At 61.9% G+C, this 57,671-nt stretch carries 46 protein-coding genes and 2 riboswitches (2 of these 48 running past the window's edge); of the genes, 33 read left to right on the forward strand and 13 right to left on the reverse strand.

Annotated elements, in window-relative coordinates; genetic code table 11:
- Nucleotides 1-467, reverse strand: the 5' portion of a protein-coding gene (gene phhA / locus ACQKRQ_RS11240; RefSeq protein WP_427476935.1) for a phenylalanine 4-monooxygenase. It extends 424 nt beyond the left edge of the window; only the first 467 of its 891 coding nucleotides appear in the window; the start codon lies at nt 465-467; its stop codon lies off the left edge, out of view.
- Between the two features lie 147 nt (nt 468-614).
- On the opposite strand from phhA, the gene ACQKRQ_RS11245 reads away from it, so the two are divergent.
- Entirely contained in the window at nt 615-1,106 is a 492-nt protein-coding gene (locus ACQKRQ_RS11245; RefSeq protein WP_132376515.1) for an Lrp/AsnC family transcriptional regulator, read from the forward strand.
- Between the two features lie 67 nt (nt 1,107-1,173).
- Here ACQKRQ_RS11245 and ACQKRQ_RS11250 read toward each other — a convergent pair whose 3' ends face one another.
- Nucleotides 1,174-1,710 (reverse strand): class IV adenylate cyclase, encoded by a 537-nt coding sequence (locus ACQKRQ_RS11250; protein WP_095417868.1) that lies wholly within the window; start codon nt 1,708-1,710, stop codon nt 1,174-1,176.
- A 324-nt stretch (nt 1,711-2,034) separates the two neighbouring features.
- Nucleotides 2,035-2,934 (reverse strand): LysR family transcriptional regulator, encoded by a 900-nt coding sequence (locus ACQKRQ_RS11255; RefSeq protein ID WP_132376516.1) that lies wholly within the window; start codon nt 2,932-2,934, stop codon nt 2,035-2,037.
- A 143-nt stretch (nt 2,935-3,077) separates the two neighbouring features.
- On the opposite strand from ACQKRQ_RS11255, the gene ACQKRQ_RS11260 reads away from it, so the two are divergent.
- The 26 genes from ACQKRQ_RS11260 to ACQKRQ_RS11385 all read left to right on the forward strand — a co-directional run bounded on the left by ACQKRQ_RS11260 (nt 3,078) and on the right by ACQKRQ_RS11385 (nt 33,718).
- On the forward strand, nt 3,078-4,616 hold the full coding sequence (locus ACQKRQ_RS11260) for a CoA-acylating methylmalonate-semialdehyde dehydrogenase (protein WP_132376517.1): 1,539 nt from the start codon (nt 3,078-3,080) through the stop codon (nt 4,614-4,616).
- 166 nt (nt 4,617-4,782) lie between these two features.
- Nucleotides 4,783-6,495, forward strand: a complete 1,713-nt coding sequence (locus ACQKRQ_RS11265; RefSeq protein WP_427476938.1) for a GMC family oxidoreductase — start codon at nt 4,783-4,785, stop codon at nt 6,493-6,495.
- Nucleotides 6,496-6,781: 286 nt separating this feature from the next.
- Nucleotides 6,782-7,561 carry an ABC transporter ATP-binding protein gene (locus ACQKRQ_RS11270; RefSeq protein ID WP_132376519.1) on the forward strand — a complete coding sequence of 260 codons (780 nt, stop codon included), beginning with the start codon at nt 6,782-6,784 and terminating at the stop codon, nt 7,559-7,561.
- Nucleotides 7,558-8,316: an ABC transporter ATP-binding protein gene (locus ACQKRQ_RS11275; RefSeq protein ID WP_132376520.1), complete on the forward strand. Its 759-nt coding sequence runs from the start codon at nt 7,558-7,560 to the stop codon at nt 8,314-8,316. Before ACQKRQ_RS11270 ends, ACQKRQ_RS11275 begins: the two co-directional genes overlap by 4 nt.
- 51 nt (nt 8,317-8,367) lie before the next feature.
- A complete protein-coding gene (locus ACQKRQ_RS11280) occupies nt 8,368-9,582 on the forward strand; it encodes an ABC transporter substrate-binding protein (RefSeq protein WP_132376521.1) in 1,215 nt (404 codons plus the stop codon).
- A gap of 187 nt (nt 9,583-9,769) precedes the next feature.
- Entirely contained in the window at nt 9,770-10,654 is an 885-nt protein-coding gene (locus ACQKRQ_RS11285; RefSeq protein WP_132376522.1) for a branched-chain amino acid ABC transporter permease, read from the forward strand.
- Nucleotides 10,654-11,625, forward strand: a complete 972-nt coding sequence (locus tag ACQKRQ_RS11290; protein ID WP_165923914.1) for a branched-chain amino acid ABC transporter permease — start codon at nt 10,654-10,656, stop codon at nt 11,623-11,625. Before ACQKRQ_RS11285 ends, ACQKRQ_RS11290 begins: the two co-directional genes overlap by 1 nt.
- Nucleotides 11,626-12,140: 515 nt before the next feature.
- Nucleotides 12,141-13,307 carry an ABC transporter substrate-binding protein gene (locus tag ACQKRQ_RS11295; RefSeq protein ID WP_427476941.1) on the forward strand — a complete coding sequence of 389 codons (1,167 nt, stop codon included), beginning with the start codon at nt 12,141-12,143 and terminating at the stop codon, nt 13,305-13,307.
- A gap of 369 nt (nt 13,308-13,676) precedes the next feature.
- Entirely contained in the window at nt 13,677-14,837 is a 1,161-nt protein-coding gene (locus tag ACQKRQ_RS11300; protein WP_132376525.1) for an ABC transporter substrate-binding protein, read from the forward strand.
- A gap of 205 nt (nt 14,838-15,042) precedes the next feature.
- Nucleotides 15,043-16,098, forward strand: a complete 1,056-nt coding sequence (locus tag ACQKRQ_RS11305; protein ID WP_427476943.1) for a branched-chain amino acid ABC transporter permease — start codon at nt 15,043-15,045, stop codon at nt 16,096-16,098.
- Nucleotides 16,099-16,102: 4 nt separating this feature from the next.
- A complete protein-coding gene (locus ACQKRQ_RS11310) occupies nt 16,103-17,887 on the forward strand; it encodes an ATP-binding cassette domain-containing protein (protein ID WP_132376527.1) in 1,785 nt (594 codons plus the stop codon).
- 11 nt (nt 17,888-17,898) lie between these two features.
- On the forward strand, nt 17,899-18,651 hold the full coding sequence (locus ACQKRQ_RS11315) for an ABC transporter ATP-binding protein (RefSeq protein ID WP_427476946.1): 753 nt from the start codon (nt 17,899-17,901) through the stop codon (nt 18,649-18,651).
- Between the two features lie 175 nt (nt 18,652-18,826).
- Nucleotides 18,827-20,785, forward strand: a complete 1,959-nt coding sequence (gene mnmG, locus ACQKRQ_RS11320; protein WP_427476948.1) for a tRNA uridine-5-carboxymethylaminomethyl(34) synthesis enzyme MnmG — start codon at nt 18,827-18,829, stop codon at nt 20,783-20,785.
- Nucleotides 20,782-21,465: a 16S rRNA (guanine(527)-N(7))-methyltransferase RsmG gene (rsmG, locus tag ACQKRQ_RS11325; RefSeq protein ID WP_427476950.1), complete on the forward strand. Its 684-nt coding sequence runs from the start codon at nt 20,782-20,784 to the stop codon at nt 21,463-21,465. Before mnmG ends, rsmG begins: the two co-directional genes overlap by 4 nt.
- Before the next feature lie 93 nt (nt 21,466-21,558).
- Nucleotides 21,559-22,350 (forward strand): ParA family protein, encoded by a 792-nt coding sequence (locus ACQKRQ_RS11330; RefSeq protein ID WP_132376531.1) that lies wholly within the window; start codon nt 21,559-21,561, stop codon nt 22,348-22,350.
- Between the two features lie 18 nt (nt 22,351-22,368).
- A complete protein-coding gene (locus ACQKRQ_RS11335) occupies nt 22,369-23,256 on the forward strand; it encodes a ParB/RepB/Spo0J family partition protein (RefSeq protein ID WP_408284651.1) in 888 nt (295 codons plus the stop codon).
- A gap of 807 nt (nt 23,257-24,063) precedes the next feature.
- Nucleotides 24,064-24,609, forward strand: coding sequence for an ATP synthase subunit I (locus tag ACQKRQ_RS11340; RefSeq protein ID WP_132376533.1), 546 nt, complete (start codon nt 24,064-24,066; stop codon nt 24,607-24,609).
- Nucleotides 24,610-24,772: 163 nt separating this feature from the next.
- Nucleotides 24,773-25,624: a F0F1 ATP synthase subunit A gene (gene atpB, locus ACQKRQ_RS11345; protein ID WP_132376534.1), complete on the forward strand. Its 852-nt coding sequence runs from the start codon at nt 24,773-24,775 to the stop codon at nt 25,622-25,624.
- A 93-nt stretch (nt 25,625-25,717) separates the two neighbouring features.
- Complete coding sequence (atpE, locus tag ACQKRQ_RS11350) at nt 25,718-25,987, forward strand: F0F1 ATP synthase subunit C (RefSeq protein WP_007180033.1); 270 nt, start codon at nt 25,718-25,720, stop codon at nt 25,985-25,987.
- Between the two features lie 138 nt (nt 25,988-26,125).
- Nucleotides 26,126-26,596 (forward strand): F0F1 ATP synthase subunit B, encoded by a 471-nt coding sequence (locus ACQKRQ_RS11355; protein ID WP_006050845.1) that lies wholly within the window; start codon nt 26,126-26,128, stop codon nt 26,594-26,596.
- Between the two features lie 2 nt (nt 26,597-26,598).
- Nucleotides 26,599-27,138 carry a F0F1 ATP synthase subunit delta gene (locus tag ACQKRQ_RS11360; protein WP_427476956.1) on the forward strand — a complete coding sequence of 180 codons (540 nt, stop codon included), beginning with the start codon at nt 26,599-26,601 and terminating at the stop codon, nt 27,136-27,138.
- A 58-nt stretch (nt 27,139-27,196) separates the two neighbouring features.
- Nucleotides 27,197-28,738 (forward strand): F0F1 ATP synthase subunit alpha, encoded by a 1,542-nt coding sequence (gene atpA, locus ACQKRQ_RS11365; protein ID WP_132376536.1) that lies wholly within the window; start codon nt 27,197-27,199, stop codon nt 28,736-28,738.
- Between the two features lie 138 nt (nt 28,739-28,876).
- A complete protein-coding gene (gene atpG / locus ACQKRQ_RS11370) occupies nt 28,877-29,761 on the forward strand; it encodes a F0F1 ATP synthase subunit gamma (RefSeq protein ID WP_132376537.1) in 885 nt (294 codons plus the stop codon).
- 101 nt (nt 29,762-29,862) lie between these two features.
- Nucleotides 29,863-31,257, forward strand: a complete 1,395-nt coding sequence (gene atpD / locus ACQKRQ_RS11375; RefSeq protein ID WP_427476958.1) for a F0F1 ATP synthase subunit beta — start codon at nt 29,863-29,865, stop codon at nt 31,255-31,257.
- Between the two features lie 69 nt (nt 31,258-31,326).
- A complete protein-coding gene (locus ACQKRQ_RS11380) occupies nt 31,327-31,752 on the forward strand; it encodes a F0F1 ATP synthase subunit epsilon (RefSeq protein ID WP_012434800.1) in 426 nt (141 codons plus the stop codon).
- 235 nt (nt 31,753-31,987) lie between these two features.
- Nucleotides 31,988-33,718 (forward strand): AMP-binding protein, encoded by a 1,731-nt coding sequence (locus ACQKRQ_RS11385; protein ID WP_427476961.1) that lies wholly within the window; start codon nt 31,988-31,990, stop codon nt 33,716-33,718.
- Between the two features lie 891 nt (nt 33,719-34,609).
- On the opposite strand, the gene ACQKRQ_RS11390 is transcribed toward ACQKRQ_RS11385, so the two are convergent.
- The gene (locus ACQKRQ_RS11390) at nt 34,610-35,407 is read right to left on the reverse strand and encodes a transporter substrate-binding domain-containing protein (RefSeq protein ID WP_427476963.1); all 798 of its coding nucleotides are present in this window, start codon (nt 35,405-35,407) and stop codon (nt 34,610-34,612) included.
- Between the two features lie 218 nt (nt 35,408-35,625).
- Between ACQKRQ_RS11390 and hemE the strand changes: the two genes are divergently transcribed.
- The 4 genes from hemE to ACQKRQ_RS11410 all read left to right on the forward strand — a co-directional run bounded on the left by hemE (nt 35,626) and on the right by ACQKRQ_RS11410 (nt 41,275).
- Nucleotides 35,626-36,726 carry a uroporphyrinogen decarboxylase gene (gene hemE, locus ACQKRQ_RS11395; protein ID WP_132376541.1) on the forward strand — a complete coding sequence of 367 codons (1,101 nt, stop codon included), beginning with the start codon at nt 35,626-35,628 and terminating at the stop codon, nt 36,724-36,726.
- A 465-nt stretch (nt 36,727-37,191) separates the two neighbouring features.
- Nucleotides 37,192-39,438, forward strand: coding sequence for a primosomal protein N' (locus tag ACQKRQ_RS11400; protein ID WP_427476965.1), 2,247 nt, complete (start codon nt 37,192-37,194; stop codon nt 39,436-39,438).
- A 170-nt stretch (nt 39,439-39,608) separates the two neighbouring features.
- Entirely contained in the window at nt 39,609-41,030 is a 1,422-nt protein-coding gene (locus ACQKRQ_RS11405) for a YeiH family protein (protein WP_427476967.1), read from the forward strand.
- The gene (locus ACQKRQ_RS11410) at nt 41,030-41,275 is read left to right on the forward strand and encodes a hypothetical protein (RefSeq protein ID WP_427477171.1); all 246 of its coding nucleotides are present in this window, start codon (nt 41,030-41,032) and stop codon (nt 41,273-41,275) included. Before ACQKRQ_RS11405 ends, ACQKRQ_RS11410 begins: the two co-directional genes overlap by 1 nt.
- A gap of 112 nt (nt 41,276-41,387) precedes the next feature.
- Here ACQKRQ_RS11410 and ACQKRQ_RS11415 read toward each other — a convergent pair whose 3' ends face one another.
- Nucleotides 41,388-41,555: a hypothetical protein gene (locus ACQKRQ_RS11415; protein WP_165923883.1), complete on the reverse strand. Its 168-nt coding sequence runs from the start codon at nt 41,553-41,555 to the stop codon at nt 41,388-41,390.
- A gap of 313 nt (nt 41,556-41,868) precedes the next feature.
- On the opposite strand from ACQKRQ_RS11415, the gene putA reads away from it, so the two are divergent.
- Nucleotides 41,869-45,798 carry a trifunctional transcriptional regulator/proline dehydrogenase/L-glutamate gamma-semialdehyde dehydrogenase gene (gene putA, locus ACQKRQ_RS11420; RefSeq protein WP_427476969.1) on the forward strand — a complete coding sequence of 1,310 codons (3,930 nt, stop codon included), beginning with the start codon at nt 41,869-41,871 and terminating at the stop codon, nt 45,796-45,798.
- 88 nt (nt 45,799-45,886) lie between these two features.
- Complete coding sequence (locus ACQKRQ_RS11425) at nt 45,887-47,035, forward strand: branched-chain amino acid ABC transporter substrate-binding protein (protein WP_132376545.1); 1,149 nt, start codon at nt 45,887-45,889, stop codon at nt 47,033-47,035.
- 143 nt (nt 47,036-47,178) lie between these two features.
- On the opposite strand, the gene ACQKRQ_RS11430 is transcribed toward ACQKRQ_RS11425, so the two are convergent.
- The 8 genes from ACQKRQ_RS11430 to ACQKRQ_RS11465 form a co-directional block, all read right to left on the reverse strand.
- Nucleotides 47,179-48,897: a thiamine pyrophosphate-binding protein gene (locus ACQKRQ_RS11430; protein WP_427476972.1), complete on the reverse strand. Its 1,719-nt coding sequence runs from the start codon at nt 48,895-48,897 to the stop codon at nt 47,179-47,181.
- A 217-nt stretch (nt 48,898-49,114) separates the two neighbouring features.
- Nucleotides 49,115-50,503 (reverse strand): L-serine ammonia-lyase, encoded by a 1,389-nt coding sequence (locus ACQKRQ_RS11435; RefSeq protein WP_427476974.1) that lies wholly within the window; start codon nt 50,501-50,503, stop codon nt 49,115-49,117.
- Nucleotides 50,504-50,532: 29 nt separating this feature from the next.
- A complete protein-coding gene (locus ACQKRQ_RS11440) occupies nt 50,533-51,663 on the reverse strand; it encodes an alginate lyase family protein (protein WP_408284670.1) in 1,131 nt (376 codons plus the stop codon).
- Nucleotides 51,664-51,802: 139 nt separating this feature from the next.
- Nucleotides 51,803-54,739, reverse strand: coding sequence for an aminomethyl-transferring glycine dehydrogenase (gcvP, locus tag ACQKRQ_RS11445; protein WP_427476976.1), 2,937 nt, complete (start codon nt 54,737-54,739; stop codon nt 51,803-51,805).
- A 71-nt stretch (nt 54,740-54,810) separates the two neighbouring features.
- Nucleotides 54,811-55,191 (reverse strand): glycine cleavage system protein GcvH, encoded by a 381-nt coding sequence (gene gcvH, locus ACQKRQ_RS11450; RefSeq protein ID WP_012434788.1) that lies wholly within the window; start codon nt 55,189-55,191, stop codon nt 54,811-54,813.
- 64 nt (nt 55,192-55,255) lie between these two features.
- Nucleotides 55,256-56,374 carry a glycine cleavage system aminomethyltransferase GcvT gene (gene gcvT / locus ACQKRQ_RS11455; protein ID WP_427476978.1) on the reverse strand — a complete coding sequence of 373 codons (1,119 nt, stop codon included), beginning with the start codon at nt 56,372-56,374 and terminating at the stop codon, nt 55,256-55,258.
- Nucleotides 56,375-56,454: 80 nt separating this feature from the next.
- Nucleotides 56,455-56,607, reverse strand: a riboswitch (glycine riboswitch).
- 34 nt (nt 56,608-56,641) lie between these two features.
- Nucleotides 56,642-56,742: riboswitch (glycine riboswitch) on the reverse strand.
- A 149-nt stretch (nt 56,743-56,891) separates the two neighbouring features.
- Nucleotides 56,892-57,242, reverse strand: a complete 351-nt coding sequence (locus ACQKRQ_RS11460) for a hypothetical protein (protein WP_132376550.1) — start codon at nt 57,240-57,242, stop codon at nt 56,892-56,894.
- 195 nt (nt 57,243-57,437) lie between these two features.
- Nucleotides 57,438-57,671, reverse strand: the 3' end of a protein-coding gene (locus ACQKRQ_RS11465) for an oxidoreductase (RefSeq protein WP_132376551.1). Its footprint extends 816 nt past the window's final position; 234 of the gene's 1,050 nt are visible here — the last part of the coding sequence; its start codon lies beyond the right edge, outside the window; its stop codon occupies nt 57,438-57,440.

Here is a 57,671-nt window from a genome sequence, read left to right on the forward strand (position 1 = left end):
CCATATGCATGCATGTAGTCCGCGAATACCGGGTTGATCAGCAGCGGCACGTGACCGAACAGATCGTGAAAACAGTCCGGTTCCTGCAGATAATCGAGCTGATCCGGGCGGCGCATCCACCACGTCACGGGAAAGCGGCGATTCGCCAGATGCTCGAAGAATACCTGGTCCGGCACGAGGCCTGGCACGGCGACAATCTGCCATCCGGTGGCGGGCGTGAGCTTCGCGTTGATCTCCTCGAACGAAGGCACGCGGTCGCCCGGCATGCCGATGGTTTCGACGCCCGCCAGAAACTCGTCGCACACACGCCCTTTGAGCAGCGCCGTCTGGCGCGCGTAAAGCTGTTGCCATACCGCGTGATCGACCGCGCCGTAGCGTTCGGTCGGTTGATCGATGGTGAAATCGGCACGGGTTTCGAGGCCGGCGTCGAATTGCTCTTTCAGTTTGGCGGTACTGGCGGTGGACATGATGCTGCGCTCTACGGTGACGGCTGATATAAATAGGTGATGCAAGTGTAGAGCGGCGTGAGTGCGGAAAGGGCGCAATGATGGCGGTTTACAATGAGAATATGCAATAATCGTGCATCGACAGATCATTTAATGCGGATATTCGACATGTTCGACTTGGATCACTTCGATCTTGCGCTGCTGGACGTGCTTCAGCGTTTCGGCCGGGCGACACATCAGCAACTTGCCGAGCAGGTGCCGCTGTCACCGTCGCAGATCGGACGGCGTTTGCAGCGTCTGGAGCAGGTGGGCGTGGTGGACGGCTATCGCGTCGTGCTGCGGCCGGAGAAGCTCGGGCTCGGCGTCACCGCGTTCACCAGTTTGAAGTTGAAGCACCACGGCGATTCGATCATCGAGCAATTCCAGCAGCAAATCGACGTGCTGCCTGAAGTGCTGGAGTGCCATGCCGTGGTGGGCGACGCCGACTATCTGTTGCGCATCGTCGCGCCTGATCTCAACTATCTGTCGACGTTCGTGATGAAGAAACTGATGCGCGTGCCGGGCGTCGATAGCGTGCGTTCGAATATCGTGCTCACCACCTTCAAGCGCAATGGTCCGTTGCCGCTGGGCCATCTGTCGCCGGGGACAGCCGCCGCTTGATGCGGCGGCAGTATGGGTGCGGCGCCTGGCGAGCTGACTTCGCACTGCGCCCCGTATTGCCTCAGTCTTATGCCGCTTGCTTCGGCTCGCTGTCCGGGCTCAGCAGATCGACATAAGCCACCGCCACCAGATCCGATTCCGGCACGCCGAGCGTGGCGAACATCGCATGCGCTTCGGCGTGGCCGCCTTCTTCGTCGTCGTCCTGAGCGAGCAGCACTTCGAGTTCCACGAAGTCGCCCAGGCCGTCGACCCGGTCCAGATGGATCCGCGTCCGCCCGGTCAGATACACATGCCGTTCCTTGGTAACGATGCCGCGCGTCGTCAGCGCGGTGGCGAGCAGCGCGTGCATGGCTTCCGGGTTGGTCACCGGGCTACGCGTGTAATACGACGCCTTCGGACCGTCACGGTCGTCGCGCTGATAGAAGATCAGCTCGGCCGGCGTGCCGTCGTCGAACTGGCGCAGCTTCAGGCGGCCGCGCGGCACGTCGTAGAAAAAGTCCTGCTGGCGGAAGATCAGCGGCGCGTCCGGCGCGAGCTGCGCCGCGCGTTCGCGGAGTTGCTCGAAATGCTGGGCGCGGGCTTTGATTTCAATGTTGCGTGCCATGTCAGGCTCCTGTCGAAGGATGGAGTGGTCGGCGGCCTCCGGTGTTGCCGGGGCGAAGCTGCCGGGAAGGACAAAGTCAAGTGGAACGGAAAAGGATGCGGAGCCGGCGCGTGAGCGCGAACCCTCAATCTAACAAAAACTGCGTGACGGTGTGGTTTCGGATGCCGGGCGGGCGATCGTGTTCCGCGATCGGCGCTGGCGAAGGTGCCGCGCAAGGAGATCGCCAGGAGGGCCGCACGATTTGATGGGCGTGTCATGAGAGGGGCTCATATCGCTCGCCTTGGCGTCCTTGTGTCCTACACGCAAACTCGGTTCACCTGCGCCTCAAGTCGTCCATTGCTGCTCGATCAGCTTCAACGCCGCGGCAATCGCCGGTTCCTCCTTGCGCTGCACGAGCGTGATAAAGGTGAGCTGAGTCGGCACGGTGACACCTTCGACGATGGTCAACGCGTGCGCATGCGCTTCGGCGATGGCGGTGGCGTCGCGTGCCAGCGTGAGACCGACGCCCGATTTGACCAGGTCGAGCATCGACGGCTCCTGGTCCACTTCCGCCACCTTGACCGGCTTCACGCCGGCCTCGTCGAAACAGCGTGACAACAACCGGTTATGCGCCGATGCCGGCGGCGTCCAGATCCACGGCAGCGCCGCGAGCGAACGCCAGTCGCGCGCGCCTTTCACGCGGTCTTTCCAGCCGGCCGGCGCGAGCACACGGTACTGGAAATGAGTCAACGTGACCGCATGAAAAGCGGGGCCGTCGCGCGGTTCGTCTTCGGACGGCAGGCCGATGTAGTAGCCGACATCCAGTTCACCCGCGCGAACCTGGTCCAATACCCAGCCTGACATGCCGTGGCGCAAGGCCGTCTCGATGTGCGGCCAGGTCTCCACGAGCTGCTTGAGAAAGCCGCCCAGGCGCAGAAACGCCGGATCGAGGATCGTGCCGATCCGCAGTCGCCCGCGCACTTCGTGACGCAGCGACTGCGCCGCCCGCTGCACGTCGTTCGCCGCGGCGAGCGCCCGTTCGGCGTGGGGCAGCAGCGCTTGGCCGTCGCGCGTGAGCGAGAGCCCGTGCGAGGTTCGCGTGAACAGCGTCACGCCGAGCGTCTCTTGCAAATGCTTGATTTGCAGGCTGACGGCGGGTTGGGTCAGGTGAAGATGCACCGCGGCACGCGTGAGATTGCCCTCGCGTGCCACGGTGACGAACGCCCGAAGTAGAGTCAGATCCATATCCTGATATTAGCTCGTCTTATAGCGCAGTTGAGCATTACTCATTGGATTTGTCGACCCGAAGCGCCGTACGCTTCAGCTTCAGCATGCCTTTATCACGCCGCGGGCGCCGGGGCGGAAGACTTCACAGGAAAGAGGACACCATGAGCGAGACATATCAGGACGAAACCCAGCGCAGCGCGACCAGCGCCCGCGCGCTGACCCATTTCATCAACGGCAAGACGCTCGATGGCACGAGCGGCCGTTTCGGCGACGTCTTCAATCCCGCGCAAGGCAGCGTGAGTGCGCGCGTGCCGCTCGCGAGCGTCGCCGAAGTCGATGCCGCCGTCGCCGCCGCCCGTGCCGCCTTTCCCGCGTGGAGTGAAACCGCGCCGATCAAGCGGGCGCGTGTCCTGTTCAAGTTCAAGGAACTGCTCGACCGTCACCACGACGAACTCGCGGAACTGATCACGCGTGAACACGGCAAGGTGTTTTCGGATGCGAAGGGCGAGGTGATGCGTGGCATCGAGATCGTCGAGTTCGCGTGCGGCATTCCGAATCTGTTGAAGAGCGACTTCACCGATCAGATCGGCGGCGGCATCGACAACTGGAATCTGCGTCAGCCGCTCGGCGTGGTCGCCGGCATTACGCCGTTCAATTTCCCGATGATGGTGCCGTGCTGGATGTTCCCCGTCGCGATTGCGTGCGGCAACACGTTCGTGCTGAAGCCGTCGGAGCGCGATCCGTCCTGTTCGAACCGCCTCGCGGAATTGTTGAAGGAAGCCGGCTTGCCGGACGGCGTGTTTAACGTCGTGCACGGCGACAAGGTTGCTGTCGATGCGCTGCTCGTGCATCCGGAAGTCAGCGCGTTGTCGTTTGTCGGTTCGACGCCGATTGCCGAATACATCTACACGGAAGGCACGAAGCACGGCAAGCGTGTGCAGGCTTTGGGCGGAGCGAAGAATCATCTGGTGGTGATGCCGGACGCGGACCTCGACCAGGCCGTCGATGCCTTGATCGGCGCGGCGTACGGTTCGGCGGGCGAGCGCTGCATGGCCATTTCGGTGGCCGTCGCAGTGGGTCATATCGCCGATGAGTTGATCGAACGGCTCACACCGCGCGTGAAGAGTTTGAAGATTCTCAACGGCATGGAATCGGATGCCGAGATGGGTCCGTTGGTGACGGCGGTGCATCGCGAGAAAGTGGTCGGCTATATCGACTCGGGTGTCGCGTCGGGCGCGAAGCTGGTTGTCGACGGACGAGGCCATCAGGTCAGCGGTCATGAGAAGGGCTTCTTTCTCGGCGGCACTCTGTTCGACAATGTTTCGACCGATATGAAGATTTATCGCGAAGAGATTTTCGGACCCGTACTGTGTGTGGTGCGCGTGCCGGATTTTGCGTCCGCGGTGGAACTGATCAACGCCAACGAGTTTGCCAACGGCGTGTCGTTGTTTACGTCCGATGGCGGCGTCGCACGCGCTTTCTCGCGGCAGATTCAAATCGGCATGGTGGGCATCAACGTGCCGATTCCGGTGCCGATGGCATGGCACTCGTTTGGTGGCTGGAAGAAGTCGCTCTTCGGCGATCATCACGCGTACGGTGAAGAAGGCGTGCGGTTCTACACGCGCTACAAGAGCATCATGCAGCGCTGGCCCGACAGTATTGCCAAGGGCGCTGAGTTCACGATGCCGGTAGCGAAGTAGTGTGAGGCATTTGCTTTCGGCAAGGCTTGTGGTGGCTTGCCGAAGGCCGTGGCGGAAACGAGTGCTAAACGGGCAGAAGAAAGGCGTAAAACACAAATAGAGCCCGACGCTGCAGTCGCATGACAATCATGCGACTCGCCGACAAAAAAGCTTAGGAGACTGGACAATGAGCCATACCGATACGACGCCCGCGGCCCGGCGCCTCGAAGGCGAGTTCGACTACATCATCGTGGGCGCGGGGACGGCGGGTTGTGTGCTGGCCAATCGCCTGACCCAGGATCCCGACGTGCAGGTATTGCTGCTCGAAGCCGGCGGTAAGGACGATTACCACTGGATTCACGTGCCGGTCGGTTATCTCTATTGCATCGGCAATCCGCGCACGGACTGGCTTTATAAAACGCAGGCGGAAGCGGGCCTCAATGGCCGCTCGCTCTCGTATCCGCGCGGACGCGTTTTAGGCGGCAGTTCCTCCATCAACGGCATGATCTACATGCGTGGTCAGCGCGAAGACTACGATGAATGGGCGCGAGTCACCAACGACCCGTCCTGGTCCTGGAACTCGGTGTTGCCTGTCTTCAAACGCAGCGAAGACCACCATGCCGGCGCAACCGAATCGCATGGCGCGGGCGGACCGTGGCGCGTCGAGAAACAGCGGTTGAAATGGAAGATTCTCGAAGAGTTTTCACGCGCTGCGCAAGAGACCGGTATTCCCGCCACCGACGACTTCAATCGCGGTGACAACACCGGTGTCGGCTACTTCGACGTCAATCAGAAGCGCGGCATTCGCTGGAATGCATCGAAGGCGTTTTTGCGTCCCGCACTCAAGCGGCCGAATCTCACCGTGATCACTGGTGCGCACACGCAGCGCGTCGTCTTCGAAGGACGCCGTTGCACAGGCGTCGAATATCGCGGCAACGACACGGACTATCTGGCCAAGGCCCGCTGCGAAGTGATCCTCAGTTCAGGTGCGGTCAACTCACCGCAATTGCTCGAACTGTCCGGCATTGGCAATGGCGCGCGTCTGCAGAATCTCGGCATCGAGGTGGTCAACGATCTGCGTGGTGTGGGTGAAAATCTGCAGGACCATTTGCAATTGCGCATGGCCTACAAAGTCGACGGCGTACGCACGCTCAACACTGCGTCCGCGCATTGGTGGGGCAAGCTGCTGATCGGCATGCAGTACGCGTTTTTTCAAAGCGGGCCCATGTCGATGTCGCCGTCTCAGCTTGGCGCGTTTGCCAAATCCGATCCGGACGATCGCTCGCTTACGCGGCCCGACCTCGAATATCACGTCCAGCCACTTTCGCTCGACCGCTTTGGCGAACCGCTGCATCGGTTCAATGCGTTCACGGCGTCGGTGTGTCAGTTGCGGCCCACTTCGCGTGGCAGCATTCACATCGAATCCGCCGACCCTTCAACGCCGCCGTTGATCGCGCCGAACTATCTCTCCACCGATTACGACCGGCACGTTGCCGCGAATGCGCTGCGTCTTACGCGCCGCATTGCTGGAGCGCCCGCGCTGGCTCGCTATCGACCGCAGGAAATTTTGCCGGGCGTTCAGTACCAGACCGAGGAAGAGTTGCAGCAGGCCGCCGGCGCGGTCGGTACGACCATCTTCCATCCGGTCGGCACCTGCCGCATGGGCACGACAGACGACCCCGGCGCCGTGGTCGACAACCGGCTACGGGTTATCGGTGTTGACGGACTGCGCGTGGTTGATGCTTCTGTCATGCCAAACATCACCTCGGGCAACACCAATTCGCCCACGCTGATGATCGCCGAACGCGCCAGCGAGATGATCCGCGAAGATCGCCGTGCGCGCGTGGCCGGCAGTTTCGCGGCGCAAACGAGCTCGGCGCCTTCCATGTCCGCCGTGTGACAGCTAGCGCACGAGCCGCATGAGATGCCCGTCCGTCATGCGCGGCGGGCATCTCGCACGTATGGGTCCCGCTCGGGCGGGCATCATCCACTAAGTGCAAATCCCAATGAATGCGCTGCATCATTGGCGCGACAATGGCAGCCATGCTGCGTGCCGCCCCATGGATCACCGTCCGGATTGGTGCAGCACGCCAACGAGCGGCACGGGGTGCCGCCGTCATAAAAAGTCGCGCAGCGGTTCGCGCGTAAGATCGTAATGCTTCGCCTTACTCCGTATGGAAGGGAACATGATTCTCGGCGATACGATTCTCGAAACGCGCGGCCTCACTCGTGAGTTCAAAGGCTTCATCGCCGTGAACGGTGTGAACCTGCGCGTGCGCCGTGGCTCGATCCATGCGCTGATCGGCCCGAATGGGGCAGGCAAGACCACCTGCTTCAATCTGCTCACCAAATTTCTGGAACCCACCGCGGGTCAGATCGTTTTTAACGGCATCGACATCACGAGCGAACGCCCGGCGCAAATCGCGCGGCGCGGCATTATCCGCTCGTTCCAGATTTCTGCTGTGTTTCCGCATCTGACAGCATTGCAGAATGTGCGCATCGGTTTGCAGCGCCAGCTCGGCACGGCATTTCATTTCTGGAAGAGCGAGCGTACGCTGCGCCAACTCGATGACCGCGCAATGGATCTGCTCACCCAGGTCGGACTGACCGATTTCGCCGATGTGTTGACGGTCGAACTTTCCTACGGCCGCAAGCGCGCGCTGGAAATTGCCACCACGCTTTCCATGGAACCCGAGCTCATGCTGCTCGACGAACCCACGCAAGGCATGGGCCATGAAGACGTCGACCGCGTGACGGCGTTGATCAAAAAAGTATCGAGCGGCCGCACCATCCTCATGGTCGAGCACAACATGAATGTGATCGCCGGCATCTCCGACACGATTACCGTGCTGCAACGTGGCGAAGTGCTCGCCGAAGGCAGCTACGCCGAAGTGTCGAAGAATCCGCTCGTGATGCAAGCCTATATGGGCAGCGCCGACGCGGCGCTCGCCGGAGCCCACGCATGAATACGATTGCCGAGCGTGAAAGCCTCGACGTAAGCGGGACGGAGAACGCTGCTCCCGCGCTGGACATCAAGGGTTTGCAGGCGTGGTACGGGGAGTCCCATATTCTGCACGGCGTCGATCTGACGGTGAACCGCGGCGAAGTCGTCACGCTGCTGGGTCGCAACGGTGCGGGCCGGACCACCACGCTGCGCGCCATCATGGGCCTGACCGGACGGCGCACCGGTTCGATCCGCATCGGCGGACGCGAAACCATCAACCTGCCCACGCATCGCATCGCGCATTGCGCCGTGGGTTATTGCCCGGAAGAACGGGGTATCTTTTCGAGCCTCTCGTGCGAGGAAAACCTGCTGTTGCCGCCGCCGGTCGGCGACAAGGCACACATGATGTCGCTCGAAGAAATCTATTCGATGTTTCCGAATCTGCAAGAGCGCCGCATGAGCCAGGGTACGCGGCTGTCGGGCGGCGAACAGCAGATGCTGGCGGTGGCGCGCATTCTGCGCACCGGCGCGAGCTTGCTGCTGCTCGACGAGATCTCGGAAGGGCTCGCGCCTGTTATCGTGCAGGCGCTGGCGCGCATGATCATGACACTCAAGGCGCGGGGCTATACCGTTGTGATGGTCGAACAGAACTTCCGTTTTGCCGCGCCGCTTGCAGATCGCTTCTACGTGATGGAGCACGGCGCGATTGTCGAGCACTTCGGGGCGAGTGAACTCGAAAGCAAGATGCCGGTCCTGCACGATCTACTGGGCGTATAAAAACGCCCGATTGCCTCTGATAACCACAAGCGAAGAAACCAGGAGACAGGAATGAAAAAGAACCCACTCGCGCGGCTTGCCACACTTTGTTTCGCGGTCGCCGCCGGCGCCGCTTTGACGATGGGCAGCGCGCAAGCGGCTGACGACGCGGTCAAGATCGGTTTCATTACCGATATGTCCGGTCTGTATGCGGATATCGACGGGCAGGGTGGACTCGAAGCGATCCGTATGGCGGTGGCGGATTTCGGCGGCAAGGTGAACGGCAAGCCGATCACGGTGGTGTATGCGGACCACCAGAACAAGGCGGACATCGCAGCGTCGCGCGCACGTGAATGGTTCGACCGCGACGGCGTCGATCTGCTGATCGGCGGCACGAACTCGGCGACCGGTCTGTCGATGAACACCGTAGCCGGGGAAAAGAAGAAGGTCTACATCAGCATCGGCGCGGGCGCGGACACGCTGACCAATGAGCAATGCACGCCGTACACGATCCACTACGCGTACGACACCACGGCGCTGGCCAAGGGCACGGGCTCGGCGGTGACGAAGCAGGGCGGCAAGACCTGGTACTTCCTGACCGCCGACTACGCGTTCGGCAAGGCGCTGGAAAAGAATACGTCGGACGTGGTGAAAGCGAGCGGCGGCCAGGTGCTGGGCGCGGTGCGCCATCCGCTGTCGGCTTCGGATTTCTCGTCGTTCCTGTTGCAGGCGCAGGCGTCGAAGGCGCAGATTCTCGGCCTCGCCAACGCGGGCGGCGACACGATCAACTCGATCAAGGCGGCCAAGGAATTCGGCATTACCAAGACGATGAAACTCGCCGCGCTGCTGATGTTCATCGACGATGTGCACAGCCTGGGTCTGGAAACCACGCAAGGCCTCGTGCTGACGGACAGCTGGTACTGGAACAAGGACGCCACCACGCGCAAGTGGGCGCAGCGCTACTTCGAAAAGATGAAGAAGATGCCGTCGAGCCTGCAGGCTGCTGACTACTCGGCGACCATGACCTATCTGAACGCAGTGAAGGCGGTGGGTTCGACCGACTCCGACAAGGTGATGGCGCAACTGAAGAAGACCAAGATCGACGATTTCTATGCGAAAGGCTACATCCGTCAGGACGGCAGCATGATTCACGACATGTACCTGATGCAGGTCAAGACGCCGGCTGAATCCAAAGAGCCGTGGGACTACTACAAGATCACAGCGACGATCCCCGGCGAGCAGGCGTTCACAACCAAGGCGGAAACGCGCTGCGCGTTGTGGAAATAAACGCTGGTTCGTAACCAGATGGCCGTCTGCCTGCTGCTCCTGTCGGGCGATGCGTACTGTCACGATGGTACACAGGCTGACGGCGAACCGTTTCACATGCCGCGCGCGATCGGCGTCTTTGCCGCTGATCGCGCGCCGGCCGGATCGTGCGTGACCGATCTCACCTTGGCGATGGGTTAAGGCTTCAATGGAAATCTTTGGCGTTCCGCTACCGGCGATGCTGAGCCAGCTGCTGCTGGGGCTCGTGAACGGCTCGTTCTACGCAATTCTGAGCCTCGGGCTGGCGGTGATCTTCGGCTTGCTCAACGTGATCAATTTCGCGCACGGCGCGTTGTTCATGCTGGGCGCGATGCTCGCGTGGATGGGCTTTTCGTATTTCGGCCTGCCTTACTGGGTCATGCTGGTGCTGGCACCGCTGATCGTCGGACTGTTCGGCATCGCGATCGAGCGCTCGATGCTGCGCTGGCTCTACAAGCTCGACCATCTATATGGGCTCTTGCTGACCTTCGGGCTCACGCTGGTGGTGGAGGGCGTGTTCCGCTCCATCTACGGTTCCTCCGGGCAGCCGTACGACGTGCCGTCGGCGCTTTCCGGCGCAACCAATCTCGGCTTCATGTTCCTGCCGAACTATCGCGCGTGGGTCGTGGTGGCCTCGCTGGCGGTGTGCTTCGCGACGTGGTTCGTGATCGAGAAGACGCGCCTTGGCGCCTATCTGCGGGCCGGCACTGAAAACCCGAAACTGGTCGAAGCGTTCGGCATCAACGTGCCGCTGATGATCACGCTCACCTACGGCTTCGGCGTCGCGCTCGCGGCGTTTGCCGGCGTGCTCGCCGCACCGGTGATTCAGGTCTCGCCGCTGATGGGGCAGCCGATGATCATCACCGTGTTCGCGGTGGTCGTGATCGGCGGCATGGGTTCGATCATGGGCTCGATTCTCACCGGCTTGCTACTCGGCGTGATCGAAGGGCTGACGCGCGTGTACTACCCGGAAGCGTCGGCGACCGTCGTCTTCGTGATCATGGCACTGGTGTTGCTGGTGCGCCCGGCGGGTCTCTTCGGCAAGGAAAAATGATGCAGAGAAAAGTGCTCTACGGTCTGCTGCTGATCGTGCTTCTCGCGGTGCCCGTGCTCGGCATCTATCCGCTCTTCGTGATGAAGGTGCTGTGTTTTGCACTGTTCGCGGCGGCGTTCAATCTGCTGATCGGCTACACCGGCTTGCTGTCGTTCGGCCACGCGATGTTTCTCGCTTCGGCCGGCTATGTCACGGGTTATGCGATCCAGACGCTCGGCTTCTCGCCGGAGCTCGGTGTGCTCGTCGGCACCGCGGCGGCGACCTTGCTCGGCCTGATCGTGGGCATCTTCGCGATTCGCCGCCAAGGCATCTACTTCGCGATGGTCACGCTGGCGCTCGCGCAGATGGTCTACTTCGTGTTTCTGCAGGCGCCGTTCACGCATGGCGAGGACGGCCTGCAAGGCGTGCCGCGCGGCAAGCTGTTCGGCCTGCTGGATCTGTCGTCCGACGTGGCGTTGTACTTTGTCGTGCTCGCCGTGATGGTCCTGGCGTTCCTGCTGATCGTGCGGATCGTGCATTCGCCGTTCGGGCAGGTGCTGGTGGCCATCAAGGAAAACGAGCCGCGTGCGGTGTCGCTCGGCTACGATACGGATCGCTTCAAGCTGCTCGCGTTCATTCTGTCGGCGGGGATTGCGGGTCTCGCGGGTTCGCTCAAGGTGTTGGTGCAGGGCTTCGAGACGTTGAGCGACGCGTACTGGACCATGTCCGGCCTCGTGATCCTGATGACGCTCGTCGGCGGCATGGGCACCTTGTTCGGGCCGTTACTCGGCGCGGCGCTGATTGTGGCGCTCGAAGACCGGCTCGGCGATATCGGTGGAGCGTTGGCGACGACCACGGGCGTCGAGTGGTTCCGCTCACTGGGCGAATCGGTGACCATTGTGACCGGTGTGATTTTCATTGCGTGCGTGCTGGCGTTCCGTCGCGGCATCGTCGGCGAAATCATCGCGCGGGTACGGCCGTTGCGAGCGTGATGCGCAGTGACACGCGCAATTGCTTCGGCATCCGATATAATCCGGCCGTTTTGATGCAGCAAGTTTGGATCGATAATCGAGTCGAAATGCATACCCGGCAAGGCTCGCGCAAACGTGCCCCAATTCAGTGCCGCAGTGCACCACTAGGGTAATTGCTAGTTGTAGTACGCAGGGTGCTCGTTTAATCTTCATGCAGTTCTGATGCACCACGAAATTTGCAGGTGGAGAACGAGGAGACAATGAGGCACTCAGTGCCCAGACGAAAGCGCTGTTGGATTGATATCCAACAGCGCTTTTTATTTGTGTTTTTGCTTATTCGCCATTCAAATCCCCCGCTAATTCGGTGACCCTTTTTTATTCACCGAACATGTCTTTATTTCACACGGCTCAACCCCGCAAAACGCTTGCGGCACGTGGCTTTCGTCCGCTAAACTCGCTATTCACCGACCGCCTGGTCGGGATTTAAATCCACGGATTTAAATTCGAATGAATGACGGGGTAGATAGAGGAGCGGAATGAAGTCGGCATTGCGTTGGATCAGTGCGGCATTGGTCGCCACCGGAGTGAGCGCGGCATGGAGCGGCCATGCATTCGCGGACGTAAAAATCGGCGTGACCGTGTCGGCAACGGGCCCGGCCGCGTCGCTGGGCATTCCGGAAAAAAACACGATCGCGCTGCTGCCTAAAGAGGTGGCAGGCCAGAAGATCGATTACATCGTGCTCGACGACGCCACGGATTCCACCCAGGCCGTCAAGAACACGCGCAAGCTCACGAGCGAAGATCACGTGGATGCGCTGATCGGCTCCACCGTCGTGCCGAATTCGCTGGCCATGATCGACGTCGCCGCCGAAACCTCCACGCCCATGATCTCCATGGCCGCCGCGGCGAGCATCGTCGAACCGATGGATGCGAAGCGCGCGTGGGTCTTCAAGACGCCGCAGAACGACATTCTCATGGCCACCGCGATCGCGCAGCACATGTCGAATCACGGCGTGAAGACGGTCGCGTTCATCGGCTTCTCTGACGCTTATGGCGAGAGCTGGTTCAAAGAGTTCGGCAAGGCCGCGGACCTCGCGAAGATCAAGGTCGTCGCGAACGAACGCTTCGCGCGCAACGACGCATCGGTGACCGGCCAGGTGCTGAAGATAATGTCGCAGAATCCAGATGCGGTCTTGATCGCGGGCGCCGGCACACCGGCCGCGCTGCCGCAGAAAACGCTCAAGGAGCGCGGCTACAAGGGCAAGTATTATCAAACGCACGGCGTCGCCAATAACGACTTCCTGCGCGTGTGCGGCAAGGATTGCGAAGGCACGTATCTGCCGGCGGGTCCGTTGCTCGTCGCTGAGCAACTGCCCGATTCGAATCCGGTGAAGAAGAGTTCGCTCGCCTATAAGCGCGCGTACGAAAGTGCTTACGGCGCCGGCTCGGTGTCGACCTTCGGTGGCCACGCGTGGGACGCGGGCCTGCTGCTGCAACGCGCGATTCCGCTGGCGCTGAAGAAGGGTCAGCCGGGCACGCCTGCGTTCCGCGAAGCACTGCGTGCCGCGCTGGAAAGCACCAAAGACATGCCCGCGTCGCACGGCATCTTCAACATGAGCGCGAACGACCACGCTGGTCTCGACCAGCGGGCGCGCGTGATGGTGGAGATTGTCGGCGGCAAGTGGAAGTTGTCCGGCGATTGAGCGAAGGCTAAGCGATATGGACCTCCATTAAACAAAAGACGCGTGCAGTTGACGCGTCTTTTTTATTGTCCGCATCGCGTGAAAAAGTGTGGTTCCGCGGCTTCAGGACAAACCCGCATTTGGGTTGCGGTCTATTGACCGTCGTTCATGCAGAACGCAATACTACTAACATGTTAGTGTTTTGTTCACAGGATTTCGCAGCAGTTTGCAGTCGTCGTACGCAGCAGGGAGTGGCACCAAAGCGGCAAAGGTATTCGCGCTGAGCAGGGAAAACCATGCTTGGCACACCTGAACCCTATAACTAGATTCAGACACCCGGCCCGTGAGTCGGATTACAGATACGCGCTTCAAAGCGTTTGGAGACTTGCAATGACAAAGACAAAGCAATGGGTACGCACCGGCATCGCCATGGCGTTGATGTGCGGCGCGGGCGCGGCGTTCGCCCAGGTGAAAATCGGCGTGACGCTTTCCACGACGGGGCCGGCTGCATCGCTCGGGATTCCTGAAAAGAACACGATTGCGCTGCTGCCGAAAGAGATCGGCGGCAAGACCGTGCAATACATCATTCTCGACGACGGATCCGATACCGGCAAAGCCGTGCAGAACACGCGCAAGCTGATCGACGAAGACCACGTCGACGCGATCATCGGTTCGACCGTCACGCCGAATTCGCTCGCGATGCTCGACGCCGCTGCTGAAGGCAAGACGCCGGTGATCTCGCTGGCGGCATCGGCGGCGATCATTTCGCCGATGGATGCGAAGCGCGCATGGGCCTTCAAACCGCCGCAAAACGACAGCCTGATGGCCGACGCGATCGCCGACTATATGGAGCATCACGGCGTGAAGACGGTGGGCTTCATTGGCTTCGCGGACGCCTACGGCGACGGCTGGAACAACGTCTTCACCGCAGCGGCCGCGGCACACAATCTGAAGATCGTTTCCAACGAGCGCTTCAACCGCACGGACGCATCGGTGACGGGCCAAGTGCTGAAGACGATGGGCGCGAATCCCGACGCGGTGCTGATCGCGGGCGCGGGTACACCGTCGGCGCTGCCGGCCAAGACGCTCAAGGAGCGCGGCTACAAGGGCAAGGTCTACCAGACGCACGGCGTCGCCAACAACGACTTCCTGCGTGTGTGCGGCAAGGATTGCGAAGGCGAATTCCTGCCTGCTGGTCCGATCCTCGTGGCGGATCAGTTGCCTGACTCGAACCCGGTGAAGAAGTCGTCGCTGGCCTATAAGTCGGCGTACGAGAAGGCGTATGGTGCGGGCTCGGTGGCGACCTTCGGCGGTCACGCGTGGGACGCCGGCCAGATGCTGCAAGCGGCGATTCCGGTCGCGCTGAAGAGTGCTCAGCCGGGCACCGAAGCGTTTCGCGTGGCACTTCGCGGCGCACTTGAGAACATCAAGGAACTGCCGGTCTCGCACGGCATCATGAACACCACGACGACCGATCACAACGGCCTCGACAAGCGCGCACGCGTGATCGTGCAGATCGTCGACGGCAAGTGGAAGCTGCAGAACGACTAACGACAAGAGCGGTACGCGCCTCTCGCGCAACGTGCGGCATGTGACGCCGCATTGCCATTCTGTTCGATGACAATGGCATCGACCGCCGCGCCGTGTTCCGGCGCGGCGGTCGCCTTTTCAGGCATTGCGGGTCGGTGGACGGCCGCGAGTTTTGCCGCCACGACTGTTTCCCAGTTTCGATATCGACGCTTCAGGACGAGGAAGTATGGATCTATCAATTGCGGCGATCCTCGCGCAGGACGGCATCACCACCGGCGCGATCTACGCGCTGCTCGCGCTCGCGCTGGTGCTGGTGTTCTCCGTGACGCGGGTGATCTTCATCCCGCAGGGGGAGTTTGTTTCGTACGGCGCGTTGACGCTCGCCGCACTACAGACACAAAAATTTCCGGCCACGTGCTGGTTGCTGATGGCGATGGGCGCGGCCTGCTTCGTCGTCGAGATAGCGGGGCTGGTGCGGCATCCCGAACGGCGCCGGCATGCGGCTCGCACGCTGATCATGCTGATCGGCAAATACCTCCTGTTTCCAATCGCGGTCTACGCGCTCACGCAAGGCGTTTTCATGCATCAGCTGCCGATGATCGCGCAGATCGCGTTGACGCTGCTGATCGTGATTCCGATGGGACCGTTCGTCTACCGGCTCGCGTATGAGCCGATCGCGGAGGCGACCACGTTGCTGTTGTTGATCGTGGCGGTGGCGGTGCACTTCGCCATGGTCGGCCTGGGTCTCGTGATGTTCGGTGCGGAAGGTTCGCGCACCACTGCGTTTTCCGATGCGACCTTCAACATCAGTACGCTGACGATTTCCGGGCAGAGCTTGTGGGTGGTGGGCACCGCGGTTGTGCTGATCGGCGCGCTGTATCTGTACTTCGACCGCTCGATCTCGGGCAAGGCCTTGCGCGCGACGTCGGTGAACCGGCTCGGCGCACGGCTCGTCGGCATCGGCACGACGCAAGCAGGGCGCCTCGCATTCACGCTGGCGGCGGGCCTCGGCGCGCTGTGCGGCATCCTCGTCGCGCCCTTGACCACCATCTACTACGACTCGGGCTTCCTGATCGGTTTGAAGGGCTTCGTGGGGGCGATTATCGGTGGCCTCGTCAGCTATCCGCTGGCGGCTGCGGGCTCGATCCTGGTCGGCCTGCTGGAATCGTATTCGTCGTTCTGGGCGAGCGCTTATAAGGAAGTGATCGTGTTCACGCTGATCATCCCGGTGTTGCTCTGGCGAAGTCTTGCCAGCCCGCACGCCGAAGAGGAAGAGGAGTGACGCGATGAAACGGATTATGCAAAACAAGTTCTTCTGGTTGTTCCTCGTGGTGCTGTTCGCGCTGCCGGTGTTGCCGCAACCGATTCACGTGCCTGAGTACTGGGTGACGCTGCTCAACTACATCGGCCTGTATTCGATCGTGGCGATCGGCCTCGTGCTGCTGACCGGTATTGGCGGAATGACGAGCTTTGGGCAGGCCGCATTTGTCGGGATCGGCGCCTATGCGACCGCGTATCTGACGACACGGTACGGCGTTTCGCCGTGGCTCGCGCTGATCGCGGGCGTAGTGGTGACGGCGTTGATCGCGCTGATGCTCGGGCTGGTGACGATGCGCCTGTCCGGGCACTTTCTACCGCTCGGCACGATTGCATGGGGACTCGCGCTGTTCTACCTGTTTGGCAATCTTGAAATGCTCGGCAAGTACGACGGCATCAACGGGATCCCGGTGCTGAATGTGTTCGGCATCAACTTGGAGTCGGGCCGTCACATCTACTACTTGATCTGGCTGGTCGTGCTAGGCGCGGTAATTTCAGTTCAGAACCTGCTTAATAGTCGGCCGGGGCGGGCGATCCGCGCGTTGCGCGGCGGCGGCATGATGGCCGAAGCGATGGGCGTGAACACCGGCTGGATGCGCGTGGTGATCTTCGTGTACGCGGCAGTGCTGGCGTCGGTGTCGGGCTTCCTTTACGCGCATCTGCAGCGCGCGGTGAACCCGACGCCGTTCGGTCTGAACCACGGCATCGAGTTTCTGTTCATGGCCGTGGTTGGCGGCGTCTCCCACGTCTGGGGCGCGGTGCTCGGCGCGGCGATCCTGACGGTGCTGCAGGATTATCTGCAGACGTTGCTGCCCAAGCTGCTCGGCGAGAATGGCAACTTCGAAGTGATCGTGTTCGGCATCTTGATGGTGCTGTTGCTTCAGTACGCGCGCCAAGGCGTATGGCCGTTCGTCGCGCGGTTTTTCCCGAAGGGTCCGCGCGCTCATCTGGCGGATCACGCTGAACCGTTGCCGCAGCGCAGCAAACCAGCGGCCGGTGAGGACCTGCTGACGGTGAACAAGGCGCGCAAGCAATTCGGCGGTCTGGTTGCGGTGAACGATGTCAGCTTCGAGGTGAAAGCAGGGCAGATCATCGGCCTGATCGGCCCGAATGGCGCTGGCAAGTCGACCACCTTCAATCTGGTGACGGGCGTGTTGCAGGCGACCAGCGGTGAGATCACGTTCCGCGGCGAGCGTATCGATTCGCTGAATTCACGTGAAATCGTCAAACGCGGAATCGGCCGCACTTTTCAGCACGTCAAGTTGCTGCCGGGGATGACAGTGCTCGAGAACGTTGCGATCGGCGCGCATCTGCGCGGGCAGGCCGGCGTGTGGCGAAGCGTCGTGCGCCTGAATAGCGCCGAAGAAGCACGGCTGATGGCGGAGGCGGCTCGTCAGATTCGTCGCGTCGGCCTGGAACAGCACATGTACGACGAAGCCGGCAGCCTCGCGTTGGGGCAGCAGCGGATTCTCGAAATCGCTCGCGCGTTGTGCTGTGACCCGACGCTGCTGCTGCTGGATGAACCGGCCGCTGGTTTGCGCTATCAGGAAAAGCTGCAATTGGCCGACCTGCTACGCCGCCTCAAGGCAGAGGGTATGAGCGTGTTGCTGGTGGAGCACGATATGGATTTCGTGATGAATCTCACCGATCGGCTCGTGGTCATGGAGTTCGGAACCCGAATCGCGGAAGGTTTGCCGCAAGAGGTACAACAAGACCCGGCTGTGCTGGAAGCGTATCTCGGCGGGGTGGAGTGATGGAGAACACGATGAATGCTGCTGGTCCGATTCTCGACGTGGACGGGTTGTCGGTCCGCTATGGCAAGGTCGAGGCGCTGCACGGCGCGGCGATCAAGGTGCGGCCCGGGCAGATCGTCTCGGTGATCGGCCCGAACGGCGCTGGCAAGTCCACGCTGCTGAACGCAATCATGGGCGCGTTGCCGACCACGGGCCATGCGAAGGGCGCCGTCCTGTATCAGGGCGAAGATGTCAGCGCGGTGCCAGTCGAAAAGCGCGTCGCGCGCGGGATGTGCCTGGTGCCGGAAAAGCGCGAGCTGTTTGCGTCGATGACGGTGGAAGACAACCTGGTTCTCGGTGCCTATCGGCGCAAGCGGGCAGGGGAGCGCAACTTCCTCGACCAGCTTGAGCCGGTCTTTACGTTGTTTCCGCGGCTGAAGGAACGACGCAAGCAGGCTGCCGGTACTTTATCCGGTGGCGAGCGGCAGATGCTCGCAGTGGGCCGGGCACTGATGGCCAAGCCGGACCTACTGATGCTGGATGAGCCGAGTCTCGGTCTTGCGCCGTTGATCGTGAAAGAAATTTTCCACATTATTAGCGCTCTGCGGCAGACCGGCGTTGCCACATTGCTGATCGAGCAGAACGCGCGTGCCGCGTTGCAAATCTCTGACTACGGCTACGTGTTGGAGACCGGCGAGTTGGCGCTGGAAGGACCGGCGGCGGATTTGGCGCAGAATCCGCGCGTGATCGAAACGTACCTTGGGCTGGCCAAAAAAGTGGCTTAGCGCTTAGGTTGGTTGCTGTTTCCCGTTGATCAAAGCGGTGTGTTTCACGTGAAACACACCGCTTTTTTGTTGGTTGGCTATTCGGACGAAATTCGGGCCTAAACCGAACCCGTTATAATTCGCCCATACATTTTCCTTTGAAAGGCTCACGCGACGATCTGGCGTGAGATCCGCGATGCTCTTTCCCACAGAATTTGACGTAATCGTCGTCGGCGGCGGTCATGCCGGTACCGAAGCTGCTTTAGCTTCGGCGCGCATGGGCAATACGACGCTCCTGCTGACCCACAACATCGAAACCCTCGGCCAGATGAGCTGCAATCCGTCGATTGGCGGTATTGGCAAGGGTCATCTTGTGAAGGAAGTCGACGCGCTCGGCGGTGCGATGGCGGCCGCGACGGACGAGGGCGGCATTCAGTTCCGCATCCTGAATTCGTCGAAGGGCCCGGCCGTTCGCGCGACGCGCGCTCAGGCTGACCGTCTGCTGTACAAGCAGGCTATCCGGCATCGGCTCGAGAACCAGCCGAACCTGTGGCTGTTTCAGCAGGCAGTCGACGATCTGATGGTGGAGGGCGATCGCGTCGTCGGTGCCGTCACGCAAGTGGGCATCCGTTTCCGCGCACGTGCGGTGGTTTTGACGGCGGGGACATTCCTCGACGGCAAGATTCACGTGGGTTTGAACAACTACACCGGTGGCCGCGCCGGCGATCCGGCGGCGGTGTCGCTGTCTGCTCGCCTCAAGGAATTGAAGCTGCCGCAAGGGCGCCTGAAGACGGGGACGCCGCCTCGTATCGACGGCCGTACGATCGATTTCTCGCAACTCGAAGAGCAGCCGGGCGATCTGGATCCGGTACCGGTGTTCTCGTTTCTCGGTCGCGTCGAGCAACATCCACGACAAGTGCCGTGCTGGGTAACGCATACCAACGAGCGTACGCACGACATCATCCGCGGCGGTCTCGACCGTTCGCCGATGTACACCGGCGTGATCGAAGGAGTGGGGCCGCGCTATTGCCCGTCGATCGAGGACAAGATTCACCGATTCGCGTCGAAGGAATCGCATCAGATCTTTCTCGAACCGGAAGGGCTGACGACCAACGAGTTCTACCCCAACGGAATTTCCACCAGCTTGCCGTTCGATGTGCAACTGGAGCTTGTACGCTCGATGCGCGGCTTGGAGCACGCACATATCCTACGGCCGGGCTATGCAATCGAGTACGACTACTTCGATCCGCGTGGGCTGAAGGCGTCGCTGGAAACCAAGGTGATCAATGGTTTGTTCTTCGCGGGTCAGATCAACGGCACGACCGGCTATGAAGAGGCGGCCGCACAGGGTCTACTGGCGGGGATCAATGCGGGTCTGTTTGTGCAAGGCAAGGAAGCATGGTGCCCGCGCCGCGATCAGGCCTACCTCGGTGTGCTGGTCGACGATCTGGTGACGCGTGGCGTGTCCGAGCCGTATCGCATGTTCACGAGCCGTGCTGAATACCGTCTGAGCCTGCGTGAAGACAACGCGGATATGCGTCTAACCGAGGTTGGCCGTGAGTTGGGCGTGGTTGACGACGTGCGTTGGGACGCTTTCGGCCACAAACGCGACGCTGTTTCACGTGAAACAGAGCGTCTTCGCACGACCTGGGTGAATCCTAAGACATTACCGGCTGACGAAGCGACGGCCTTGCTCGGCAAGCCGATTGACCACGAGTACAGCCTGGCGGATCTGCTGCGTCGCCCCGGCGTGTCGTACGACGGGGTTTGCGGATTGCGCGCCGGCGCATGTGCCGCGCCTGAAACCTTGGCAGAAGACGACGTGCTGCTCGCTCAGATCAAGGAACAGATCGAGATCGGCATCAAATATCAGGGCTATATCGACCGCCAGGCAGGCGAAATCGAACGAAACGAGGCGCACGAAAGCACGCGTCTGCCCGAGGGGCTGGACTACGCGGAAGTCCGAGGACTGTCGTTCGAAGCGCGCCAGAAGCTGACGCAATTCCGCCCCGAAACCATTGGCCAGGCGTCGCGCATTTCGGGCATTACGCCGGCAGCGATCTCCTTGCTCATGGTCCATCTAAAGCGCGGCTTGGGTCGTCGTCCGACGAAACCCACCGAGCCGGGTACCGACAGTGCGCCGGTGACGCAATGACGGTGAGCCAGAAGGGAGGTGGTAGGGACGCACTGGCGCCGTTGCTAGAGGACGGTGTTCGCGAACTCGGCCTTAACTTGAGCAGCGCGCAACTGGGCAAGCTGCTCGACTACGTCGCGTTGCTGTCGAAGTGGAATGCCGTCTACAACCTCACGGCGATCCGCGATCCGCGGCAGATGCTAATTCAGCACATTCTGGATTCGCTTTCGATCGTGCCGTATCTGGCTCCGCTCGGCCCGTCCTCCGTACTCGATGTCGGCTCCGGCGGTGGCCTGCCAGGCATCGTGCTGGCGATCGTTCTGCCGGAATGGACCGTCACCGTGAACGACATCGTTCATAAAAAGACGGCTTTTCAGGCACAGGCCAAGGCCGAACTCGGCCTCACGAACCTCTCGGTAGTGACCGGCCGGGTCGAGACTTTGCGGCCGGGCGCCGAAGTACCGGCAAAGTTCGACGTAATTGTCTCGCGCGCATTCGCAGAGCTCGCGGATTTCGTTACACTGGCCCGTCATCTGGTTGCGGAGCAGGGCGCGATCTGGGCCATGAAAGGGGTGCGGCCGGACGGCGAGGTCGAACGCTTGCCGGCGGGCGCCCACGTGGAACAGATTATTCGGCTGAACGTGCCTTCGCTCGACGCCGAGCGGCACCTGATCAAGGTTTTGGTAGACGCGGGCGCCTAGCGGGCTGGAGGCTGGCGCCGGCGAGCCGCAACGTCGCATCAGTATCACCCACGATTTTTACTTCATCCAAGCTGCAAAAGGGACACACCAACGATGGCAAAAATCTTCTGCGTTGCGAACCAGAAAGGCGGCGTCGGTAAGACGACGACCACAGTCAATCTGGCCGCGAGCTTGGCAGCGCAGGGACAGCGAGTCCTACTCATCGACCTGGACCCGCAGGGCAACGCCACGATGGGCAGTGGCATCGATAAAGCAGCGTGCGCCAACACCGTCTACGAAGTGCTGGTCGACGGCGTCGCAGTGGCCGATGCGCGGGTGCGGCCGGAAGCAGTCGGTTACGACGTGCTGCCCGCGAACCGCGAACTCGCGGGGGCCGAGGTCGAGTTGGTCAGCGTGCAGAACCGTGAGCGTCAATTGAAGGCCGCGCTCGCGGCGGTCGAAAACGAATACGAGTTCGTGTTGATCGACTGCCCGCCGGCTTTGTCGCTGCTGACGCTCAACGGCCTGTGCGCCGCGCACGGCGTCGTGATTCCGATGCAATGCGAGTACTTTGCACTCGAAGGCTTGTCCGATCTGGTCAACACGATCAAACAGGTGCACGCGAACCTGAACCGCGACCTGAAGGTGATCGGTCTGCTGCGCGTGATGTTCGATCCGCGCATCACGTTGCAACAGCAAGTTTCAGATCAGCTGAAAGAACATTTCGGCGACAAGGTGTTCGACGTGGTGATCCCGCGTAACGTGCGTCTTGCCGAGGCACCCAGCTATGGTTTGCCGGGCGTGGTGTTCGACAGGGCATCGCGCGGTGCGCAGGCGTATGTGCAGTTCGGCGCAGAAATGATTGAGCGGGTGCGCGCATTGAATGACGCGCCCCAAGCATCCTAAGCGGATCGAGGAAGCACGATGAATGCAGTAGCGAGAAAAAAGGGATTGGGTCGCGGCCTGGAAGCATTGCTGGGTGGCACCGCTGACATTACCGAGGCGGTGACGATCGAAGGTGCACCCAACGTGCTGCCGCTCAGCAAGATGCAGGCGGGCAAGTATCAGCCGCGTACGCGTATGGACGAGGGCGCATTGCAGGAACTGGCGGCCAGCATCCGCGCTCAGGGGGTGATGCAGCCGATCCTCGTGCGTCCTGTGTCGGCGGACAAGTACGAGATCATCGCCGGCGAGCGGCGGTTTCGCGCGGCGCGTCTCGCGGGCCTCGACGAAGTGCCGGTGCTGGTGAGGAACGTGCCGGACCAGGCCGCCGCCGCGATGGCGCTGATCGAGAACATTCAGCGTGAAGACCTGAATCCGCTGGAAGAGGCGCAAGGCATCCAGCGCTTGCTCGACGAGTTTAATTTTACGCACGAACAGGCTGCGGAGTCGGTCGGACGCTCGCGTAGTGCGGTATCGAATCTGCTCCGTTTGCTCAACCTCGCGTCGCCCGTACAGACGATGCTGCTGGCTGGCGATCTGGACATGGGGCATGCTCGTGCGCTACTGGCCGTCGACGCCGCGACCCAGATCACACTGGCCAACCAGGTCGTCAACAAGCGCATGTCGGTGCGCGAAACCGAAAAGCTGGTGACGGCGACCACAAAGACTGCGCCAGCGGTGAAGGCGCGTGCAAATCCCGATGGTGGCCGCGATACGCGGCGGCTCGAAGAGGAGCTGTCGGACTTGCTGGCGGCGACGGTCAAGATCAAGCTCGGCCGACGCGGGCGCGGGCAAGTGCTGGTGGACTTCGGTGATCTGGACGCGCTGGAAGGCATTCTGGTCCGGTTGCGTGGCAACGCCACTGCCTGATCGGCGAGTCGAATGGGAAGGGCGCCTGATAGGCTTGCGATAGGCCTGAATGCCGATCGCAAGCTGTTGGGTACGCCATGAGTGCTTTGGGGTGGCGGGCTTGCAAAACAAACGCATGGAGCACTGATCGGACTTTGCGACCGATCGGTGATCCATATCAACGTTCGATGGATTCCTAAATAAAAGCGGCGCTAGATAATCAGGATTGCTCATATATCGAGACGTCCAACGGGACTCATTGGCCGCGAGGATTATGGCGGGCACCCGCGTAGTTGTTATGCTGCAATCTCCGCGCGAATAAATCTCATGGAGGAGGGCGTGCCCGACGCAAAAGCTGAAAGCTGCCCGCCAACTCACTAGCGCACTCATTGGACGCGAGCGGAGCGAGATACTTCGCGAAAGCCTTTCTCGTGGATCGTCACACACCAGTTAGTTCACGAATAAGCGCGCACTACTTCACGCCTACCCGGCGCCGTCCGCCATGTCCACCTGCATAGGCGAAAATCTACGTTTGTTGCATTTTCGAGACGTCTGCTACGACGTTTAAACGGCCTCTCGACGCGTGCAAACTCACCCGAGTCAAACCGCATGTTTTTGCACCCCCCGACAGCCTTACATTTGACGTCTTTCACCCCGCGAAGCGGTCGTTCCCGCATGGTGGAGAGGCTTTTCACGCTGGTTATTGAACGGCCTAAAGTCTTGAATTGCCTGCAACTATCGCTTACAATCGCCCGGATTTAATTGCACGGGAACCCCGTAAGCGCAGCGTAAGCTCGCGGGCTGGAACAAGACTTTCGGAACACTGCGATGGCGGTCAAAACGTCGAATCAAGCGCCGAAGAATGGGCACGACGAACACCGCGATGAACGCAAAGCTTCCGTTGCGTCCACCGGTCAGCAAGCGACACCTGACGAAGCGTGGGATGTCGAGCAGCAAGATAACAATATCGTTCCGCTCACGCGGGCTGAAGCTGAAAAGCTATTTGGTCCCAACGTGAGTCGTCCATCGCGCGTTACGCCTTTCAAGGTCGTGGCGGCGCAAATGGTTTTGTCCCTGGGTGCTACGCTGGTGTGGTGGCTGTTTTACAAGCCGCCGGGCGCTGCTGCGCTGTCCGCGTTCCTGGGGGGGGCGATCTGCTGGGTGCCAGGCGCGTTGTTCGCGGCACGACTTAGAACGCTGAGCGGCGCTGAAACAGTGATGAGCTGGATGATCGGCGAAGCGCTCAAGATGGGGACAACGATCGCGATGTTTGTAGCCATCGCCTTCTGGTATCACGACGTACGCTGGGTTCCGCTGCTCGTGACTTACCTCGTCGCGCTCAAGACGTACTGGATCGCCTTAGCCTGGCGCTAAGGTAGCAGCAACAAAAGTAGCAGCAAAAAATTCAGGCTGGCGCGCAGCGCTGGCGTAAGGAGTGCGGATATGACACGATCCGCACCCGGCGCGTTCCCGCAACACAGAATTGCTGTGGGCTCGGGCTAAGACGATTTTCGACAATTTGGGTGGCATTAACGATATGGCAGCTAGCGAAGGCACGCGCGCTCTGGATCCGTCCGAGTACATCGCGCACCACTTGCAGAACTTTTCCACCGCGCACCAGACGTCGATTTTCGACATTCACGTCTGGAATCTGGACACCCTTTTCTGGTCGATCGTCTGCGGTCTGGCCACGATCGCCATCCTGCATCTGGCAGCCCGCAAGGCGACGTCCGGTGTGCCGGGTCGTTTCCAGTGCGCGATCGAAATGCTGGTCGAGATGGTCGAAGATCAGTCGAAATCGATGATCCACGGCACCCGCACGTTCATCGCGCCGCTCGCGTTGACCGTGTTCGTCTGGGTCGCATTGATGAACTCGCTCGACTTTATCCCCGTCGACCTGCCGGGCCGTGTGATCGGCTGGCTGGGCCTCTCGGGAGTGATCCCCCATCACCGCATCGTGCCGACCGCCGACCTGAACGGCACGCTCGGCATCGCGCTCGGCGTGTTCGCGCTGATGATTTACTACAACTTCAAGATCAAGGGCGCCGGCGGCTTCGTGCATGAGCTGCTGTCGGCTCCGTTCGGCGCGCATCCGCTGCTGTGGATCCCGAACCTTGCATTGAACATCATCGAGTTCGTCGCAAAGACGGTTTCGCTCGGCATGCGGCTGTTCGGCAACATGTACGCGGGCGAGCTGTTGTTCCTGCTGATTGCCCTGCTCGGCAGCATGTGGGGTTTCGGCGCGGACGCGTCAGTGCTCGGCTTTATCGGCCATGTCATCGCAGGCACGGTTTGGGCAATCTTCCACATCCTGATCGTTCTGCTGCAAGCGTTCATTTTCATGATGCTGACGCTGGTGTACATCGGACAGGCACACGACAGCCACTAATCACGGCGTGTCGAACGACGAATTGTTTTTAGTTTTGTTTTATTAAATCCCAGTTCCAACCAGTTCTAAAAGACTTTTCACAAAGGAGTGATCATGCAAGCTTTCATCGCCAACATCCAGGGTCTGACCGCCATCGGTATCGGCATCATCATCGGCCTGGGTGCAATCGGCGCCTGTATCGGTATCGGCCTGATGGGCGGCAAGTACATCGAAGCATGTGCACGTCAGCCTGAACTGATGAACCCGCTGCAAACCAAGATGTTCCTGCTGGCTGGTCTGATCGATGCTGCGTTCCTGATTGGCGTTGGTGTGGCAATGCTGTTTGCGTTCGCGAACCCGCTGCTGTCGAAGCTGGCAGGCTGAGGTTCCTCGGAAGTTTGCGCCTGAGCTATAACTGGTAAAGGCGCAGGGCGGAACGGGCACTTGGGCGCTGATCGAATACAGAATCGATGAGCGCCTTGCCGTTTCACTTTCCGAACTAGCAACGTTTAAGGAAACACCGTGAATCTCAACGCAACCCTGTTTGCGCAAATGGTCGTGTTCCTGATCCTCGCGTGGTTCACGATGAAGTTCGTGTGGCCGCCGCTGATCAACGCCCTCGACGAGCGCTCGAAGAAGATCGCTGACGGTTTGTCGGCTGCTGAAAAGGGCAAGGCAGAACTCGAAGCCGCTCACAAGCGCGTCGACCAGGAACTCGCTCAGGCACGCAACGACGGTCAGCAACGTATTGCAGACGCAGAAAAGCGCGCTGTGGCAGTCGCTGACGAAATCAAGGCTCAAGCACAGGCTGAAGCCGCTCGTATCATCGCGCAAGCGAAGGCCGACGCGGAACAGCAAGTCGTGAAAGCGCGCGAAACGCTGCGCGGCGAAGTCGCTGCACTCGCTGTGAAGGGCGCTGAACAGATCCTGAAGCGCGAAGTCGACCAGGCAGCTCACGCTGACCTGCTGAATCAACTGAAAGCCGAGCTCTGATCATGGCCGAACTTGCAACCATCGCCCGTCCGTACGCAGAAGCGCTGTTTGGCGTGGCCGAAGCTGGTGACATCGCCGCCTGGTCCACGCTCGTGCAGGAGTTGGCACAGGTTGCGCGTCTGCCCGAAGTGCTGTCGATCGCCTCGAGCCCGAAAGTAAGCCGCGCCCAGGTCAGCGAACTGCTGCTGGCCGCGGTCAAGTCGCCGCTCAAGGACAATGCGCAAGCGAAGAATCTGGTGCAAATGCTGGTGGACAACCATCGTCTGCAATTGCTGCCGGAAATCGCTGTGCAGTTCGAAGAGTTGAAGAACGCCCGCGAAGGGGCGGCAGATGTGCTGATCGTCAGCGCTTTCCCGCTCGAAGGCGAGCAGTTGAACGACCTCGTCGCAAGTCTCGAACGCAAGTTCAAACGCAAGCTGAAGCCGACGGTCGAGATCGACTCGTCGTTGATCGGCGGCGTGCGCGTGACGGTTGGCGACGAAGTGCTCGATACCTCGGTCCGCGCGCGGCTTGTCAGCATGCAGACGGCTCTGACGGCCTGAAGCGCCTAAAGCGCTGAAGCGGCTGGCACGCAACAGAATTGACTATCAGGAGCGAATAATGCAACTCAATCCCTCTGAGATCAGCGAGCTGATCAAGAGCCGGATCCAGGGCCTTGAAGCGAGCGCAGACGTTCGCAACCAGGGCACTGTGATCTCCGTGACCGACGGTATCGTGCGTATTCACGGCCTGTCGGAAGTGATGCAGGGCGAAATGCTCGAATTCCCGGGCAATACCTTCGGTCTCGCACTGAACCTCGAGCGCGACTCGGTCGGCGCCGTGATTCTGGGTGAGTACGAACACATTTCGGAAGGCGACGTGGTCAAGACGACCGGCCGCATTCTGGAAGTGCCGGTGGGCCCGGAACTGCTCGGCCGTGTGGTCGACACACTGGGCAACCCGATCGACGGCAAGGGCCCGATCAATGCGAAGAAAGCCGACGCAATCGAAAAGATTGCTCCGGGCGTGATCTGGCGTAAGTCGGTTTCGGAACCGGTCCAAACCGGTCTGAAGTCGATCGACGCGATGGTGCCAATTGGCCGTGGCCAGCGTGAGCTGATCATTGGCGACCGCCAGTGCGGCAAGACCGCTGTCGCAGTCGACGCGATCATCAACCAGAAGGGCAAGAACCTCTTCTGTATCTACGTCGCGATCGGCCAGAAGGCTTCGTCGATCATGAACGTGGTGCGCAAGCTGGAAGAAACCGGCGCGCTGGAGTACACGATCGTCGTGGCTGCTTCGGCTTCGGAATCGGCTGCGATGCAATACCTCGCTCCGTACGCCGGCTGCACGATGGGCGAATACTTCCGCGACCGCGGGCAAGACGCACTGATTGTGTATGACGATTTGACCAAGCAAGCTTGGGCATACCGCCAGATCTCGTTGCTGCTGCGCCGCCCGCCGGGCCGCGAAGCTTACCCGGGTGACGTGTTCTATCTGCACTCGCGTTTGCTGGAACGTGCCGCTCGCGTCTCGGAAGCGTACGTCGAGAAGTTCACGAACGGCGAAGTGAAGGGCAAGAGCGGTTCGCTGACGGCACTGCCGGTCATTGAAACGCAAGCAGGCGACGTGACCGCATTCGTTCCGACGAACGTGATCTCGATTACCGACGGCCAGATCTTCCTGGAAACCGACCTCTTCAACGCAGGTATCCGCCCGGCAATTAACGCCGGCGTGTCGGTGTCGCGCGTCGGTGGCGCGGCTCAGACGAAAGTCGTGAAGAAACTGTCGGGCGGTATCCGTACCGACCTCGCGCAGTACCGTGAATTGGCTGCGTTTGCGCAGTTCGCCTCGGACCTCGACGAAGCCACCCGCAAGCAGCTGGAGCGCGGCCGCCGCGTGACGGAATTGCTGAAGCAGCCGCAATATCAGCCGCTGCAAGTGTGGGAACTGGCGGTTGCGCTGTTCGCTGCGAACAACGGCTACCTCGACGATCTGGAAATTTCGCAAGTGCTGCCGTTCGAAAAGGGTTTGCGCGAACACCTGAAGTCGAGCCACGCTGACCTGGTCAAGCGCATCGAAGATACCAAGGAACTCTCGAAGGACGACGAAGCCCTGCTGCATGCGGCTCTCAAAGACTTCAAGAAGTCCGGCGCTTATTGATCCGCGAGTGATCCGCAAGGCATAACGGACCTTGAAGCGGCGCGGGTCGCAGGAAACTGAACCCGCGCTACTTCGATCGCTTTGCATGGGACCCGAGTAACCGCTAAAGCGCTAACTCGGGCCGACAAGGAGCAAGCAATGGCTGGAATGAAGGAAATTCGCGGCAAGATCAAGAGCGTGCAAAACACGCGCAAGATCACGAAAGCGATGGAGATGGTGGCCGCATCGAAGATGCGCCGCGCCCAGGAGCGCATGCGCGCTGCTCGCCCATATGCCGACAAGGTCCGCGATATCGCTGCGCACATGAGCCGTGCGAACCCGGAGTATCGTCACCCGTTCATGGTGTCGAACGAAGGCGCGAAGGCGGCCGGCATCATCCTCGTCACGACCGACAAGGGTCTGTGCGGCGGCATGAACACCAACGTGCTGCGTGCGTCGCTGCAGAAGTTCAAGGACTTGGAAGACCAGGGCAAGACGATCGAAGCAACTGCGATCGGCACCAGGGGGCTGGGTTTCCTGAATCGTCTGCGCGCCCATGTGGTGTCGAACGTCGTGCAGTTGGGCGACACCCCGCATCTGGAAAAGCTGATTGGCGCGGTGAAGGTGCAGCTCGACCTGTACTCGGAAGGCAAGGTTTCGGCGGTGTACCTGGCGTACACGCGCTTCGTCAATACGATGAAGCAGGAGCCGGTGATCGAGCAACTGCTGCCGCTGTCGGCAGATCAGTTCGAGCGCCAGGAAGAAGACGGCACGACGCCGAGCACGCAGTGGGACTACATCTACGAGCCGGATGCGCAGGCAGTAGTGGATGAACTGCTGGTGCGTTATGTCGAAGCGCTGGTCTATCAGGCCGTCGCGGAAAACATGGCATCGGAGCAGTCGGCACGGATGGTCGCGATGAAGGCCGCTTCGGACAACGCGAAGACGGTCATCAGCGAACTGCAGCTCGTGTACAACAAGAGCCGTCAGGCCGCGATCACGAAAGAACTGTCGGAAATCGTCGGTGGCGCGGCGGCAGTCTGACCTTGACGGTCAGGCATGCCGCTTCGTGTGCGCCTTCGTGGCGCACCCACCGAAACTGCGCCTTTGCGCAAGTGAAGAATTGAGTATCTAAAGGAAAAGCGATGAGTACTACTGCTTTGGTAGAAGGCAAGATCGTACAGTGCATCGGCGCGGTGATCGACGTGGAATTCCCGCGTGACCACATGCCGAAGGTTTACGACGCGCTCATTCTCGAAGGTTCGGAACTGACCCTCGAAGTCCAGCAGCAGCTGGGTGACGGCGTCGTCCGTACCATCTGTCTGGGTGCATCGGACGGTCTGCGCCGTGGTACGACGGTGAAGAACACCGGCAAGCCGATCAGCGTGCCGGTCGGCAAGCCGACCCTCGGCCGGATCATGGACGTGCTGGGTCGCCCGATCGACGAAGCCGGCCCGATCAACTCGGACGTGGTTCGCGGTATTCACCAGAAGGCTCCGGCGTTTGAGGAGCTGTCGCCGTCGACGGAACTGCTCGAAACCGGCATCAAGGTTATCGATCTGATCTGCCCGTTCGCCAAGGGCGGTAAGGTTGGCCTGTTCGGTGGCGCCGGCGTGGGCAAGACCGTGAACATGATGGAACTGATCAACAACATCGCTAAGGAACACGGTGGTTACTCCGTGTTCGCCGGTGTTGGCGAGCGTACCCGTGAAGGGAACGACTTCTATCACGAAATGAAGGACTCGAACGTTCTGGACAAGGTCGCGCTGGTGTACGGCCAGATGAACGAGCCGCCGGGCAACCGTCTGCGCGTCGCGCTGACCGGTCTGACGATGGCTGAGCACTTCCGTGACGAAGGTCTCGACGTGCTGTTCTTCGTCGACAACATCTACCGTTTCACGCTGGCAGGCACGGAAGTGTCGGCACTGCTCGGCCGTATGCCGTCGGCAGTGGGCTATCAGCCGACGCTGGCTGAAGAAATGGGTAAGCTGCAAGAGCGTATTACGTCGACCAAGACCGGCTCGATCACGTCGGTTCAGGCCGTGTACGTCCCTGCGGATGACTTGACCGACCCGTCGCCGGCTACGACTTTCGGCCACTTGGACGCAACGGTCGTGTTGTCGCGTGACATCGCTTCGCTGGGGATCTACCCGGCAGTCGACCCGCTCGATTCGACCTCGCGTCAGATCGACCCGCACGTGATCGGTGAAGAGCACTACTCGATCACGCGCGGCGTGCAGCAAACGCTGCAGCGCTACAAGGAACTGCGCGACATTATCGCGATTCTGGGCATGGACGAACTGGCGCCGGAAGACAAGCTCGCCGTGGCGCGCGCTCGTAAGATCCAGCGTTTCCTGTCGCAGCCGTTCCACGTCGCTGAAGTGTTCACGGGCTCGCCGGGCAAGTACGTGCCGCTTAAGGAAACGATCCGTGGCTTCAAGATGATCGTTGACGGCGAGTGCGACCACCTGCCGGAGCAAGCGTTCTACATGGTCGGCACGATCGACGAAGCCTTCGAAAAGGCCAAGAAGATCCAGTAAAGGTCGGGTGTATAGAAGCGGGCGCCGACCCATGTCGGTGCCCTCGAATTACGCTCACCAGGAGTCGATATGGCAACCATTAAAGTAGACGTCGTTAGCGCGGAAGAGCAAATCTTCTCGGGCCAGGCGAAGTTCGTCGCGCTGCCGGGCGAAGCAGGTGAACTCGGCATTTTGCCGGGCCACACGCCGCTCATCACGCGGATTCGTCCGGGTGCGGTGCGCATCGAAGCTGAAAACGGTGAAGAAGAGTTTGTCTTCGTCGCCGGTGGCATCCTCGAAATCCAGCCGGGCGCTGTGACGGTTCTCGCCGACACGGCTATCCGCGGCAAGGACCTCGACGAAGCCAAGGCTGAAGATGCACGCAAGCGTGCGGAAGAAGCGCTGCAGAACACGGGTTCGAACCTCGAATACGCAACCGCGCAAGCGGAACTCGCGTACGCGACGGCTCAGCTCGCTGCGATTCAGCGTCTGCGCAAGCTGCGCGGTCAGAACTAAAGCAATTCGCATCAGAGAGAAAGCAGCCTTCGGGGCTGCTTTTTTTTGACCACGGCTTGACGTTTACGGAAAGGTCAGCAAAATCGGGTTTTCGAATCGATTGGCGCCACGCCTTGGCAGTCTGGAAATGCGCTGCGGGTAAGACTTGATGCCGGACAGACACGCGCCGGTGGCACAATCGATTTCAAATTCATTTCAATAGGCGAGCTTCTGCTCAGCTCACGGAGACAACACCATGGCAACGCACGTGTCAGGCGAAGGTGCACTCATCGAACCCAAAGACGGACTGTCGTATGTCCGTGGGTCGACCGATATCCCGCTGAGCGAAGCAACAGTCGGCCAGTTTCTGCGCGATACGGCCGCACGCTTTCCGGACCGTCCGGCGGTGGTGTTTCGCGAGCAGCGCATTCGCTGGACATGGAAGGAGTTCGCCGAAGAAGTCGACATTTTGGCGGCCGGGCTGCTCACGCTCGGTATCGAGAAGGGGGACCGCGTCGGCATCTGGTCGCCCAATCGCGTGGAATGGTTGCTGACTCAGTTTGCGACCGCGCGCATCGGCGCCGTGCTGGTCAACATCAATCCGGCGTATCGGCTTGCGGAGCTCGAGTACGCGCTGAACAAGGTCGGCTGCAAGGCGATCATCGCTGCCGAGCGTTTCAAGACGTCTATGTACCTGGAAATGCTGCAGGAACTCGCGCCCGAGCTGGCCACGCAAGCGCCTGGTGAACTGCACGCGGCTAAGTTGCCGGAATTGCGCTACGTGATTCGCATGTGCGACACCGAAACGCCGGGTATGGTGAGTTTTTCCGACGTGATCGAGCAGGGGCGCGTGTCGCTCGACGTGGCGAAGCTCGAGGCCATTGGCGCCACGCTCTCCTGCCATGAGCCGATCAATATCCAGTTCACCAGCGGCACCACAGGCAATCCGAAGGGCGCGACGCTGACCCACAGCAACGTGGTGAACAACGCGCGCTACATCGCGATGGCGATGCGGCTGACCGAACAGGACGGCTTGTGCATCCCCGTGCCGCTGTATCACTGCTTCGGCATGGTGCTGGCGGTGCTGGCGTGCGTGTCGGTCGGCGCGAATATGGTATTTCCGGGCGAGGGCTTCGAGCCGGCTGCAACACTGGCCGCGGTCGCGGAAGAGCAGTGCACCGCGTTGCACGGCGTGCCGACCATGTTCATCGCCGAACTCGACCATCCGAACTTCGCCACCTACGACTTTTCGCGCTTGCGCACCGGCATCATGGCGGGCTCGCCTTGCCCGATCGAGACCATGAAGAAGGTCGTCTCTCGAATGCATCTGGGCGAAATCACCATCGCCTACGGCATGACGGAAACCAGCCCGGTCTCTTTCCAGAGCTCGACGACCGATCCGCTCGACAAGCGCACGACGACGGTCGGCCGCATCCAGCCGCACCTCGAAGTGAAAATCGTCGACCCGCTCGGCGAGATCGTGCCGGTGGGCGAAACCGGCGAACTGTGCACGCGCGGCTATTCGGTGATGCAGGGCTATTGGGGTGACGAGGCGAAGACACGCGAAAGCATTGTCGACGGCTGGATGCATACCGGCGATCTGGCGACGCTCGATGCCGAAGGCTACTGCAACATCGTCGGCCGGCTGAAGGACATGCTGATTCGCGGCGGCGAAAACATCTATCCGCGCGAGATCGAAGAGTTTTTGTTCCGCCACCCGAAGATCCAGAGCGTGCAGGTGTTCGGCGTGCCCGACGCGAAGTACGGCGAGGAGGTCTGTGCGTGGGTCGTATTGCGCTCGGGCGAGCAAGCGACGGCTGAAGAGATCCAGCAGTTCTGCCAGGGGCAGATTGCGCACTACAAGGTGCCGAAGTACATCCGCTTCGTCGACGAACTGCCGATGACGGTGACCGGCAAGGTGCAGAAGTTCATCATGCGCGAGCAGATGATCAGTGAATTGAAGCTGCGGGAAGACAAGACGGCGTAACGCTCAACGGCTGGTCCGCGCGCGGCACATCATTGCACGAAGCGGATCAACCAATGAGGTACAAGAGATAAAACCGGAAGGGCGAACCGTTTGCCGCGCAAGGTCGCGCAAGTACCGCGAATATGCCCAAAACAGCGCCTTACCGCGCTGCGCAAACGTTTGGCCAGACGAAAAAAAAGCGGGCCTGGAGCCCGCTAAAAACCACACGCTACGGGGTTAGCGCGAGGAGACCAAAGAAGGAACCGACTGAGACGACGACCCTGCGTCGACACGGCCCCAGCAGGGATGCCCCTTCACAGGGCTTCGGCATACGCCGACCGGCAAGTGCATCGTATCCGCTCACACCACGCACCCAGCCACATCCGTGTTGAAACCGTTGAGGGCATTGTGGGCGAATTAACCTACGAGCGCGGTAACAAAGTGTTTCAGGTTGTAACGCCCGCCAGATAAGGCGCTGCAGGATAAATTGCCAAAGGGAAACGTTTAAAACGCAATTTTTACCGATGACTCGCTCGCAATTTCGTACGCATGATTGATGCTATTCGCGATGCATAATGCGGCGTAATCCGTTAAGTCGATTCCGCATGAAATGGTTGCACGTTCATCTTTTGGAACAGGAATCGCCCGTGTTACAGGTGCTTGCCCGCCCGGACCGATTTCCGGAATCCAAATAATGTCGCCTGGCTGCGTTGCAACATCCCTCCTATACGCAATCGGGGCACAAGGGCCGGTTCGCTGATTAATCGATTTGACGTTATTGTTCGGCTTTTACTTAACAGCGCCCTGCACCGTTACATGATTGGCGCGTAAGGCAGGTCCTTTTGGCGTATCCCGACCGACGCCGCCTTACAGTGGAGACCGAAAAGTAAGGCGGCCGAAAAACGCATTATGCTACTTCAGCCATTTGTCTGAAATAGCTTGGTATTCGCCGGTGGCGCGCGCAAGGTGCAACCACTGATCGACGTACTGCTGGAACGCCACATCGCCACGCGGCAGCAACCAGGCCTTTTCTCCATACTGGAACGGCTTGTCCGGATGCACCGAGCAAAGTCCCGGATTCAGCTTCTGCTGCAACAGGGTCTCCGACGCATCCGTCACCATCACGTCTGCCTTGCCGGCGAGGATCTGCTTGAAAATCGTCACGTTGTCCGGATAGACGGTCAGATTCGCATGCGGAAAGTACTGTTTTGCGAAGCGCTCGTTGGTGCCGCCCGGATTGACGATCACGCGCGTCGCCGGCTGGTCGATCTGCGCCACGGTCTGATATTTGTTGCCGTCGTCACACCGAACGATCGGTGTCTTGCCGTCGACCATGTAGGCCTCCGTGAAAAACGCGCGCTTTTGCCGTTCGAGGGTCGGCGACACGCCGCCCACGCCGACATCGCATTTGGCCACAAAGTCGTTCATCAGGTTCGACCACGATGTCTTGACGTACTCCGTCTTGACGCCGAGCGATTTAGCGAGCGACTCCGTCATGTCGATATCGATGCCTTCGAACTGGCCGTCTGTCTTATAGAACGAGTACGGTTTGTAGTCGCCAGTCGTGCAGGCGCGCAGCGTGCCGCGCGCGAGGATGTCGTCGAGCCGCGAGGGCGCGGCGGCGGTGGCGCTGGTCTGTGCCCCGGCCACGCTTGCGTGCATCAAAACGCCGGCCAGCGCGCCGAGCAGTGCGAATGCTGCCTTGTTCATCGAGTCTCCTTGGTTGTATGTAATTGTTTGGTAAGTCCGTTGGATAATAGCCCGGCAATTCGCGCTTGAACATTGGCCGTTCAGCCAGGTCGCGCCGCCACTGCCAGCCTGCGGAAAACCGGCCGCGAGCGACGCGCACAACAGTTATTGGCCGGATCAAGCACGATGCTGTGAGCCGGGTCCGGTAAAATGCCCCTTTGCCCTCAGTCGTACGCAACGTGGCCCATAAACTCCTGAACGACACTTTCCTGCGCGCGCTGCTGCGCCAGCCGACCGACTACACGCCGATCTGGCTGATGCGGCAAGCTGGCCGCTACCTGCCGGAATACAACGCCACGCGTGGTCGAGCGGGCAGTTTCCTCGGTCTGGCAAAGAGCCCGGCGTTCGCGACGGAAGTCACCTTGCAGCCGCTCGAGCGTTACCCGCTCGACGCCGCGATCCTGTTCTCCGACATCCTGACCGTGCCCGACGCCATGGGGCTCGGCCTCGAGTTCGTGACCGGCGAGGGCCCAAAGTTTGTTCGCCCGGTACGCACGGAAGATGACGTCGCGCGCCTCGCGGTGCCGGACATCGACGCGACGCTGCGCTACGTGACCGACGCCGTGCGCGAAATTCGCACCGCGCTCACCGACGCCCAAGGCCGTCAACGCGTGCCGCTCATCGGCTTTTCAGGCAGCCCGTGGACGCTCGCGTGCTATATGGTCGAAGGCGGCGGTTCGGCGGATTTCCGCACGGTCAAGTCGATGCTCTATGCGCGGCCGGATCTGATGCATCGCATTCTCGACGTCAACGCGCGCTCGGTCGCGGCTTACTTGAACGCGCAAATCGAAGCAGGCGCGCAAGCCGTGATGATTTTCGACACGTGGGGCGGGGCGCTGGCGGACGGCGTCTATCAACGCTTTTCGCTGCACTACATCCAGCAGGTGGTGAGCCAGCTGAAGCGCGATCACGACGGCGAAAAAGTGCCGGTGATCACCTTCACGAAGGGCGGCGGCCTGTGGCTCGACGAGATCGCCGAGATCGGCGTGGATGCGGTCGGCCTCGACTGGACAGTGAACCTGAGCAAGGCGCGCGAGCGCGTGGGCGGGAAGGTGGCGCTACAAGGCAACATCGATCCCTCGGTGCTGTTCGCGCCGCCGGCTGCGATCCGCATGGAAGCGCGTGCGGTGCTGGACAGTTTCGGGAATCATCCGGGCCACGTATTCAATCTCGGCCACGGCATTTCGCAGTTCACGCCGCCGGAGAACGTCGCCGAACTCGTCGACGAGGTGCATCGTCACAGCCGGGCGATTCGCAGTGGCGCTCATGCACCGGTATGAAGCCGTAATCGTTACCAATTTTTGTTGCAATGCAGCGAAGTGGGCTCTCGGCCTAAGGGAAAATTTGCAGCTAGCGGGCCGTCAGATGGCGGTCCTGAGAAAGTCAAGACTTGACTTATGCACATTCATCACGCTGCGGCGCGGTAGAAGCTTTAGTCGTGTCCTGGCCCTTGCACATTGCAGGCGCATTTGATCTAAGCCTTGTCTGGCAAGGGTTTCACGGCATCAGTACAGAATGTGCGGAATCCCACAGAAGGCCGCTGCGGCGCGGTTCCCGGGCTGTCCGGGCAAAGTTCTCAACAAAGTTATCCACAGGCACGCGGACCGATTGCAATTGTTCAGCGGAATCCAAAACTTAGCGCCGAAATTGAAGTTTTACTTTAACTTCGACGGGTTCACCGTCTGCGTAACGGGCACCAAGATGCGGCGTCGTGTCGCGCCCATTCTTCTGATCTCCACGCGCGCGTGAGTGACGTGTTCGTCCGCGTTGCGCTGGATCATCCGCTGCCGACCCTGTTCGACTACCGGTGCGACACGCCCGAACCCGTCGCGCCGGGCATCCTGGTGAGCGTGCCGTTCGGCAAGCGCCATGTCGTCGGGCTCGTCTGCGAAGTGACCGCTCACAGCGACGTACCGTCCGACCGTCTTCGCTCGGTCAGTAGCGTATGCACAGCTTGTCCGCCGATATCGTCGGAGTGGCTGAAGCTGGCTGCCTTCGCTGCCGACTATTACCAGCGTGGTCTCGGGGAAGTCGCGTTGCCCGCGTTGCCGCAGGCGCTGCGCGATGCGTCCCGCTGGTCGCGCCTGTTCGCGCCGGAAGAGCGCTACAGCCTGACGCCTGAAGGCCGCACGGCGTTGCCCGATGCCGTGCCGGCTCGGGCAAGCGCGTTGCGCAAGCTGGCGCAAGCCTTGGCGGAGACAGAATTCCTCCTTGCCGCCGACGCCCGCGCACTGCACCCGAAAGCGATCGCAACGCTCGACGCGTGGCGAGCGGAAGGCTGGGTTGCGCTGGACATCATTGAAGCCGCCGCCGTCCTTGCCGCCGCTGCTTCGCTTGACGCGCCCGCGCCCACGCTGCCCACGCTCACCGACGAGCAGGCGGCCGCCGTCGAAGCAATCCGCGACGCCGAAGGCTTTGCGCCGTTCCTGCTGCACGGCGTGACGGGTAGCGGCAAGACCGAGGTCTATCTGCGCGCGCTCGCCGAGATACTGGCCGCGAAGCCCGACGCCCAGGCGCTCGTCCTCGTGCCCGAAATCAATCTGACACCGCAGTTCGAGGCGGCCTTCCGCGCACGCTTCGCCGCGCTCGAAGGCACGTCGATCGTCACACTGCATAGCGGTCTCGCGGAAGGCGAGCGCGCCCGCAACTGGTTCGCCGCGCACACCGGCCGCGCGCGCATCGTGCTCGGCACGCGACTGGCGGTGCTGGCGTCGCTGCCCAAGCTCGCGATCATCGTCGTCGACGAGGAGCACGATCCGGCCTACAAGCAGCAGGAAGGCTTGCGTTATTCGGCGCGCGATCTGGCGATCTATCGCGCCAAGCAACTCGACCTGCCGGTCGTGCTCGGTTCGGCCACGCCGTCGCTGGAGAGCTGGTGGCAGGCTGACCAGGGGCGTTACAAACGGCTCACGTTGTCGCGCCGTGCCGTCGCCGAGGCCGTGCTGCCCACGGTCAAACTGATCGATCTGGAAGAGGAGCGACGGCGTGGACGGGCATCGGTGGAAGGCTTGTCGGGGCCGCTGATCGCCGCGCTGAAGGCGCGACTCGAACGCGGCGAGCAAAGCCTCGTGTTCCTGAACCGCCGCGGTTACGCTCCGCAGCTTGCCTGCGATGCCTGCGGCTGGGTCGCCGGTTGTCCGCGATGCAGCGCCTATGTCGTGCTCCACAAGCCCGAGCGCGCACTGCGCTGCCACCATTGCGGCTGGGAAGCGCGCATTCCGCGCTCGTGCCCGGAGTGCGGCAACGTCGACATCGCGCCGATGGGCCGAGGCACGCAGCGCGTCGAAGAAACACTGGCGAGCGCGGTGCCCGGCGCGCGAATATTGCGAATCGACGCCGACAGCACGCGCCGCAAAGGCAGCGCCCAAGCGCTGTTTTCCGACGTCCATGCGGGCGAGGTCGACATCCTCGTCGGCACGCAGATGATCGCCAAGGGTCACGACTTCCAGCGCGTGTCGCTGGTCGGCGTGCTGAACGCCGACACCGCGCTGTTTTCCCACGACTTCCGCGCGAGCGAGCGACTCTTCGCTCAACTGATGCAGGTGAGCGGCCGGGCAGGCCGCGCGGGTCTGCCCGGCGAAGTGCTGGTGCAGACACGTTATCCGCGCCACGCGCTCTACCACGCGCTAGGCCGCCATGACTACGTCGGCTTTGCCAACTCCACGCTGGCCGAGCGGCGTGACGCGCACTTGCCGCCATTCGTCTATCAGGCTTTGCTGCGCGCCGAAGGCCGCACGCTCGAAGCCGCGCTCGCCTTCCTGCAGCAGGCGGCGGCCGAACTCACCGGTATTCCGGCCGCCGAACGCGTGACCGTCTACGATGCCGTGCCGCTCACCATCGTCAAGGTGATGCACGTGCATCGCGCGCAGTTGCTGATCGAGAGCGCGTCGCGGGCCGCTTTGCAGGCGACCTTGCGTGCCTGGCAGCCGCTGCTGCGCGGTCTGAAAGGCGTGCTGCGGTGGAATCTCGAAGTCGATCCGCTCGACATCTAAGGCGCGTCGCCGGGCCGGCGCCGTCGTTACTCCTTTCGGTCATATTCTTAGAGCGAATGGTCGTTTCGTTTTGCGACGCCGCTCGCCTATATTTCGCCGGATCGGCGCACCTTCAGGCAAAACTCCAACATTCCCGCGCCGATGCACCTCAACTTCCTCGGGGCATGGCGATGAGCGATACCAATCCGACGCTGCAACCCGGCACGGCGCCGACGAATCGGCACAGCACGCACGGTGGCGGACTTTTTTCGACAGAAGACTGGTGGGCAGTGTGGGTCGGCCTGCTGGTGATCGTGGTCGCCTGGGCGCTGTTCGCGTCGGGCAGCAGCATTAAGTGGCTGGCGGTGGCGCCGGCCAAATGGTCGAGCGTGGCGCAGGCCGCGCAGGATATCGGCAAGCGTTTGCCCAACTATGCCGCACTGTTTATCACGTTCGCCCTGCTATTCGGCGTGAGCCTGGCAGCGCTGAAGCAGCGGGTCGGCGCGTTCCTGGCGTCGTTCCTGATTCTGTTCATCGCGTCGGCGCTGATTTTCACGCTCGGCGCGTGGGTCAACGCGTCGAAGTACAACCTCGAGCCGCCGCTCGTCGCGCTGGCGCTGGGCCTGCTGATCTCGAACGTGTTCACGCTGCCCGAATGGTTTTCTGCCGGCTTGCGCGTCGAGTTTTATATCAAGGTCGGTATCGTGCTGCTCGGCGCGACGTTGCCGTTCACATTGCTGGTGTGGGCGGGACCGGTGGCGGTCGGGCAGGCGACCATCGTCTCGCTTGTCACCTTCTTCGTGATTTTCTTTGCCGCGAAGGCATTCGGCCTCGACCGGCGTTTTGCCGCCGTGCTCGGCGTCGGCGGCGCGGTGTGCGGCGTCTCGGCGGCGATCGCGATTGCCGGCGCGGTGCGGGCCAAGCGCGAACAGGCTTCGGTGGCGATTACGCTGGTGGTGCTGTGGGCGATCGTGATGATCTTCGTGTTGCCGTTCGCGTCCCGCTCGCTCGGACTGTCGACCGCGGTCGCCGGCGCCTGGATAGGCACGTCCGAATTCGCCGACGCCGCCGGCATCGCGGCCGCGCAAGCGTATGGCGATTTCGCGAAGCATGCGGGCGGCGCGATTGCGGGCGCGCCGGAGGCGTCATTGCAGGCGTTCACGCTGATGAAAGTAGTCGGCCGCGATATCTGGATCGGGATCTGGGCGTTCGTGCTGGCGATCGTCGCGACGACGCGCTGGGAGTCCCAAGACAGCGGCGTCAAAGCGAAGGCCAATGCCGGCGAGATCTGGGCGCGCTTTCCGAAGTTCGTGATCGGCTTCGTGATCGCGTCGGCGCTGGTGACGTGGATTGCCAGCCACTATTCACTGGCAGATTACCGCAAGGTGGTGACGCCGGAATTCGTCGCGCCGATTACGGCGTTGCGCACGTGGGCGTTCACTTTCTGCTTCCTGAGCATCGGGCTGACCACGCGCTTACGCTCGCTCACCGCCACCGGCCTGAAGCCGTTCCTCGCCTTTACAGTGGGCGTGGTGGTCAATATCGCCATCGGCTACGCGCTGTCCGCGCACGTGTTCGCGCCGTACTGGAATAGCTTGGGGCAGGGCTCGTGATGCGCAACGCGGGCCGCATCGACAACACGGCACAGGCGCGCGAAGAAACGCGCGCGCCGTGCTGCGCGGGCTGCCGGTATCGCGCTGAGAAGCGGGATTCGTTAGAGCAGGGCATTCCGGGTCTCGCGGTGTTCGGTTCCGCGTTCGGCGCGAGCGTGGCGGACAGCCGGCTTTGCCGGCTGCACGATCAACTCGTTTCGCCCGGCGACAGCTGCGCGCAGTTCGAACCGCTTCATAAACATTGACACGCGCCTAAGCCACGCCCCGGCGTCGAGCCGGGCGGTGCATGCGTCCTGCCGCTGTGCCAGCCGGAGATCGGCGTCGCTCTGTCCGGCACGGAACGCCGGACGCGACCATTCACTCGTTTAATGCGGTCCGCGCGTCGCTCGCCGATGCGCGCGATGCCGCGGGCGTGTGTCCCTCGGCATCGCGCCTTCCCGGCCCACGCGTCGCGCCGCGGATGAACAGCACCGCGCAAGTCGCGCACATCGCCCAGATGCCCAATATCACCAGCCATTTTTCCATTTCGCCTGTCCTCTAAAACCCCGTACCGTTTTTTGTGCGTACCCGGAGGCCGCGTGCCGCTATGTTCCGTATAACGGCGCGCCGACCTGTTCTGATAAGGGTAAATGCAAAAAGAATCACGCCAGGGAAAGTACTAAGCGCAACCGCCGTACCCGCGCTCAGCGCCATCTAGCGCAAACCCCCGCCGCACAAGGCTCCCATCAGGGTGCAACCATGCGTTTAACATGGTTGCACCTTTTTATTGGGAGGCGTACGATTCGCCCAACTTTTAGTCTTTTTCCAGCACATTCGTCTGGTATCCGAAGAAGGAAACATGGCTAGCACCACCCTTGGCGTCAAGGTCGACGACCTCCTGCGTTCCCGGCTGAAAGATGCCGCCACTCGTCTCGAACGCACTCCGCACTGGCTCATCAAGCAGGCCATCTTCGCGTACCTCGAAAAGATCGAGCACGGTCAGTTGCCGCCCGAGCTGTCGGGCGTGACGGGCTCGGCGGATCTCGCCGACGGCGCCACGGTCGAGCAGGAAGAAGACGGCGCGTCGCACCCGTTCCTCGAGTTCGCGCAAAACGTGCAACCGCAGTCGGTGTTGCGCGCGGCGATCACGGCTGCTTATCGTCGTCCCGAGCCGGAATGCTTGCCGTTCCTGGTCGGGCAGGCTCGCTTGCCGGCAAACCTCGCGGGCGATGTGCAGACCATGGCCGGCAAGCTCGTCGAGACGCTGCGTACGAAGAGCAAGGGCGGTGGCGTCGAAGGGCTGATCCACGAGTTCTCGCTGTCGAGCCAGGAAGGCGTGGCGCTGATGTGCCTCGCCGAAGCGCTGCTGCGCATTCCCGACCGCGCCACGCGCGACGCGCTGATCCGCGACAAGATCAGCAAGGGCGACTGGAAATCGCACGTCGGCCAGGCGCCGTCGCTGTTCGTCAACGCCGCGACCTGGGGCTTGATGATCACCGGCAAGCTGGTGACGACCAATAGCGAAACGAGTCTCTCGTCGGCGCTCACGCGTTTGATCGGCAAGGGCGGCGAGCCGCTGATCCGCAAGGGCGTCGATATGGCGATGCGACTGATGGGCGAGCAGTTCGTCACAGGTGAGAATATCTCCGAAGCGCTGGCCAATAGCCGCAAGTACGAAGCGCGCGGCTTCCGCTACTCGTACGACATGCTGGGCGAAGCGGCCACCACCGAAGCTGACGCGCAGCGTTACTACGCGTCGTACGAACAGGCGATCCACGCGATCGGCAAGGCTGCCGGCGGCCGTGGCATCTACGAAGGCCCGGGCATCTCGATCAAGCTCTCCGCGCTGCACGCACGCTACTCGCGTTCGCAGCAGGAACGCACGATGAGCGAACTGCTGCCGCGCGTGCGCTCGCTGGCGATCCTCGCGCGCCGCTACGACATCGGCCTGAACATCGACGCCGAAGAAGCCGACCGCCTCGAAATCTCGCTCGACCTGCTCGAAGCGTTGTGCTTCGATCCGGAACTGGCCGGCTGGAACGGCATCGGCTTCGTGGTGCAGGCGTATCAGAAGCGCTGCCCGTTCGTGATCGACTACATCATCGATCTGGCGCGCCGTAGCCGTCACCGCATCATGGTGCGCCTCGTGAAGGGCGCGTACTGGGACACCGAAATCAAGCGCGCGCAAGTGGATGGCCTCGAAGGCTATCCGGTCTACACGCGCAAGATCTACACGGACGTGTCGTACCTGGCGTGCGCGAAAAAACTGCTGAGCGCGCCCGACGCAGTCTATCCGCAGTTCGCCACGCACAACGCGCACACGCTCTCGGCGATCTATCACCTCGCGGGCAATAACTACTATCCCGGCCAGTACGAGTTCCAGTGCCTGCACGGCATGGGCGAGCCGCTGTACGAGGAAGTCACCGGCCGCGACAAGCTGAATCGTCCGTGTCGCGTGTATGCGCCGGTCGGCACGCATGAAACGCTGCTCGCGTACCTCGTGCGCCGCTTGCTGGAAAACGGCGCGAACACGTCGTTTGTGAATCGCATTGCCGATGAAAGCGTCGCGATCAAGGACCTGATCGCCGACCCGGTCGACGAAGCCTCGAAGATCGTGCCGCTCGGCGCGCCGCACGCGAAGATTCCGCTGCCGCGCAACCTGTACGGCGCCGAGCGTCTCAATTCGATGGGCCTCGATCTGTCGAACGAGCATCGGCTGGCGTCGCTGTCGTCGGCGTTGCTGGCGAGCGCGCATCATCCGTGGCGTGCCGCGCCGATGCTCGAGGACAACGAGATCGCCGTCGGCGTCGCGCGCGACGTGCGCAATCCGGCGGATCATCGCGACCTCGTCGGCACGGTCGTGGAAGCGACGCCGGAGCATGTGAGCGCCGCGCTGGCGCATGCCGTCGCCGCTGCACCGATCTGGCAAGCCACGCCGGTCGAAGCGCGCGCCGATTGCCTCGCGCGTGCCGCCGATCTGCTCGAAGCGCAGATGCATACGCTGATGGGTCTGGTGGTGCGTGAAGCCGGCAAGTCGCTGGCCAACGCGGTCGCGGAAATCCGCGAAGCAATCGACTTCCTGCGCTATTACTCCACGCAGATTCGCGACGAGTTCTCCAACGACACGCATCGCCCGCTCGGTCCGGTGGTCTGTATCAGCCCGTGGAATTTCCCGTTGGCGATTTTCATGGGCCAGGTGGCCGCGGCGCTTGCTGCCGGCAACACCGTGCTCGCGAAGCCGGCTGAACAAACGCCGCTGATCGCCGCGCAAGCCGTGCGCATTCTGCGCGAAGCCGGCGTGCCGGCGGGCGCGGTGCAACTGCTGCCGGGCAATGGTGAAACGGTGGGCGCTGCGTTGGTGGCCGATCCGCGCACCCGCGCGGTGATGTTCACCGGTTCGACGGAAGTGGCGCGCCTCATCAACAAAACGCTGTCGAGCCGCCTCGATCCGGACGGCAAGCCGATTCCGCTGATCGCCGAAACGGGCGGCCAGAACGCGATGATCGTCGACTCGTCGGCGCTGGCTGAACAGGTGGTCGCGGACGTGCTGCAATCATCTTTCGACTCCGCCGGTCAACGGTGTTCCGCGCTGCGCGTTCTTTGTCTGCAGGACGATGTTGCGGACCGCACGCTGGAGATGCTGACCGGCGCGATGCGCGAACTCGCCGTGGGCAATCCGGATCGTCTGTCGATCGACGTCGGTCCGGTGATCGACCTCGACGCGAAACGCGGCATCGACTCGCACGTCGCGGCGATGCGCGAGAAAGGCCGCAAGGTCGAGCAACTGCTGATGCCCGACGGTTGCGCACAAGGCACCTTCGTTCCGCCGACGCTGATCGAACTCGACAGCATCGACGAATTGAAGCGCGAAGTGTTCGGCCCGGTGCTGCACGTGGTGCGTTATCGCCGCAGCCAGCTCGACAAGCTGCTGGAACAGATCCGCACGACCGGCTACGGCCTGACGCTCGGCATCCATACGCGGATCGATGAAACCATTGCTCACGTGATCAGCCGTGCGCACGTCGGCAACATTTATGTGAACCGCAATGTGATCGGTGCTGTGGTGGGTGTGCAGCCATTCGGCGGTGAAGGTTTGTCGGGCACGGGTCCGAAAGCGGGCGGCGCGCTGTATCTGCAGCGTTTACTGGCGACGCGTCCGGCCGGTTTGCCGAAGTCGCTCGCACAGGCATTGGTCGCGGATGTACCGCACGCAGCGGAAAACAGCGACAATCCGTCCGCTGCGTTGACGGCGTATCGCGACTGGCTGATCGCGGAACAACAGCCGGTGCTGGCCGCGCGCTGCGACGGCTATCTGTCGCATGTGCCGGCGGGCGCCACCGCGGTACTGTCGGGACCGACTGGGGAGCGCAACACGTACACGCTCGGCGCGCGCGGCACGGTGCTGTGTGTTGCATCGACGGCGAGCGGTGCGCGCGTGCAGTTCGCCGCGGCGCTGGCTACGGGAAATCGCGCGTTGTTCGAAGGCGCTGCTGGTGAACAATTGGTGGCGCAGTTGCCCGCCACGCTCAAGTCACATGCGAGCGTGAAGAAGAGCGCTGACACGCCGTTCGACGCCGTGCTGTTCGAAGGCGATAGCGACGAACTGCTGGCGCTGGTGAAGGAAGTCGCGAAGCGTCCGGGCCCGATCGTTTCGGTGCAGGGCGTCGCGGCACGCGCGTTGGAAAGCGGCGATGAGGATTACGCCCTCGAGCGTCTGTTGACGGAACGCTCGGTCAGCGTGAATACGGCAGCAGCCGGCGGTAATGCGAATTTGATGACGATCGGTTGAGCGAACCTTAACGATCTTTTCAAAAAAGAAGGAAGCGGTACGGCGACCCCGAAACCGCTCCATCCACACCTGGTACCAAGGAGAAGCTATGCAACACAAGATGAAACAGCTGGCAGGCGCTGCACTGGTTGCAGCGATGTCGCTGGCGGGGACGGCCAATGCTCAATCGACGGAAGATGTGAAGGTCGGCTTCGCCGGCCCGATGACGGGCGCGCAGGCGCACTACGGCAAGGACTTCCAGAACGGCATCACGCTGGCAGTGGAAGACATGAACGCGACCAAGCCGGTGATCGGCGGCAAGCAAGTCCGCTTCGTGCTGGATTCGGCCGACGACCAGGCTGACCCGCGCACCGGCACGACGGTTGCACAGAAGCTGGTGGATGACGGCATCAAGGGCATGCTCGGCCACTTCAACTCGGGCACCACGATCCCGGCTTCGCGCATTTACGCGAACGCGGGCATCCCCGAAATCGCAATGGCGACGGCGCCGGAATACACGCAACAAGGCTTCAAGACCACGTTCCGCATGATGACGTCCGACACGCAGCAAGGTTCGGTCGCCGGCACGTTCGCCGTGAAGACTTTGGGCATGAAGAAGATCGTGATCGTCGACGACCGCACGGCCTACGGCCAAGGTCTGGCGGATCAGTTCGAAAAGGCAGCGAAGGCAGCGGGCGGCCAGATCGTCGATCGTGAATACACCAACGACAAGGCCGTCGACTTCAAGTCGATCCTGACCAAGCTGAAGTCGGTGCAACCGGATCTGATCTACTACGGCGGCGCGGATTCGCAAGCGGCACCGATGGTCAAGCAGATGAAGGCACTGGGCATCAAGGCGCCGCTGATGGGCGGCGAAATGGTCCACACGCCGACGTTCATCCAGATCGCGGGTGACGCGGCGAACGGCACGGTGGCGTCGCTCGCCGGCCTGCCGCTGGAAGAAATGCCGGGCGGCAAGGACTACGTCGCGAAGTACAAGAAGCGTTTCAACGAAGACGTGCAAACGTACTCGCCGTACGCTTACGACGGCGCAATGGCCATGTTCGACGCAATGAAGAAGGCGAACTCGACCGATCCGGCCAAGTACCTGCCGGTGCTCGCGAAGACCTCGATGCCGGCAGTGACGGCGTCGAACCTCGCGTACGACAGCAAGGGCGACCTGAAGAACGGCGGCATCACGCTGTACAAGGTTGTCGACGGCAAGTGGACGACGCTGCAAAGCGTGGGTGGGAAGTAAGCTGCTCTACCTGCTAGAGCACTCGGCTGCCGCGTGATGGTTTGACGCGGCAGCCGATGCAAAAAAAGCCCTGCGGTTTTCGAACGCAGGGCTTTTTGTTTGGTGCTTGGCGACGTCGCGTGCCGAATGGCACGACAACGCAACTACTCTCCTCTCATCTTCCTCCCCTGCTCCCGAATCTGTTCCAACGTCGCGCCCGGCGTGCTCGCTTCCTGCGGCATGCGAATCTCGATCACCGCCGCGCACTTCGCCTCCATCGAACGCTTTAGCGCAGGCAGAAAATCCTCAGTCCGCTCCACCGTCTCACCATGCGCGCCAAACGAACGCGCGAACGCCGCGAAATCCGGATTAGTGAGCCCGGTGCCATGCACGCGGTTCGGATAGTGCCGCTCCTGATGCATCCGGATCGTGCCGAAGTGACCGTTATTCACCACAATGAACAGCACATGCAGGTCATATTGCATCGCCGTCGCGAGTTCTTGCGCGGCCATCATGAAGCAGCCGTCGCCGGCCAGCGCAACGACAGCGCGTTGCGGATACATCGACTTCGCCGCGATCGCCGCCGGCACTCCGTAGCCCATTGCACCACTCGTCGGCGCAAGCTGCGAACGGTACTGGCGATACGAAAAGTGCCGATGCAGCCACGTCGCGTAATTGCCCGCGCCGTTGGTGAGAATCGCGTCGTCCGGTAGCTGCGCGCGCAACTGCTGGATCACTTCGCCCATCTGCACGTCGCCGGGAATCTGACGCGGTTTGCGCCAGTCGAGATACGCTCGATGCGCCTCGTCCGTCGCGCCCGACCAGGCGAGTTTATCGGACGAAGGCTTCAACTCCGCAAGCAGCGCTGCCAGCTCCGGCATGCCGGAAACGATCGGCAGATCCGCCGCATACACGCGGCCCAATTCCTCCGCACCTTGATGCACATGCACGAGCGTTTGTTTGGTCTTCGGAATGTCGAGCAGCGTGTAGCCGTTGGTCGTCGCTTCGCCCAAACGCGGTCCGATTGCGAGCAGCACGTCGGCGTCGCGGATACGTTGCGCCAGCGCCGGATTGATACCCAAGCCGACGTCGCCGGCATAGTTCGGATGCTCGTTGTCGAGTGTGTCCTGAAAGCGGAACGCGAGGCCAACCGGCAGTTGCCAGTTTTCGACGAAGCGTCGAAAGTCCGCGCACGCAGCAGGCGTCCAGCCGCTGCCGCCCGCAATCACCATCGGCCGTTGCGAGCCTTCGAGCAATACACGCAACTTCTCGATCTGCGCCGCCGACGGTGACGCCGCGACGCGCTGATACGCCGGCGCGCCGGCCACGGCTTCGCATGCATCGCTCAACACGTCTTCCGGCAACGACAACACCACGGGCCCTGGACGCCCGGAAGTCGCCGTGTGAAACGCATGGCTGAGATATTCGGGAATGCGTTTCGGATCGTCGATTTGTGCGACCCACTTCGCCATCTGGCCGAACATGCGCCGATAGTCGATCTCCTGGAATGCCTCGCGGTCGAGATGCTCGCGCGCGCATTGGCCGATCAGCAGAATCATCGGCGTGGAATCCTGAAACGCGGTGTGCACGCCGATCGACGCATGCGTGGCGCCCGGTCCGCGAGTGACGAGTGCGACGCCTGGCCGGCCGGTCAATTTGCCGACGGCCTCCGCCATATTCGCGGCAGCCGCTTCGTGACGGCAAACAATGGTCTGGATGCGTTCGGTCTCGTCGTGCAGCGAATCCAGCACGGCAAGAAAACTCTCGCCAGGCACACAGAAAACACGCTCGACACCGTGCGTGAGCAAAGCATCGACGACGAGACGCGCGCCAGTGGTTTGAGCGGCGGGGGAACCGGAAACAGGAGCATTCGGCTGCGACATTGCGGTGAAGCCTCCAGGCAGTGCATGAGTGCGGTGTGAGGATGCCGCATCGGCGGGACGCTAGCCGATACGGCGCTTCGACAGCTTACGCCGGGCGCGGCTGCGCTGTCACGGCGCAGCGCAACCTTGGTGCTCGCGCATTACGTGCCGCGCAAATAAAAACGCGGGCCTTATAGCCCGCGTCGTCATTCATCGTAAAGCCCGGAAAGCGCGCAACTCAACACTCGACGATATTCACCGCCAACCCGCCGCGCGACGTTTCCTTGTACTTGGTCTTCATATCCGCGCCGGTTTCGCGCATGGTCTTGATCACCGAATCGAGCGACACGTAATGGCTGCCGTCGCCGCGCAAAGCCATGCGCGCCGCGTTGACCGCCTTCACCGACGCCATCGCATTGCGTTCGATGCACGGAATCTGCACCATGCCGCCGACCGGATCGCACGTTAGCCCAAGGTTGTGCTCCATGCCGATTTCCGCGGCGTTCTCGACCTGGCGTGGCGTGCCGCCCATGACGGCAGCAAGCGCGCCCGCCGCCATCGAACACGCGACGCCCACTTCGCCCTGACAACCCACTTCGGCGCCGGAAATCGACGCGTTCAGCTTGTACAGAATACCGATCGCCGCGGCGGTCATCAGGAAGTCGATCACGCCTTGCTGATTCGAGCCCGGCATGAAACGCGTGTAGTAATGCAGCACGGCCGGGATGATGCCGGCCGCCCCGTTGGTCGGCGCTGTCACCACGCGTCCGCCGGCGGCGTTTTCCTCGTTGACGGCGATCGCATAGAGATTGATCCAGTCGATCATCGACAGCGGATCGCGCAACGCCAGTTCAGGATTGCCCGACAGCGCGCGATACAACTGCGGCGCGCGACGCTTCACCTGGAACGGACCGGGCAAGTTACCGTCGGCGGCCGGATTGTTGATGCCGCAACCCCGCGATACACATGATTGCATCACGTCCCAGATCTTCAGCAAGCCCGCGCGCGTCTCTTCTTCCGTATGCCAGACGCGCTCGTTGTCCCACATCAGTTGAGCGATGCTCTTGCCGGTGGATTCGCACAGCGCGAGCAACTCGTTGCCGCTGCGAAACGAATGCGGCAGTTGATCGACGGCGCTCAGCACCTTCGTGTTCGGCGCGCCAGCCGTGACCACGAAGCCGCCGCCCACCGACAGATAGGTCGATTCCCGCAACGTTTCGCCCTGCGCGTCGAACGCGCGCAACTTCAGACCATTCGGATGCTCGGGCAGCGCCTGACGATAAAACGAAATGTGATCCTTCTGCACGAACGGCACCTCGTGCGTGCCGAGCAGCGCCAGCTTGCGGGACAGGCGCACGGCTTCGAGCCGCTCAACGATCGTGTCCGGGTCCACGGTGTCGGGCGCGTCGCCCATCAGGCCGAGCATGACGCCGCGATCGGTGCCGTGGCCCTTGCCCGTCGCGCCGAGCGAGCCGTACAGATCCACTTTCACCGATGCGGTCGCAGCGAGCAGCCCATCGCGTCCGAGCCCTTGTGCGAACATCAGCGCCGCGCGCATCGGCCCGACCGTATGCGAACTGGACGGACCAATGCCGATTTTGAAGAGGTCGAACACGCTGACTGCCATTTACTGCTCCCTGCGGATATTGAGTTGGTTTACCGCGCCGACAGCGGCAAACACACGGCGAGCCAAGCGGGCGGCGTCGGTGCGAGCTGCAGCGCGATCGGCGTATAGCGCCCGTCGAGGCGCGCCGCCAGGTGAAACAGTTCCGTCGCGTTCTTCGGGTCCCACTGACCCGAATAGCCGGGCAAGCCGGCCTCGCGACGTCTTGCATCGAACGGAACGCTCGAATGCACGAATTCTTCATGCGTCTTGCTGCCGGCCGCATACGGCTCCAGCCAGTTGAGCGCGGCTTGCAGCGAGGCGCCGTCCGCGCCTTTTTCCGGCAACCAGTTACGGTTATGGCGGCGCGCGGCGAGCGCGGCTGTCACGAGCGGTTGCAGATCGTAGGTGACATAATGCAGCGCGTCGCGTTCGCTGAAATCGATTGTCGAACCATCTGGCTCGATGTTGTCGCCGATATGCTCGACGAACAGACGCTGCGCCGCGTTGATCATCTTGCGGTTATCGAGCGTGAACGCGGCCATCGCAATCAGTTTGATCCGATGACTCTGCCAGTTGTTCTTGAACGTCCCTTTGAGCGGCCGAGGTTGCGCGTCGATTTGGCCGATGTAGCCGTTCGCGAGTTTCGTCAGGAACGCCATCGACGCATTGCGCGTTTTCACCGGCAACGCACTTGCCGTCATGTCGTACGCGAGAATCAGTCCTTCAAAACGGGTTTCGTCGATCGGATTGAAACTCGGTTGATAGGTCGTGACCCAGGCAAACAACAAGCGGTCGACGAGCTTGAGATAGCGGTCGTCGCTGGTGGCGCGCCAGGCGAGCGCGGCGTCGCGCAACAGATCGAGATCTTTCTCCGCTTCGACGCTCTGGTCGTAAATGCCCTCGTGCGGCAGCGTGCCTTCGGTGTGCAGTTTCGCCAGCGCATGCGGCTGATCGTTCAGATGCGCCTGCACATTGCTCACCAGCGCTTTCACGCCGGGATCGGCGTTCGTGCGTTCGCTGGTTTGCAGGGCGGGCGCCGCACAAAAATTCATCGCGGCCTGTGCTTGCCGCAGCGGCAGCAGCACGGCTGCGCCAGCCAACAGCAGCGTGCAGGCTTGCCGCCATGTCGGCGCTCGCGTTGCTTCGGTCCGGCTTTGCATCAATCGCACCTTTCGCGCCATGCGAAACTCCTCGTTAGGCTGATTCGGTGTGTGATGTTAGCCGTTTGCGGCCAGGAGCGACAGAGAACCGAGGGCAGAACCACGCACCGCCCTGCCGCCTCTTTTCGAGGCAACGGGCGATGCGCGATAACTGTCCAGCTTACTCGTAGTCGGCGATCGGCACGCAGGAGCAGAACAGGTTGCGGTCGCCGTACACGTTGTCCGCGCGGCCGACCGGTGGCCAGTACTTTTTCGCGATCAGCGTGGGCAGCGGATACGCCGCGGTTTCGCGCGCATACGCGTGCTTCCAGTCATTCGCGATGACCACCGCTGCCGTGTGCGGCGCGTGCTTCAGCGGATTGTCTTCGCGGTCCGAGCGGCCTTCTTCGACGGCGCGGATTTCCTCGCGGATCGCGATCATCGCTTCGATGAAACGGTCGAGTTCTTCCTTCGATTCCGATTCGGTCGGCTCGACCATCAGCGTGCCCGGCACCGGGAAGCTCATCGTCGGCGCGTGGAAGCCGTAGTCGGCGAGACGCTTGGCGACGTCGTCCACGGTGATGCCGCTGGTTTCCTTGATCGGACGCAGATCGAGAATACATTCGTGCGCGACCAGTCCGCCCGGGCCCGAATACAGCACCGGATAATGCGGCGCGAGTTTCTTCGCGACGTAGTTCGCGTTGAGGATCGCGGTTTCGGTCGCGGCGGTGAGATTCTTCGCGCCCATCATCGCGATATACATCCACGAGATCGGCAGGATCGACGCCGAACCGTACGGTGCGCCCGACACCGCGCCAATGCCGTTCGGCGCGCGTTCATAGCCCGACGAAATCTGGTTCGGCAGGAACTGCGCGAGATGCGCGCCGACCGCGACCGGCCCGACGCCCGGTCCGCCGCCGCCGTGCGGGATGCAGAAGGTCTTGTGCAGGTTCAGATGCGAGACGTCGCCGCCGAACTGACCCGGCGCGGTCAGGCCGACCATCGCGTTCATGTTCGCGCCGTCCACATACACCTGGCCGCCGTGCGCGTGCACGATCTCGCAGATTTCACGCACGTTCTGCTCGAACACGCCATGTGTGGACGGATACGTGATCATGATCGCCGCGAGTTTGTCGGCGTGCTGATCGGCTTTCTTCTTCAGGTCTTCGATATCGACGTTGCCTTGCGCGTCGCACGCCACCACGACCACCTGCATGCCGGCCATCTGCGCCGACGCCGGGTTCGTGCCGTGCGCCGAAGCAGGAATCAGGCAGACATTCCGATGCGCTTCGCCGCGCGACGCGTGATACGCGTGGATGATCAACAGGCCGGCGTATTCGCCTTGCGAGCCGGCGTTTGGCTGCAGTGACACGGCAGCGTAACCGGTGGCCGCGACCAGCATCTCTTCGAGCTGATCGATCATTTCGCGGTAGCCGACGGTTTGCTCAGCCGGCGCGAACGGATGGATCTGGCCGAATTCAGGCCACGTGACCGGCAGCATTTCCGAGGTCGCGTTCAGCTTCATCGTGCACGAGCCGAGCGGGATCATCGAACGGTCGAGCGCGAGGTCCTTGTCCGACAGGCTGCGCAGATAGCGCAGCATTTCCGTTTCCGAATGATGACGGTTGAACACGTGATGCGTGAGATACGCGCTGGTGCGTTCGAGCGCGGCCGGGACCGACGCCGTGTTCGACGCGGCAAGCTTTTCGTCGAGCGTGTCGACTTGCGGCACGTCTTTCGCGCCCGCGGCTTGCGCGAACACTTCGAGCAGATCGGCCAGATCGCGGCGTGTGGTGGTTTCGTCGATCGACAGGCCGACTTGCGTGTCGCTCACGCGGCGCAGATTGATGCGCTTCGCTTGCGCGGCGTCGTGCAGCGCTTGCGTACGCGCGCCGGATTCGAACGTGAGCGTGTCGAAGAAGGTTTCGTTGGTGAGCGTGTAGCCGAGCTGCTTCGCGCCTTCCGCCAGCAACGCGGCGATGCGGTTCACGCGCAGCGCAATCGTCTTCAGACCGTGCGGGCCGTGATAGACGGCGTACATGCTGGCCATGATCGCGAGCAGCGCTTGCGCGGTACACACGTTCGAGGTGGCCTTTTCGCGGCGGATATGCTGTTCGCGCGTTTGCAGCGCGAGACGCAGGGCCGGATTGCCTTGCGCGTCGACGGTCACGCCGACGAGACGGCCCGGCATCTGACGCTTGAATTCGTCGCGCACGGCGAGGTATGCCGCATGCGGGCCGCCGAAGCCGACCGGCACGCCAAAGCGCTGCGTGTTACCGACGGCCACGTCCGCGCCCCATTCGCCCGGCGGCGTGAGGACGGTCAGCGCGAGCAGGTCGGCGGCGACCACCACGTGGCCGCCCGCTGCATGGATTGCTTCGGTGAGCGCGCGGTAGTCGCGCACGTCGCCGTTCACGCCCGGGTATTGCAGCAGCACGCCGAACGCGTTCACATTCGCGGCTTCCGCAGCAGGGCCCACTTTCACTTCGATGCCGACCGGCGTGGCGCGCGTCTTCACCACTTCGATGGTTTGCGGCAGCACGTCGTCGGCCACGTAGAACACGTTCGACTTCGGCTTGCCGATGCGTTGCAGCAGCGTCATTGCTTCAGCGGCAGCGGTGGCTTCGTCGAGCAGCGACGCATTCGAGATCGCCAGACCCGTCAGGTCGACGATCATCTGCTGGAAGTTCAACAGCGCTTCCAGACGGCCTTGCGAGATTTCCGGCTGGTACGGCGTGTACGCGGTGTACCACGCCGGATTTTCCAGCACGTTGCGCAGAATCACCGTCGGCGTGTGCGCGTTGTAATAGCCCTGCCCGATGTACGAGCGGAACACCTGGTTCTTGTCCGCGAGTTCGCGCAGCGCGGCGAGCGCTTCCGCTTCGCTCTTCGGTTGCGCGAAGGGGCCGAGCGGCAGCGTTTCGGTGCGGCGGATCGTCTTCGGAATGACGGCGTCGATCAGCGCGGCGCGCGACGCGAAGCCGAGGGCTTCGAGCATCGCGTGCTGGTCGGCCGCGTCCGGGCCGATGTGCCGTTCGGCGAAGGCGTCATGCACTTCGAGCGCGGCGAGCGAGAGAGGAGTGCGGTTCATCAGACGATCCGGGTGTTCGAGCTTCATGGGTGTTCCTGGCGGTGCGGCTGTCCGTTCGAAAAGGACGCCGCACCTGTCGGGTTAAACGTAAAGGTGAATCAGGCGCCGATTGACTTGGTGTACGCGTCGGCGTCGATCAGACGGTCCTGCGTGGCGTCCGCAGCCGGCTTGATCTTGAAGAGCCAGCTTTCGTACGGCGTGCTGTTGACCGAATCAGGCGTGTCGGCCACGGCGGTGTTCGCTTCGATGATTTCGCCCGAAACCGGCGCGTAGATATCGGAAGCGGCTTTCACCGATTCGATCACGGCGACGGTGTCGCCTGCCGTGACGGTCTTGCCCAGTTCCTGGACTTCGAAGAAGACGATATCGCCGAGCGCTTCCTGCGCGTGGTCGGTAATGCCGACCGTCAGCGTGCCGTCCGCTTCGGTGCGGACCCATTCGTGCGATTCGGTGTATTTCAGATCGGCCGGGATGCTCATCGGATGCTCCTATGCGGTGTGATTCGGTAGTGACTTGAAAAAAGTGGACGAACGCGCCGGTTGCTTAAACCGCGAGCACTTTGCCATTGCGCACGAACGGCAGTTTTACCACGCTTGCAGGAACGTTTTTGTCACGAATCCGAACGTGCACGGTGTCGCCTGGCTGCACGCCCTTCGGCACGCGCGCGAAGGCGATCGATTCCTGCATGGTCGGGGAAAACGTGCCGCTGGTGATTTCGCCTTCGCCCTGCGGCGTGACGACTTTCTGATGAGCACGCAGCACGCCTGCCGCCTTGCCGTTTTCCTTCAGCAGGATCAGGCCGACGAACGCGGCCTGCGAACCGTCCGCTTCCAGCTTGCCTTTGCCGACGAAGTCGCGCGGCGAGGTGAGGTCGACGGTCCAGGCGAGGCCGGCGTCGAGCGGCGAGACGTTGTCGTCCATATCCTGGCCGTACAGATTCATGCCGGCTTCGAGGCGCAGCGTGTCGCGCGCGCCGAGACCGGCCGGGCGCACGCCTTGGGTTTGCAATGCGTTCCACAGCGCTTCGACGTGATCCGCCGGCACGATGATTTCGAAGCCGTCTTCGCCGGTGTAGCCGGTGCGGGCGACGGTCAATTCGCCGAACGGCGTGTTTTCGATGCGGGCGGCGTTGAAGGGCTTCAAGGCTTCCGTGGCGGCGCGCGCGGCCGGCACGGTTTGCCAGACTTTTTCGCGGGCGTTCGGGCCTTGCACGGCGACGATCGCGTAGTCGCGGCGCGGCGTGACGGTCAGGCCGAAGCCGCCTTCGGCGTTGAGCTGGCCGAACCAGGCGATGTCTTTATCAGCGGTGCCAGCGTTCACGACCACGCGGAAGTGATCTTCGCCGAAGTAATAGACGATCAGATCGTCGATCACGCCGCCATTCGGGTTCAGCAGGCAGGAGTACAGTGCGCGGCCGGGCGTTTGCAGTTTGGCGACATTGTTCGCCAGCGCGTATTCGAAGAAGGCGCGCACGCGCTCGCCGGTGAAATCGACGACGCACATGTGCGAGACGTCGAACATGCCGGCGTCGGTGCGCACGGCGCGGTGTTCGTCGATTTGCGAGCCGTAATTGACAGGCATGTCCCAGCCGCCGAAATCGACCATGCGGGCATTGAGCGCACGGTGGGTGGCGTGGAGCGGGGTGTGTTTGAGTTCGGTCATAGGGCCTCGGGCATCTCGCGAAACAAAAAAGGCCATGCGGCGCTACGCCTCGCGGCCTTCTGGCTGCGAGCGTGGTCCTGCATGACCCCTCTGTCCTCGATACCTGAGAGATTGCGCCACCGTGATCACGTTGACGTGCCACGGTGAAACGCGCGCCCCTTCGGTGGGCAGCTTGCCAGAATCTGCTCGATAAACGATGCAGATGGCTACTGCCGCTCTCCAGAGTGCGAAAAACGAGTGCCTCGATGTTGCCTGGACGCGGGTTTTTCGACGCGGTCGGTCCTTTTGCCTGAGAGTTTGCGGGTGTGCCCCTTCGGCGGCGCGGCCTGCGATTTTCAGCGGCCAGCGCGCTCTCCCGACGCGTGCGGCGAATGTACGCGAGGGCCGGGGGCTTGTCAAATAAAGGCCCGCGAGCGGCGCGGCGGTTGACGCACCGCTCTCGCGCCTGTCAAAAAAAGCGCGGGACGTGATGCCGCGCTCGTGCCGCTTTTGGTGCCTGACCTGACGCGTGGAGCGACTATTCGCCGATGGCGTGCGCCGCGTTGTCCAGTTCCTGATTCAGCACGCGCTGTTCGTCGCTGGAGAGGCCGCCGCCATGTTGCGCGGCCATGTCGTGCGCTTCCTGACGGATCACGTCGAGGCGATGGTGCAGCGCGCCGCCTTGGGGCGGCGGGTAATAGCCCTGATTCACGCGGTTGTCGATCCGGCGGCTGAGATTGTCGATGCGGCCGTCGACCTGACGCAGGCGCTGATCCGCGATCTGTTGCGGGTTGGGACGAGGCGCCGGCTGGGGTTGAGGCGCCACCACACAGGCGGCGAGGGAACTGAGCAAGGCGCACGCGGCGAGCGCGCGGATAGTACGGGGCATGAACTCTCCGGAAGTCATTGTCGTTGTGTGGTGCTACCCGGTAGCAACGGATGACTGCCGGGCCGCGCTGACCGGCAGCGCGGCCTTATTTGTAACGTTATGTTCCTTTCGGGCTTGTCAGGGTTTGGCCCGCGCGGCGTGGGCGGCGAGTGCTGTTTTAGGTACACAAGCCATTTCGACACGCAGGCCAAACCGTCAGCGAATCCGCTCAAACGGCAGCCGGACGCCTTCTTCCGAACTGCGGGCGGCAAGCTCGATAACCGTCATTACGTCGACGGCGTCCTGTGCGCTGACCGGGAATTTCACGCCGTGCTGGATGGCGTCGGCCACCGCGATGTAGAACCCGGTGTAGTCGCCATTGCGCGTCGGCAACTCGCGCTCGACCTCCTGATCACCTTCCTGCACGCGCAGCACACCGGCGGCATTGCC

The organism is Paraburkholderia sp. NPDC080076, from assembly GCF_050281145.1.
GTDB lineage: Bacteria > Pseudomonadota > Gammaproteobacteria > Burkholderiales > Burkholderiaceae > Paraburkholderia.

What these genes read in the sequence shown, in the direction of transcription:
- ACQKRQ_RS11385 (WP_427476961.1), top strand. Translation starts at nt 31,988, where the DNA reads ATGGCAACGCACGTGTCAGGCGAAGGTGCACTCATCGAACCCAAAGAC.
- ACQKRQ_RS11275 (WP_132376520.1), top strand. Translation starts at nt 7,558, where the DNA reads ATGAATACGATTGCCGAGCGTGAAAGCCTCGACGTAAGCGGGACGGAG.
- ACQKRQ_RS11425 (WP_132376545.1), top strand. Translation starts at nt 45,887, where the DNA reads ATGCAACACAAGATGAAACAGCTGGCAGGCGCTGCACTGGTTGCAGCG.
- ACQKRQ_RS11285 (WP_132376522.1), top strand. Translation starts at nt 9,770, where the DNA reads ATGGAAATCTTTGGCGTTCCGCTACCGGCGATGCTGAGCCAGCTGCTG.
- ACQKRQ_RS11380 (WP_012434800.1), top strand. Translation starts at nt 31,327, where the DNA reads ATGGCAACCATTAAAGTAGACGTCGTTAGCGCGGAAGAGCAAATCTTC.
- ACQKRQ_RS11270 (WP_132376519.1), top strand. Translation starts at nt 6,782, where the DNA reads ATGATTCTCGGCGATACGATTCTCGAAACGCGCGGCCTCACTCGTGAG.
- gcvT (WP_427476978.1), bottom strand. Translation starts at nt 56,374, where the DNA reads ATGACCGAACTCAAACACACCCCGCTCCACGCCACCCACCGTGCGCTC.
- ACQKRQ_RS11310 (WP_132376527.1), top strand. Translation starts at nt 16,103, where the DNA reads ATGAAACGGATTATGCAAAACAAGTTCTTCTGGTTGTTCCTCGTGGTG.
- ACQKRQ_RS11290 (WP_165923914.1), top strand. Translation starts at nt 10,654, where the DNA reads ATGCAGAGAAAAGTGCTCTACGGTCTGCTGCTGATCGTGCTTCTCGCG.
- ACQKRQ_RS11405 (WP_427476967.1), top strand. Translation starts at nt 39,609, where the DNA reads ATGAGCGATACCAATCCGACGCTGCAACCCGGCACGGCGCCGACGAAT.
- ACQKRQ_RS11360 (WP_427476956.1), top strand. Translation starts at nt 26,599, where the DNA reads ATGGCCGAACTTGCAACCATCGCCCGTCCGTACGCAGAAGCGCTGTTT.
- ACQKRQ_RS11340 (WP_132376533.1), top strand. Translation starts at nt 24,064, where the DNA reads ATGGCGGTCAAAACGTCGAATCAAGCGCCGAAGAATGGGCACGACGAA.
- ACQKRQ_RS11255 (WP_132376516.1), bottom strand. Translation starts at nt 2,934, where the DNA reads ATGGATCTGACTCTACTTCGGGCGTTCGTCACCGTGGCACGCGAGGGC.
- putA (WP_427476969.1), top strand. Translation starts at nt 41,869, where the DNA reads ATGGCTAGCACCACCCTTGGCGTCAAGGTCGACGACCTCCTGCGTTCC.
- ACQKRQ_RS11315 (WP_427476946.1), top strand. Translation starts at nt 17,899, where the DNA reads ATGAATGCTGCTGGTCCGATTCTCGACGTGGACGGGTTGTCGGTCCGC.
- ACQKRQ_RS11280 (WP_132376521.1), top strand. Translation starts at nt 8,368, where the DNA reads ATGAAAAAGAACCCACTCGCGCGGCTTGCCACACTTTGTTTCGCGGTC.
- ACQKRQ_RS11300 (WP_132376525.1), top strand. Translation starts at nt 13,677, where the DNA reads ATGACAAAGACAAAGCAATGGGTACGCACCGGCATCGCCATGGCGTTG.
- atpB (WP_132376534.1), top strand. Translation starts at nt 24,773, where the DNA reads ATGGCAGCTAGCGAAGGCACGCGCGCTCTGGATCCGTCCGAGTACATC.
- ACQKRQ_RS11435 (WP_427476974.1), bottom strand. Translation starts at nt 50,503, where the DNA reads ATGGCAGTCAGCGTGTTCGACCTCTTCAAAATCGGCATTGGTCCGTCC.
- ACQKRQ_RS11440 (WP_408284670.1), bottom strand. Translation starts at nt 51,663, where the DNA reads ATGGCGCGAAAGGTGCGATTGATGCAAAGCCGGACCGAAGCAACGCGA.
- ACQKRQ_RS11415 (WP_165923883.1), bottom strand. Translation starts at nt 41,555, where the DNA reads ATGGAAAAATGGCTGGTGATATTGGGCATCTGGGCGATGTGCGCGACT.
- ACQKRQ_RS11295 (WP_427476941.1), top strand. Translation starts at nt 12,141, where the DNA reads ATGAAGTCGGCATTGCGTTGGATCAGTGCGGCATTGGTCGCCACCGGA.
- ACQKRQ_RS11410 (WP_427477171.1), top strand. Translation starts at nt 41,030, where the DNA reads ATGCGCAACGCGGGCCGCATCGACAACACGGCACAGGCGCGCGAAGAA.
- atpE (WP_007180033.1), top strand. Translation starts at nt 25,718, where the DNA reads ATGCAAGCTTTCATCGCCAACATCCAGGGTCTGACCGCCATCGGTATC.
- gcvH (WP_012434788.1), bottom strand. Translation starts at nt 55,191, where the DNA reads ATGAGCATCCCGGCCGATCTGAAATACACCGAATCGCACGAATGGGTC.
- ACQKRQ_RS11260 (WP_132376517.1), top strand. Translation starts at nt 3,078, where the DNA reads ATGAGCGAGACATATCAGGACGAAACCCAGCGCAGCGCGACCAGCGCC.
- ACQKRQ_RS11305 (WP_427476943.1), top strand. Translation starts at nt 15,043, where the DNA reads ATGGATCTATCAATTGCGGCGATCCTCGCGCAGGACGGCATCACCACC.
- ACQKRQ_RS11250 (WP_095417868.1), bottom strand. Translation starts at nt 1,710, where the DNA reads ATGGCACGCAACATTGAAATCAAAGCCCGCGCCCAGCATTTCGAGCAA.
- ACQKRQ_RS11390 (WP_427476963.1), bottom strand. Translation starts at nt 35,407, where the DNA reads ATGAACAAGGCAGCATTCGCACTGCTCGGCGCGCTGGCCGGCGTTTTG.
- ACQKRQ_RS11335 (WP_408284651.1), top strand. Translation starts at nt 22,369, where the DNA reads ATGAATGCAGTAGCGAGAAAAAAGGGATTGGGTCGCGGCCTGGAAGCA.
- mnmG (WP_427476948.1), top strand. Translation starts at nt 18,827, where the DNA reads ATGCTCTTTCCCACAGAATTTGACGTAATCGTCGTCGGCGGCGGTCAT.
- ACQKRQ_RS11460 (WP_132376550.1), bottom strand. Translation starts at nt 57,242, where the DNA reads ATGCCCCGTACTATCCGCGCGCTCGCCGCGTGCGCCTTGCTCAGTTCC.
- rsmG (WP_427476950.1), top strand. Translation starts at nt 20,782, where the DNA reads ATGACGGTGAGCCAGAAGGGAGGTGGTAGGGACGCACTGGCGCCGTTG.
- atpD (WP_427476958.1), top strand. Translation starts at nt 29,863, where the DNA reads ATGAGTACTACTGCTTTGGTAGAAGGCAAGATCGTACAGTGCATCGGC.
- atpA (WP_132376536.1), top strand. Translation starts at nt 27,197, where the DNA reads ATGCAACTCAATCCCTCTGAGATCAGCGAGCTGATCAAGAGCCGGATC.
- ACQKRQ_RS11430 (WP_427476972.1), bottom strand. Translation starts at nt 48,897, where the DNA reads ATGTCGCAGCCGAATGCTCCTGTTTCCGGTTCCCCCGCCGCTCAAACC.
- gcvP (WP_427476976.1), bottom strand. Translation starts at nt 54,739, where the DNA reads ATGAAGCTCGAACACCCGGATCGTCTGATGAACCGCACTCCTCTCTCG.
- ACQKRQ_RS11330 (WP_132376531.1), top strand. Translation starts at nt 21,559, where the DNA reads ATGGCAAAAATCTTCTGCGTTGCGAACCAGAAAGGCGGCGTCGGTAAG.
- atpG (WP_132376537.1), top strand. Translation starts at nt 28,877, where the DNA reads ATGGCTGGAATGAAGGAAATTCGCGGCAAGATCAAGAGCGTGCAAAAC.
- ACQKRQ_RS11245 (WP_132376515.1), top strand. Translation starts at nt 615, where the DNA reads ATGTTCGACTTGGATCACTTCGATCTTGCGCTGCTGGACGTGCTTCAG.
- ACQKRQ_RS11265 (WP_427476938.1), top strand. Translation starts at nt 4,783, where the DNA reads ATGAGCCATACCGATACGACGCCCGCGGCCCGGCGCCTCGAAGGCGAG.